This is a genomic window from Actinomycetota bacterium (genome assembly GCA_030776625.1).
Taxonomy (GTDB): Bacteria; Actinomycetota; CADDZG01; order CADDZG01; family WHSQ01; genus MB1-2.
Window position 1 is genome coordinate 454,917 of record JALYHL010000001.1, and the last position, 57,521, is coordinate 512,437.

General features: G+C 65.7%; 55 protein-coding genes, 1 tRNA gene and 1 riboswitch (2 of these 57 cut by a window edge). Of the genes, 21 read left to right on the plus strand and 35 right to left on the minus strand.

Annotated features, from left to right (window positions below; translation table 11 throughout):
* A protein-coding gene (locus tag M3N53_02235) for a DNA-3-methyladenine glycosylase 2 family protein (GenBank protein MDP9067152.1) crosses the window boundary here: on the plus strand, nt 1–35 show its final stretch. 859 nt of this gene lie to the left of the window's left edge; the window shows 35 of its 894 coding nt (coding positions 860–894); its start codon lies beyond the left edge, outside the window; it ends in the stop codon at nt 33–35.
* 308 nt (nt 36–343) lie between these two features.
* On the opposite strand, the gene M3N53_02240 is transcribed toward M3N53_02235, so the two are convergent.
* Both M3N53_02240 and M3N53_02245 read right to left on the minus strand, forming a co-directional pair.
* Nucleotides 344–1,498 (minus strand): hypothetical protein, encoded by a 1,155-nt coding sequence (locus M3N53_02240; protein MDP9067153.1) that lies wholly within the window; start codon nt 1,496–1,498, stop codon nt 344–346.
* The gene (locus tag M3N53_02245) at nt 1,491–2,030 is read right to left on the minus strand and encodes a SigE family RNA polymerase sigma factor (GenBank protein ID MDP9067154.1); all 540 of its coding nucleotides are present in this window, start codon (nt 2,028–2,030) and stop codon (nt 1,491–1,493) included. Before M3N53_02245 ends, M3N53_02240 begins: the two co-directional genes overlap by 8 nt.
* Before the next feature lie 210 nt (nt 2,031–2,240).
* Between M3N53_02245 and M3N53_02250 the strand changes: the two genes are divergently transcribed.
* Nucleotides 2,241–3,785: a hypothetical protein gene (locus M3N53_02250; protein ID MDP9067155.1), complete on the plus strand. Its 1,545-nt coding sequence runs from the start codon at nt 2,241–2,243 to the stop codon at nt 3,783–3,785.
* A gap of 94 nt (nt 3,786–3,879) precedes the next feature.
* On the opposite strand, the gene lysA is transcribed toward M3N53_02250, so the two are convergent.
* From lysA to M3N53_02270, 4 genes are read right to left on the minus strand one after another with little or no spacing between them, the layout of a single operon-like run.
* Nucleotides 3,880–5,178: a diaminopimelate decarboxylase gene (lysA, locus tag M3N53_02255; GenBank protein ID MDP9067156.1), complete on the minus strand. Its 1,299-nt coding sequence runs from the start codon at nt 5,176–5,178 to the stop codon at nt 3,880–3,882.
* A 9-nt stretch (nt 5,179–5,187) separates the two neighbouring features.
* Nucleotides 5,188–6,054, minus strand: a complete 867-nt coding sequence (locus M3N53_02260; protein ID MDP9067157.1) for a PhzF family phenazine biosynthesis protein — start codon at nt 6,052–6,054, stop codon at nt 5,188–5,190.
* 2 nt (nt 6,055–6,056) lie between these two features.
* Nucleotides 6,057–7,712, minus strand: coding sequence for an arginine--tRNA ligase (gene argS, locus M3N53_02265; GenBank protein MDP9067158.1), 1,656 nt, complete (start codon nt 7,710–7,712; stop codon nt 6,057–6,059).
* A gap of 8 nt (nt 7,713–7,720) precedes the next feature.
* Nucleotides 7,721–8,095 carry a response regulator gene (locus tag M3N53_02270; GenBank protein MDP9067159.1) on the minus strand — a complete coding sequence of 125 codons (375 nt, stop codon included), beginning with the start codon at nt 8,093–8,095 and terminating at the stop codon, nt 7,721–7,723.
* Between the two features lie 58 nt (nt 8,096–8,153).
* Here M3N53_02270 and M3N53_02275 point away from each other — a divergent pair.
* From M3N53_02275 to M3N53_02290, 4 genes are all read left to right on the plus strand, one after another.
* Nucleotides 8,154–8,225, plus strand: a tRNA-Arg gene (locus M3N53_02275).
* A 75-nt stretch (nt 8,226–8,300) separates the two neighbouring features.
* A complete protein-coding gene (locus M3N53_02280) occupies nt 8,301–8,660 on the plus strand; it encodes a cupin domain-containing protein (protein ID MDP9067160.1) in 360 nt (119 codons plus the stop codon).
* 504 nt (nt 8,661–9,164) lie between these two features.
* Nucleotides 9,165–10,829, plus strand: a complete 1,665-nt coding sequence (locus tag M3N53_02285) for a GMC family oxidoreductase (GenBank protein ID MDP9067161.1) — start codon at nt 9,165–9,167, stop codon at nt 10,827–10,829.
* The gene (locus tag M3N53_02290; protein ID MDP9067162.1) at nt 10,829–12,358 is read left to right on the plus strand and encodes a patatin-like phospholipase family protein; all 1,530 of its coding nucleotides are present in this window, start codon (nt 10,829–10,831) and stop codon (nt 12,356–12,358) included. The genes M3N53_02285 and M3N53_02290 overlap by 1 nt, the downstream gene beginning before the upstream one ends.
* Before the next feature lie 11 nt (nt 12,359–12,369).
* Here the strand turns inward: M3N53_02290 and M3N53_02295 are convergent, their stop codons facing one another.
* The 6 genes from M3N53_02295 to M3N53_02320 all read right to left on the minus strand — a co-directional run bounded on the left by M3N53_02295 (nt 12,370) and on the right by M3N53_02320 (nt 19,726).
* Nucleotides 12,370–12,771 (minus strand): hypothetical protein, encoded by a 402-nt coding sequence (locus M3N53_02295; protein MDP9067163.1) that lies wholly within the window; start codon nt 12,769–12,771, stop codon nt 12,370–12,372.
* Nucleotides 12,768–16,085 (minus strand): AAA family ATPase, encoded by a 3,318-nt coding sequence (locus M3N53_02300; protein ID MDP9067164.1) that lies wholly within the window; start codon nt 16,083–16,085, stop codon nt 12,768–12,770. Before M3N53_02300 ends, M3N53_02295 begins: the two co-directional genes overlap by 4 nt.
* Nucleotides 16,086–16,642: 557 nt before the next feature.
* The gene (locus M3N53_02305; protein ID MDP9067165.1) at nt 16,643–17,209 is read right to left on the minus strand and encodes a DinB family protein; all 567 of its coding nucleotides are present in this window, start codon (nt 17,207–17,209) and stop codon (nt 16,643–16,645) included.
* A 57-nt stretch (nt 17,210–17,266) separates the two neighbouring features.
* Nucleotides 17,267–18,022: an HNH endonuclease gene (locus M3N53_02310; protein MDP9067166.1), complete on the minus strand. Its 756-nt coding sequence runs from the start codon at nt 18,020–18,022 to the stop codon at nt 17,267–17,269.
* A complete protein-coding gene (locus M3N53_02315) occupies nt 17,965–18,378 on the minus strand; it encodes a hypothetical protein (GenBank protein ID MDP9067167.1) in 414 nt (137 codons plus the stop codon). The genes M3N53_02310 and M3N53_02315 overlap by 58 nt, the downstream gene beginning before the upstream one ends.
* 226 nt (nt 18,379–18,604) lie before the next feature.
* On the minus strand, nt 18,605–19,726 hold the full coding sequence (locus tag M3N53_02320) for a S1 family peptidase (GenBank protein MDP9067168.1): 1,122 nt from the start codon (nt 19,724–19,726) through the stop codon (nt 18,605–18,607).
* 98 nt (nt 19,727–19,824) lie between these two features.
* Here M3N53_02320 and M3N53_02325 point away from each other — a divergent pair, with 98 nt between their 5' ends.
* Together M3N53_02325 and M3N53_02330 are read left to right on the plus strand one after the other, a co-directional pair.
* Nucleotides 19,825–20,628, plus strand: coding sequence for a hypothetical protein (locus tag M3N53_02325; GenBank protein ID MDP9067169.1), 804 nt, complete (start codon nt 19,825–19,827; stop codon nt 20,626–20,628).
* Between the two features lie 392 nt (nt 20,629–21,020).
* Nucleotides 21,021–22,466: a S8 family peptidase gene (locus tag M3N53_02330; GenBank protein MDP9067170.1), complete on the plus strand. Its 1,446-nt coding sequence runs from the start codon at nt 21,021–21,023 to the stop codon at nt 22,464–22,466.
* A gap of 113 nt (nt 22,467–22,579) precedes the next feature.
* Here M3N53_02330 and argH read toward each other — a convergent pair whose 3' ends face one another.
* The 10 genes from argH to M3N53_02380 form a co-directional block, all read right to left on the minus strand.
* Nucleotides 22,580–23,917, minus strand: a complete 1,338-nt coding sequence (gene argH / locus M3N53_02335; GenBank protein ID MDP9067171.1) for an argininosuccinate lyase — start codon at nt 23,915–23,917, stop codon at nt 22,580–22,582.
* Nucleotides 23,910–25,100 (minus strand): argininosuccinate synthase, encoded by a 1,191-nt coding sequence (locus M3N53_02340; protein ID MDP9067172.1) that lies wholly within the window; start codon nt 25,098–25,100, stop codon nt 23,910–23,912. The genes argH and M3N53_02340 overlap by 8 nt, the downstream gene beginning before the upstream one ends.
* Nucleotides 25,097–25,579 carry an arginine repressor gene (locus M3N53_02345; GenBank protein ID MDP9067173.1) on the minus strand — a complete coding sequence of 161 codons (483 nt, stop codon included), beginning with the start codon at nt 25,577–25,579 and terminating at the stop codon, nt 25,097–25,099. The genes M3N53_02340 and M3N53_02345 overlap by 4 nt, the downstream gene beginning before the upstream one ends.
* Nucleotides 25,560–26,729, minus strand: a complete 1,170-nt coding sequence (locus tag M3N53_02350) for an acetylornithine transaminase (GenBank protein MDP9067174.1) — start codon at nt 26,727–26,729, stop codon at nt 25,560–25,562. The genes M3N53_02345 and M3N53_02350 overlap by 20 nt, the downstream gene beginning before the upstream one ends.
* Nucleotides 26,726–27,589, minus strand: a complete 864-nt coding sequence (argB, locus tag M3N53_02355) for an acetylglutamate kinase (protein MDP9067175.1) — start codon at nt 27,587–27,589, stop codon at nt 26,726–26,728. Before argB ends, M3N53_02350 begins: the two co-directional genes overlap by 4 nt.
* Nucleotides 27,589–28,734 (minus strand): bifunctional glutamate N-acetyltransferase/amino-acid acetyltransferase ArgJ, encoded by a 1,146-nt coding sequence (gene argJ, locus M3N53_02360; GenBank protein ID MDP9067176.1) that lies wholly within the window; start codon nt 28,732–28,734, stop codon nt 27,589–27,591. The genes argB and argJ overlap by 1 nt, the downstream gene beginning before the upstream one ends.
* A complete protein-coding gene (argC, locus tag M3N53_02365) occupies nt 28,725–29,687 on the minus strand; it encodes an N-acetyl-gamma-glutamyl-phosphate reductase (protein ID MDP9067177.1) in 963 nt (320 codons plus the stop codon). The genes argJ and argC overlap by 10 nt, the downstream gene beginning before the upstream one ends.
* Before the next feature lie 44 nt (nt 29,688–29,731).
* The gene (locus tag M3N53_02370; GenBank protein ID MDP9067178.1) at nt 29,732–30,004 is read right to left on the minus strand and encodes a MoaD/ThiS family protein; all 273 of its coding nucleotides are present in this window, start codon (nt 30,002–30,004) and stop codon (nt 29,732–29,734) included.
* Nucleotides 30,001–31,272 carry a threonine synthase gene (gene thrC / locus M3N53_02375; GenBank protein ID MDP9067179.1) on the minus strand — a complete coding sequence of 424 codons (1,272 nt, stop codon included), beginning with the start codon at nt 31,270–31,272 and terminating at the stop codon, nt 30,001–30,003. The genes M3N53_02370 and thrC overlap by 4 nt, the downstream gene beginning before the upstream one ends.
* A gap of 44 nt (nt 31,273–31,316) precedes the next feature.
* A riboswitch (SAM riboswitch) is annotated at nt 31,317–31,430 on the minus strand.
* Nucleotides 31,431–31,511: 81 nt separating this feature from the next.
* Nucleotides 31,512–32,717, minus strand: a complete 1,206-nt coding sequence (locus M3N53_02380; protein ID MDP9067180.1) for a hypothetical protein — start codon at nt 32,715–32,717, stop codon at nt 31,512–31,514.
* Nucleotides 32,718–32,859: 142 nt separating this feature from the next.
* On the opposite strand from M3N53_02380, the gene M3N53_02385 reads away from it, so the two are divergent.
* Complete coding sequence (locus tag M3N53_02385) at nt 32,860–33,597, plus strand: hypothetical protein (GenBank protein MDP9067181.1); 738 nt, start codon at nt 32,860–32,862, stop codon at nt 33,595–33,597.
* On the opposite strand, the gene M3N53_02390 is transcribed toward M3N53_02385, so the two are convergent.
* The 6 genes from M3N53_02390 to M3N53_02415 all read right to left on the minus strand — a co-directional run bounded on the left by M3N53_02390 (nt 33,594) and on the right by M3N53_02415 (nt 39,778).
* A complete protein-coding gene (locus M3N53_02390; GenBank protein MDP9067182.1) occupies nt 33,594–34,955 on the minus strand; it encodes a nicotinate phosphoribosyltransferase in 1,362 nt (453 codons plus the stop codon). The genes M3N53_02385 and M3N53_02390 overlap by 4 nt on opposite strands.
* 29 nt (nt 34,956–34,984) lie before the next feature.
* Nucleotides 34,985–35,569, minus strand: a complete 585-nt coding sequence (locus M3N53_02395) for an isochorismatase family protein (GenBank protein MDP9067183.1) — start codon at nt 35,567–35,569, stop codon at nt 34,985–34,987.
* A 54-nt stretch (nt 35,570–35,623) separates the two neighbouring features.
* The gene (locus tag M3N53_02400) at nt 35,624–36,049 is read right to left on the minus strand and encodes an RpiB/LacA/LacB family sugar-phosphate isomerase (GenBank protein ID MDP9067184.1); all 426 of its coding nucleotides are present in this window, start codon (nt 36,047–36,049) and stop codon (nt 35,624–35,626) included.
* Between the two features lie 187 nt (nt 36,050–36,236).
* On the minus strand, nt 36,237–37,502 hold the full coding sequence (locus tag M3N53_02405; GenBank protein ID MDP9067185.1) for a hypothetical protein: 1,266 nt from the start codon (nt 37,500–37,502) through the stop codon (nt 36,237–36,239).
* 114 nt (nt 37,503–37,616) lie between these two features.
* Complete coding sequence (locus M3N53_02410; protein ID MDP9067186.1) at nt 37,617–38,069, minus strand: plastocyanin/azurin family copper-binding protein; 453 nt, start codon at nt 38,067–38,069, stop codon at nt 37,617–37,619.
* 38 nt (nt 38,070–38,107) lie between these two features.
* On the minus strand, nt 38,108–39,778 hold the full coding sequence (locus M3N53_02415; protein MDP9067187.1) for an acyl-CoA dehydrogenase family protein: 1,671 nt from the start codon (nt 39,776–39,778) through the stop codon (nt 38,108–38,110).
* 23 nt (nt 39,779–39,801) lie between these two features.
* Between M3N53_02415 and M3N53_02420 the strand changes: the two genes are divergently transcribed.
* From M3N53_02420 to M3N53_02440, 5 genes are read left to right on the plus strand one after another with little or no spacing between them, the layout of a single operon-like run.
* Nucleotides 39,802–40,719 (plus strand): ABC transporter ATP-binding protein, encoded by a 918-nt coding sequence (locus M3N53_02420; protein ID MDP9067188.1) that lies wholly within the window; start codon nt 39,802–39,804, stop codon nt 40,717–40,719.
* A complete protein-coding gene (locus tag M3N53_02425; protein MDP9067189.1) occupies nt 40,710–41,444 on the plus strand; it encodes an ABC transporter permease in 735 nt (244 codons plus the stop codon). Before M3N53_02420 ends, M3N53_02425 begins: the two co-directional genes overlap by 10 nt.
* Before the next feature lie 35 nt (nt 41,445–41,479).
* Nucleotides 41,480–42,526, plus strand: coding sequence for an esterase (locus M3N53_02430; protein MDP9067190.1), 1,047 nt, complete (start codon nt 41,480–41,482; stop codon nt 42,524–42,526).
* Complete coding sequence (locus M3N53_02435) at nt 42,523–43,263, plus strand: alpha/beta hydrolase-fold protein (GenBank protein MDP9067191.1); 741 nt, start codon at nt 42,523–42,525, stop codon at nt 43,261–43,263. Before M3N53_02430 ends, M3N53_02435 begins: the two co-directional genes overlap by 4 nt.
* Nucleotides 43,264–43,311: 48 nt before the next feature.
* On the plus strand, nt 43,312–44,556 hold the full coding sequence (locus tag M3N53_02440) for a hypothetical protein (protein ID MDP9067192.1): 1,245 nt from the start codon (nt 43,312–43,314) through the stop codon (nt 44,554–44,556).
* Nucleotides 44,557–44,562: 6 nt separating this feature from the next.
* Here the strand turns inward: M3N53_02440 and M3N53_02445 are convergent, their stop codons facing one another.
* From M3N53_02445 to M3N53_02455, 3 genes are all read right to left on the minus strand, one after another.
* Entirely contained in the window at nt 44,563–45,861 is a 1,299-nt protein-coding gene (locus M3N53_02445) for an MFS transporter (protein MDP9067193.1), read from the minus strand.
* Nucleotides 45,862–46,848, minus strand: a complete 987-nt coding sequence (glpX, locus tag M3N53_02450; protein ID MDP9067194.1) for a class II fructose-bisphosphatase — start codon at nt 46,846–46,848, stop codon at nt 45,862–45,864.
* Between the two features lie 77 nt (nt 46,849–46,925).
* Nucleotides 46,926–48,362 carry a hypothetical protein gene (locus M3N53_02455; GenBank protein ID MDP9067195.1) on the minus strand — a complete coding sequence of 479 codons (1,437 nt, stop codon included), beginning with the start codon at nt 48,360–48,362 and terminating at the stop codon, nt 46,926–46,928.
* 171 nt (nt 48,363–48,533) lie between these two features.
* On the opposite strand from M3N53_02455, the gene M3N53_02460 reads away from it, so the two are divergent.
* Nucleotides 48,534–49,568, plus strand: a complete 1,035-nt coding sequence (locus M3N53_02460) for a C40 family peptidase (protein MDP9067196.1) — start codon at nt 48,534–48,536, stop codon at nt 49,566–49,568.
* Nucleotides 49,569–49,590: 22 nt separating this feature from the next.
* Here the strand turns inward: M3N53_02460 and M3N53_02465 are convergent, their stop codons facing one another.
* On the minus strand, nt 49,591–50,016 hold the full coding sequence (locus M3N53_02465) for a DUF559 domain-containing protein (GenBank protein ID MDP9067197.1): 426 nt from the start codon (nt 50,014–50,016) through the stop codon (nt 49,591–49,593).
* Nucleotides 50,017–50,060: 44 nt separating this feature from the next.
* Entirely contained in the window at nt 50,061–51,353 is a 1,293-nt protein-coding gene (locus M3N53_02470; protein MDP9067198.1) for a polysaccharide deacetylase family protein, read from the minus strand.
* 114 nt (nt 51,354–51,467) lie between these two features.
* Between M3N53_02470 and M3N53_02475 the strand changes: the two genes are divergently transcribed.
* On the plus strand, nt 51,468–52,094 hold the full coding sequence (locus M3N53_02475) for a hypothetical protein (GenBank protein MDP9067199.1): 627 nt from the start codon (nt 51,468–51,470) through the stop codon (nt 52,092–52,094).
* A 219-nt stretch (nt 52,095–52,313) separates the two neighbouring features.
* On the opposite strand, the gene M3N53_02480 is transcribed toward M3N53_02475, so the two are convergent.
* Nucleotides 52,314–53,081 (minus strand): DUF3105 domain-containing protein, encoded by a 768-nt coding sequence (locus M3N53_02480; protein MDP9067200.1) that lies wholly within the window; start codon nt 53,079–53,081, stop codon nt 52,314–52,316.
* 27 nt (nt 53,082–53,108) lie between these two features.
* On the opposite strand from M3N53_02480, the gene M3N53_02485 reads away from it, so the two are divergent.
* Entirely contained in the window at nt 53,109–53,459 is a 351-nt protein-coding gene (locus M3N53_02485) for a hypothetical protein (GenBank protein ID MDP9067201.1), read from the plus strand.
* Here the strand turns inward: M3N53_02485 and M3N53_02490 are convergent.
* Nucleotides 53,456–53,935, minus strand: coding sequence for a transcriptional regulator (locus tag M3N53_02490; protein MDP9067202.1), 480 nt, complete (start codon nt 53,933–53,935; stop codon nt 53,456–53,458). The genes M3N53_02485 and M3N53_02490 overlap by 4 nt on opposite strands.
* A 173-nt stretch (nt 53,936–54,108) precedes the next feature.
* Between M3N53_02490 and M3N53_02495 the strand changes: the two genes are divergently transcribed.
* The 4 genes in view from M3N53_02495 to M3N53_02510 are tightly spaced (at most 15 nt apart) and all read left to right on the plus strand, a layout consistent with a single transcriptional unit that may run on beyond the window.
* Complete coding sequence (locus M3N53_02495; GenBank protein MDP9067203.1) at nt 54,109–54,951, plus strand: Ku protein; 843 nt, start codon at nt 54,109–54,111, stop codon at nt 54,949–54,951.
* Between the two features lie 15 nt (nt 54,952–54,966).
* Nucleotides 54,967–55,338, plus strand: coding sequence for a hypothetical protein (locus tag M3N53_02500; protein ID MDP9067204.1), 372 nt, complete (start codon nt 54,967–54,969; stop codon nt 55,336–55,338).
* Entirely contained in the window at nt 55,335–56,102 is a 768-nt protein-coding gene (locus M3N53_02505) for an RNA polymerase sigma factor SigF (protein ID MDP9067205.1), read from the plus strand. Before M3N53_02500 ends, M3N53_02505 begins: the two co-directional genes overlap by 4 nt.
* A gap of 1 nt (nt 56,103) precedes the next feature.
* Nucleotides 56,104–57,521, plus strand: partial view of a PBP1A family penicillin-binding protein gene (locus M3N53_02510; protein ID MDP9067206.1) — the 5' portion only. The gene runs 697 nt beyond the window's last position; the window shows 1,418 of its 2,115 coding nt (coding positions 1–1,418); it begins with the start codon at nt 56,104–56,106; the stop codon falls past the right edge of the window.

The following is a 57,521-nucleotide window of genomic DNA, read 5'->3' on the forward strand; positions in this document are numbered from 1 at the left end:
CCAGAGCCGAGGTCGTGAGCTACGCCAAGATCTGACCCAGCGGTGGGCCAACAAAGTTCCGCAGCAGCCAATCCAAAAAGATAGGGGAGACGGAACAAACCCACGACAATTGTCGTTATCAGGAACCGACGCAAGTGGTTCAGAACAAGCCACGTGCCTGATAAGCGAGGAGGGGGGCCGCAGTGGCTAAGGAAGCGTTCTGTACCAGGTGCGAGCGGACGGTCTACATCGGCGACGAAGACGGCGACGGCTGCCCCGTCTGCTCCAGTCCCCTCGTAGAGCAGGCTTCCATCGAGGCGGTTCTCGCGCCTCCAGCACCGGCCTAAAAGACCCGCTACTTAGGTCACCGGTAGGGGTCGACCTGGACGATCTTGCGGTTGTTCGGGTCGCTCACCCACACGTACCCCTCTCCGACCGCGACCTTCGAGCCGGGATGAGAGACCTCGAGTGGGTCGCCCGAGATCTGTAGAGACCGCGGGTCCACGCGGAACAGTCGGGACACCGCGTCCTTCGGCATGTTCATCCCCAGGGGGGCCGTCGTCGCCCACAGGTAACCCTCGCCGGCCGCGACCGACTCGATCACGTCCGGCAGCGTCACCGCGCGCTCGTTCACCTCGCCGGTCTCGGGGTCTATGCGCGTGATCGTGTTTCCGCCGTTGCGGGTCCCGTGGCGCAAGACCCACACGGCGCCTTCACCGACGACGATGTCGGCGGGACCGCCCTCACGCTTCGACAACGGGAACGTGCGGGGGTCTGGGTCCGATCCGGCACTCAGACGCACCACCTCGTACCGCCCGTCGTAGAACCCCAGCGAGAGCCAGATCGCGCCGTCGGCGTAGGTCATATCGGCCACAACGCCGCCGGGGAACTCGAACTCGGAGCGGTAGCCGAGGTCGGCGGCGTCCGCCTCGTACAGGATCGTCGAGTCGTTCTGTTTGATCTGGCTCGCGTACCAAACGCGGTCTTCGCCCGCTGCGATCGAGCCGGGGAGACCCGGCACGGTGATGGCGCTCGCGGCCTCATCGGAGCCGAACGGGACGCGGCTGACCCCGTGGCCGAACGCGTCCGTCACGTACACAGCCTCGTCGTCCACCGCGATGTCATCGGCAGGTGACACCGGTGACCTCGTCTCGACGACGCTCCGCTCGGGATCGATGCCGACGATCCCGTCACTGTGCGTCACCCACAAGGCTCCGAGGCCGGGTTGCATCATCACGGCGCCGGGCACATCTATGGTCGCCACGACCACGGGGTTCCCAGCGGGTCGGACCGGAGCGGCTCGATCCACTCGAGGAGGGGCGAGCTGCACCACCAGTACGCCCACCGCCACGGCGGCGGCGGCTAGCGCGGCGCCTCCAGCGGTAAAGGTGAAGCGGCGTCTGCGCACCCGCGAGCCGATCCGTGCTCGTGCAGCCGGGACCTCGGCCTCGATGCTCCTGATGTGGTCGTCGCGCACCGCCTTCAGCGAATCGCCCAGCAAACGGTCGAAGTCAGTCACGACGGTCACCTCCGGTCGATGCTGCAAGCTCGCGCTCGAGCTTCGTTTTGGCTTTGAAGAGTTGAGACTTCACGGTCCCCACGGAGCACTCGAGGACATCTGCGATCTCGGGCTCGGTCATGTCCTCCAGATAGCGGAGAACCACGCAGGCTCGCTGTCTCTCGGGCAGGCGCCGGACCGCATCCCACAGGTCCATCCGCAGCTCGCGCTCCAGGTCGGGTGCGACGTCCTCCGCCCGATGCATCAACGCGTTGACCCGGTGCTCCACCTTGGCGCGCCTGAACCTAGACCGACACAGGTTCACCACGATCTGTCGCAGGTACGCGTGCGGGTGGTCCAGGCGCCGGAACCGGTTCCAAGTCGAGAAGGCCTTGAGGTAGGCCTCCATCACGACCTCCTCGGCACCGGCGCTGTCACCCAGCATCACGAAAGCGAGCCCGCGGAGGCTCTTGTAGTGCTGGTCGAAGAGGGCAGTGAGCTCCTCGTCCCGATCGGGTACGCCCGCTAGCCCCGCGCCCGGCCTCTCTTTCACCGCACCCACCATCATCGTCCCTCTCGCTCGGTTGACAGTGCAATGCACGAGAGGCAGCAAAGGTTGCCCGGACGGATGCGGGCTGCTCTACCTGCGAGGCGGCACGACTACAGGACCGAGACGCGAGTCGTCGCACAACTGTTCCCCCGTTCCTCACGCCGCAGAGCCACGAGGGGGGCAACCCCATGAGATCCGTCGAAAGGAGCTCGCGTGTCTCACGAACCAAGGTGGTTCCGCCTCAGGGGTGTTTCCTCCGCTTGCAAAGCCGTGCCGCTGGTGGCCGCCCTTGTCGTTTTCCTGCTGCCGAACCTATCGCTCGCACAAGAACCCTCCGAAGCCGTACACGTCGGAACGCTCACCGCAGCTACCCCGCTTTTCTGGGACGGCGGCTACGTCGCATTCAGCCGCGGGCAGGCACAGGCGTTCACGTACTACACCGAGCGCGCGGCTCAGCGGAGGGCCCCTGCAGCCACCGATCCTTGCAAGACCAAGACGTCGCCGTGTTGGCTCTACTCGTTCGACGTGACAGAGACTGCGACTGAGCTACGCGTCTCACTCGACTCGGCGTCGAAAGACGATTGCTACGGCTTCGAGGTGATCGATCCGACGGGGACGCAGCGCGCTTTCAAAGAAGGCTGTCCCATAGCGAGGGTCGGTGTAGGCGTTACGCCCAACTTCGGCGTGGGCAATGTCGGCAGCGCTGAGCTCTTCAACCACGAAGCTTTCATCAAGGACCCTGTTGTCGGCACATGGCAGGTGAAGGTTGTGGTCGGGGATGTGACCGACTGGGCGTTCCGAATGCGCGCCGCACTCGTGCAGGCGGCCGAGGAGCCGGAACTGTTGGCACCCAACTTCACACCGTGGCTCCCCTACCAGTTCGGCTTCGCGGCACCGCTGAATCCGAGATCCGGTACGTCGCGCGAGAACATCAACCCCGCTGGCTCCGCGCCCATGTCTTGCACCTGGGAGGAAACGGTCGACCGAGGAGCAACGAGGTGCCTTCGCTTCTCCTCCGGCGTTCACAACGTCGGCGACGGTCCCTTCTATCTGAAGTTCCTCGAGGACGACCGAGCCGTGCAACACACCTACTACTCCGACGACACGCCCGGCTATTACAAGGACAACGAGGAGACAGGGAACTTCGTCGAGTCCGACGCCGGCAGTGGTGAGTACCACTCATCCCACGGGCACCGGCACGTCAAAGACATGGTGCAGTTCGAGTTGTTCGAGGTGACGGATCCGGCGCCGGCGCCACCGTACGACCCCGCCGGTAACAGGCTGATCCCGATCGGGACCGGCGCGAAGCACGGGTTCTGCACCTTCGAGAACCAGATCGGGCGCTGGTACACCTTCAACCAGGACCGTCACGGCTCGGTCGCCGCGGTCGGCGCGGGCTGTCAGACCGCGATGTCTCTCGACAAGGGTTGGGGCGACCTGTACCCCTGGTACGTCCCCGGGCAGTACGTCGACTACAGCTCGGTGACGGAAGCAGATGGGAGCATGCGGCCCGGGTTCTACCTCGTGCGCGTAACCGTCGACCCCGCGGACCACATCCTCGAGACCGATGAGGGCGACAACACGGGGTGGGCCTTCATCCGGGTGGTCGAGGGCACCGCTCCCACGAAGGACAGGGTCGTGATCTGTGACCGCGGGTGGGGCGAGAGCCCGTGGCATCCGCACAGCGAGAGTGCGGTCGAACCGTTCTGGTGGACGATCCAGCAGTCGAGCCCCGCGCCGCTCAACGGCGAGTGCTAGATCGCGATCCCGGGTAGCCTCCGCGTCTCTCCGCAGGGCCGTGACGATGCCTCGGCCCTGCGGAGCTCCGCGGTCCTCGGGTCGGCCCCTGCCTCTACAGCGGCGAGCCGTCCAAATGGCGATCGAGCGCCAACAGATGGTCGAGGGTTTCCCTAGCGACGATCTCTATAGCCTCGCCCTCCTGTAGCAACACGATCGGGGGCCGCGCCAGCCGGTTGTAGTTCGACGCCATCGAGTACGTGTAGGCGCCGGTCGCCGGGATGCACAAGAGATCGCCTTCCGCGACGTCTTCGGGCAGCTCCGCGTCCTTGATCAGCACATCTCCGGATTCGCAATGCTTGCCGCACACCGTGACAGCGCGCAGCGCGGCCGCGTCCATCCGGTTCGCGAGGAACGACTCGTAGCGCGCGCCGTAGAGGGCCGGACGGATGTTGTCCGACATACCTCCGTCAACCGCGACGTACGTGCGCACGCCGGGGATCCTCTTTACCGTCCCGACCCGGTACACCGTCACCGCACTGGGTCCGACGAGGGATCGACCCGGCTCCAGGCTTAAGGCGGGGATCGCGAGGCCTTGTGCGGTGAACTCCCGCTCCACGGCCTGGAGGATCGACGTCGCGGCTGCCGCAGGATCCAGGACCGGCTCATCCTTCGTGTGCGCGATCCCGAGACCGCCCCCGAGGTTCAGCTCCGCCGCCTCGAACCCGAACTCGTCCTTGGCGCGGCGCAGGAACCCCGCCAGCGCCTCGACCGCAAGGTCGAAGGCCGCGAGCTCGAAGATCTGGGACCCGATGTGCGCGTGGACACCCACCAGAGGCGCGGACGGAAGACGAGAGGCCCGGCGGATCGCTTCCAGCGCTATGTCTTCTGCCAGCGTGAAGCCGAACTTCGAGTCCTCTTGTCCCGTCTGGATGAACTCGTGTGTGTGCGCCTCCACGCCCGGCGTCACCCGCACCAACAGCTTCGCCGTCGCCTTCACCTCATGGAGGCGCGCTATCTCCTCGAACGAATCCACCACGATGCGACCGACGCCGAGACGTCGCGCCGCGTCCAGCTCGTGCAGCGACTTGTTATTGCCGTGGAAGATGACCCTTCCCATCGGGAAGCCGGCACGCCGCGCCGTCTCCAGCTCTCCCCCGCTGCAGACGTCCAACCCCAAACCGAGAGCGTCGATCATCTGGCACACCGCAACACAGCAAAGCGCCTTGCCGGCGTAGAAGACGCGCTCGGGCTCCAGCGCGGAGGCGTAGGACTTGGCGCGCGTCTCGAACGTCGCCCGATCCAGCAGGATCAGCGGCGTTCCGAAACGCTCGACGAGCTCGACCACGTCCAACCCCGCGAGCTGCAGGTGCCCCTCGCGGGACGACGCGGTGTCCGGAAGAACCTTTTGCATCCTTCGAGGCTACGGCAACGTGACTAGCGATCCCTCCAGGATCAACACGCAATGACCGCCGACCTCGACGTGGTCTGAAGCAGCCTTCACCAGAAGACGCGACGGCCGCCCCATCTCGACTCCTTGATGGACGACGACGTCGATCGGCCCGAGCCGCGCCGACAGGTAGAGCCCCAGACATGCCGCCGCCGAGCCGGTCGCGGGGTCTTCCGCGATGCCGAGGCCCGGGAAGAATCCGCGGGCGCGAACAACTCCGGCGCCCGTGGCGGTGAAGCAGTAGGCGCCCTCTGCCTCGCCAACGGCGTCTACCAGGTGCGGCGCGGGGCGACACCGCGCCAGTGCCGCTTGATCCCGGAGGGGAACCAACAGCTGCCGGATCCCGACGTCTGCCTCCGCGGGATGGAGACGATCGAGGCTGCGCCCAAGCTCGCGCGGCTCGAGCCCGATCTCCGCCGGCACCACCCCCAGCGCTTTTGCGATCTTTCGCCCGGCCTCTGGATCGCGGCGGCGCAGGTCGTCATGCGCGTCGCCGCGCCGTCGGAACCAGACCTCGTCGCCGCGGAAGCTCACCGTCGTAGGTCCGGCCCGCGAGAGCTGCTGGACCTCGTCTGCATCTATCTTGCCGAGCTTCCGAAGCGCCCACGCGGTCCCAAGGGTGGGATGTCCTGCGAAAGGAAGTTCCTCCTGCGGCGTAAAGATCCTGACGGAGTAGGAATCGGATGCGACGTCGGTGACGAATGCCGTCTCCGACAGGTTCATCTCGGTCGCCACCGACTGCATCTGCTTGGTGCTCAGTGAAGAGGCCTCGGGGAACACCGCCAGAGGGTTGCCGCGGAAGGCTCCCTCCGCAAACACATCGAGCTGGAGGAAATCCACCGCTACATCCTGTCGGGGGCGCTCACCCCGAGGAGGCCGAGTCCATCCGCGAGCACGCGGCGCGTGGCGAGACACAGAGCGAGGCGCGCGTGGGACAGGTCTCGATCGTCGGAAAGAACCTTGCAGTCCCGGTAGAAGCCGCTGAACGTCGACGCGAGCTCCTCGACATAGCGCGTGATGCGTTGCGGGGCGCGCAGCCGTGCGGCGTCCGGAACCACCTCCTCGTAAGACGCGAGCTTCCGCATCAGTTCGTCCTCGCTCGGATGCTCGAGCCGCTCGAGAGGAGCGGTCGCCGCGTCCGGCTCATAACCCTCCGCGTGGGCCTTGCGCAGGATCGAGCAGATGCGGGCGTGCGCGTACTGCACGTAGTACACGGGGTTCTCCGGCGCCTGCTCTTTGACGAGATCGATGTCGAATTCGAGAGGTGCGTCGATCGACCTCGTCAGGAACGTGTAGCGAGCGGCGTCCACACCGACCTCGTCGACCAGCTCGTCCAGCGCGACCGACACGCCCTGTCGCTTTGATGCCTTCACCTGCTCGCCGCCGCGGACCAGCGACACGATCTGCACCAGAGGCACCTCGACGGCGGAGGTGTCGAAGCCGAGTGCTTCCACTGCCGCCATCAGACGCGGGATCGTTCCGTGGTGGTCCGCTCCCCACAGGTAGATCAGGCGGTCGAACCCGCGCGAGAACTTGTCGATCAGGTACCCGAAGTCGGCCGCGATGTATGTCGGCTCCCCGTTGGAGCGGATCACGACGCGGTCCTTGTCGTCTCCCAGCCGCGACGACAAGAACCACAACGCACCCTCGCGCTCCTCCATCAGGCCCTTCTCGCGCAACCTGTCGATCGCGACGGCCACCTGTCCCCGCTGGTGCAGCGTGCTCTCGCAGAACCACACGTCGAAGGTGGTGCCGAATCGTTCCAAGGAGCGCTTCACGCGTTCCAGGACGGGCGGCCACGCGAGCTCGAGTATCCGACGGTCCCGCTCGGGCGCGTCCACCTGCACTAGGGCATCCCCGATCTGCTCCGCCAATTCCTCCGCAAGCGCCCGGACGTCATCGCCCTTGTAGCCGTCCTCAGGCACGTCCGCCTGCACGCCGAAATGCTGGAGGTAACGCGCGGCAACCGAAGCGCCGAACAACAGCATCTGCCGGCCAGCGTCGTTGAAGTAGTACTCGCGGGTGACGTCATGCCCGGTCGCCTTGAGGAGAGCCGCGATCGTGTCGCCGACCGCAGCGTGCCGGCCGCTGACGACGTTCAACGGGCCCGTCGGATTGGCCGAGACGAACTCCACATTCACGCGCACTCCCGCGCCGAGCTGTGAGCGCCCGAAGTCGCCGGCTGTGGCTGCCCTGCGAACGACGTCGTGGAGCCACGAGGGCGACAGGCGGAAGTTCAAGAATCCGGGTCCTGCTACATCGACGCTCTCCACTAGCTCAGAAGGTTCGAGTGCATCCACGATCGCCTGCGCTACATCGCGCGGCTTTCCCACTCCCTTGGATGCCACGAGAGCGATGTTGGTCGCCCAGTCACCATGCTCGCGGTTGCGCGGGCGCTCGAACGACGGTTCCTGGAGGCGATCTGCCGGCAACACGCCGTCCATTGCGACCTTTTCAAGCGCCGCCACGACCATCTGTGTGAGCCGCTCAGTGACCACCGTGCTCCTTACTGGAGCAATCGGTCGACCACGTCCAGGAGGTCCGTGGGATCGAAAGGCTTCGTCAGGTAGTCCGCGACCCCATAGGTCTTGCCGCGCTCGATATCGGACTGCTGCGCCTTCGCCGACAAGAAAACCACCGGGATGTCTTTGGTCGACTCGTTCTCCTTCAGCATCGCGCAGGTCTGGTAGCCGTCCAGGCGCGGCATCATGATGTCCAAGATGATGAGGTCCGGGTGCTCCGCGGCCGCGACCTCGTATGCCTCTTCTCCGTGGCGGGCGAGCAGAACGTCATAGCCTTCAACCTCGAGGTTGACTTCGAGTACCCGCAGGATCGCCGGATCATCGTCGCAGATCAGGATCCGCTTCCCCTCCGTCGGCATGGATGGCGATGCTAACCGGGGGACTGGGCGAGCTGAGGCTCTAAGGTTGTGCCCCCCTGCCCCCGTAGCTCAGGGGATAGAGCACTCGCCTCCGGAGCGAGGTGCGCAGGTTCGAATCCTGCCGGGGGCACACAAAACATGGGCACACACGCATTCGAGAGGGACCAGTTTCCGGAGGAGGTAACCAACGGATCCGATAGAGCTGATGAGAGCGGACGACCGAACAGCTCCGCCCGCCGGCCAAACGCCCGGGATGGTTCGCGAGCAGGCCTTCGTCGCCGACGGGGTGTGGTCGGGAGTGGTGTTCACCGAGCCGGGGATGATCTCGGGATGGCATCACCACGACGAACACGATACCTATTTCTACGTGGCGGCAGGTAGGGCCCTCCTTGAGTTCGGCCCCGGCGGCAGCGACAAGGTCGACGCGGGGCCCGGCGACTTCGTGCACGTTCCCCGTCGCACCGTGCACCGCGAGAGCAACCCCGGTGAGGAGAGGTCCGTGCTCGTAGGCTTCCGCGTCGGCAGTGGAGAAGTTGTGGTGAACGTAGAGGGGCCAGAGTCCTAGCCACGTACGTCAAGTTTGCTGTGAGCGATTCGTCTGGGGCAGACGAGATGGAATTCTTCACGCAGACGTCGCCCAGGGCGACCTCGACACCTCAAACCTCCCGGCGATAATCAGCTGACGAGACGACGTCCCAGGTGGGGACGGGTGCCCATGTTGTGGGTCCCGCCGGGGGCACTGAGCACGAAGTGCGGCCGACGGCAGGATGTCTTTTCATCCCGCCGGGGGCACATAGAGGAACCCAACGTTGGTGGCGCGGAGCTCGGGGATAGAGGCTGCTTCACTCACTGGGCCTCCGGAGCGAGGTGCGCAGGTTCGAATCCTGCCGGGGGCACGCACGATGTCGGCGTGGACCTCTCGCACGGAACGACGGTTGCCCCTCAAAGTGAGGGCTCAGGCCGTCCCGGCCCGCCCAAGGCGCCGGGGGTATCGTCGCCTGAGAAAGATACGCGGGATCCCACGGTCGAGGAGGCAAAGACGGCGCCTGAGCATTTCGACGCGGTCGTCATCGGGTCCGGTTTCGGCGGGGCCGTAAGCGCGTACCGGCTTGCAGAGGCAGGGCTCTCAGTTTGCCTTATCGAACGGGGAAAGCCCTATCCGCCCGGAAGTTTTCCCCGCAGCCCGCGCCGTGTCCGCGACAACTTCTGGGATCCCAGCGAGGGACTCCACGGGATGTTCAACCTCTGGTCGTTCCGCGGTCTGGAAGCGCTCGTCTCGAGCGGTCTTGGCGGGGGCTCGCTGATCTATGCAAACGTACTGATCAGAAAGGACGAGCGCTGGTTCGTAAAGGAAGATCCGCGCGCTGGTTGGTACGAGCACTGGCCCGTGACGCGCGCGGACCTCGAGCCTCACTACGACCGCGCCGAGAAGATGCTCGATGCCCAGCGCTATCCGCTCGAACATCCCCCGTACGACGCGACGCCTAAAACCGTCGCGGTGAAGGAAGCGGCCGCGAAGCTCGGTCTGGAGTGGCAGCTTCCCAAATTGGCCGTCACGTTCGGCAACCCCGGACACATGCCCGTACCGGGAGAGCCGATCGTCGAGGCTCGCCCCAACCTGCACCGGCGCACGCGCTACACGTGCCGGCTTTGTGGGGAGTGCGACCTCGGCTGCAACTACGGTTCTAAGAACACCCTCGATTACAACTACCTGACCGAGGCGAAGCGGCTCGGGGCTGACGTGAGAACGCTTTGCGAAGTGAAGAGTTTCGAGCCGATCGAACGGAGATACGCCGTTGATTATGTTGAGCACAACGGTGAGGAGGAGGGAAACAGGTCCGACACCGGTCCCCTTCCCCGGGTCCGGATCACGTGCGATCGATTGGTGCTGTCGGCTGGGGCGCTAGGGAGTCCCTACCTGTTGCTTCGCAACCGGAGCGCGTTCCCTCGCATCGGTAAGGCGCTGGGCACCAGGTTCTGCGGTAACGGCGACCTCCTGACCTTCGTGAACGATGCCCGCACCACGACAGATGGGGCCAAGCAACAGCGCGTCCTCGATCCGGGACGTGGTCCGGTGATCACCTGCGCTGTCCGAGTACCGGACGCTCTCGACGGAGGCGAGGGGCGCGGGTTCTATATCGAGGACGCCGGCTACCCCGAGTTCGCGAACTGGATGCTGGAGACGATCGACGTTCCCGGCGCGGCGAAACGCGCTATCCGTTTCGGAGCTCGTCGCGTGTGGAGTCGACTCACCAGCGATCCCAGGAGCGACCTCAGCGCCGAGTTCAGGAACCTGCTGTTGGGCGACTGCGATCGTTCGACAACGACGCTGCCACTCCTGGGGATGGGTCGAGACATCCCGGACGGAAACATGAGGTTGCGTGACGGCTACCTGGAGATCGACTGGACGACCAAGACCTCGAGGGATTACTTCGAGCGAGTGCGAGACACGATGAAGGACATCGCTCACGCGATGGAAGCCGAGCTCAACGACAACCCCATCTGGTATTTGAAACGAGTCATCACGGTCCATCCCCTGGGTGGTTGCCCGATGGGGCGGAACGAGCGGGAAGGCGTCGTCGATCCTTACGGTCGGGTGTTCGGCTATCCGGGATTCTTCATCGCAGACGGCTCCGTCATGCCCGGTCCAGTCGGAGCTAACCCGTCGCTCACAATCGCAGCTCTGGCCGACCGATCCGCCGACCGAATGGTCGAGCCCGTCACGCATCAATGATGTCCGACGGAAAGAAGCGCTCGCTCATCCTTGCCGGTGGGGGTCTCAAGGTGGCCTTCCAGGCCGGAGTGCTCCAGGTATGGCTCGACGAGGCTCAACTTTCCTTCGACCACGCGGATGGGGCGAGCGGAGGTGTTTTCAATCTCGCGATGTGGTGTCAAGGCTTCAGCGGGACGGAGATAGCGGACGCTTGGAGAAGCTTCGACCCGAAGGCGGGGCTCGAGTTCAACTGGAGCGAATATCTCAAGCTCTTCTATGCCAGATCCCTCTTCCAGATGGACAAGTTCCGAGCCAACGTCTTCACCAAGTGGGGCTACGACTGGTCCCGGATCCGAGGTACGGACAAAGAAGCGACTTTCAACGTCTACAACTTCACCGACCACGAGCTCGAGGTCATCGAAGCGAAAGACATGGACGAGGAGTTGCTCGTTGCATGTGTGTCGCTTCCTATGTGGTTCCCGCCTGTAGACCGAGACGGTAAGACATATATCGATTCCGTCTTTTACACAGACGCCAACATCCCCGAAGCGATCCGGCGAGGGGCCGATGAGCTGTGGATCATCTGGACCGTGAGCGATGCCGGGGAGTGGAACGACGGGTTCGTGGCGCATTACTTCCAGATCATCGAAGCAAGTGCCACCGGGGAATTCAAGAAGAACCTCGCTCGGATCGGCGAGAACAACGCGGCGGTTGCTCGCGGACAGTCGGGGGAGTTCGGTCGCAACATCGACGTAAAGGTTCTCAAGTCTGAGGTGCCCCTGAACTACCTCATCAACTTCAGCCGCGATCGGATCGCGGAGGCGGTGAACCTCGGCGTCGAAAGGGCCAGGGAGTGGTGTCGGGACCGGCAGATCCCCCTGAAACAGAGTGGCGATAGCTATCCGACACAGGTCCATGAGGCGCAGACGAAGCTGTGGTTCACGGAAGAGATGAAGGGTTATATCTCCGTCGGCGAGACCGACTACGTTCCGGGATACGACCTTGGCCGGCAAGAGCGCACCTTCCTCATGTTCGAGCTCACGATCACGATCGAAGGTGTGAATCGTTTCGTCGTCAGCCCACAGCATGAGGCCGAGGCCGAAGGATGGATAGAGTGCCAGGCGCTCGGCGGGCGTCTACCTGTATCCCGCGGCGTTTTCAACCTGTTCGTCGCCGAAGACGACGCGGGAGTCAAACGGATGCTCTATCGGCTCTTCTTCGAAGACGGGGCCGGGCATCCTCTGACGCTGAGTGGATTCAAGCTCATACGCGACGATCCCGGTGTCGATCTCTGGAGCGACACATCCACTCTTTATGTACGCATCTTGCGTGGCCACATGGGTCCAAACGAAGAGCCTTCGGCCGAGATAGTTGCGTCGGGGATCATCAAGATAATGATGCTCGACTTCCTGCAACAGCTGACGACGTTCAGGGTCGAGGGGCCGACCACGTCCGACCGGGTCGCGGCCATGACGAGCTTCGGAAGACTGTTTCTCGGAAAGCTGTGGGACGTCTACGCACGCGATGTCCTTCCCTCATCTCCCGTATGAGTGTTCGCGCTTCAACCCTCAGCCCGGAGTCGAGCGAGTCTGAACTGTGCATACATAAACAGAGGAATCCAGAGGATGTCGGTGAAGACGATCCCGAGCAAGAACCTAGTCGGAACGTCTCCGATCGCGTACGCGACGATCACGCTGATGGACGTCACGCCTTTCTCGATGTAGGAATACTTGATCATGTCGTAGCGTCCCAGCGGGTCTGACGCGATCTCCCAGAACATCACTCCCCACAAGAAGGCCATGCCGCTCCATATCCAGACCAGGAACGGATAGTCCGGCGGCCGGTCGGTGAAGGCTCCGACGTAGGTGTCGTAGGCGATGAAAGCCGGGATCGTAACGACGAAGTTGCTCAGCGCGGCGACTCGGTAGAGAACAGAGCTCCGTTTCAGAACCGAGCCATTCATCTGTCCTCCGATCTCTCGCCCGTGGTTACCAGCGCTCTACCTCGCTCGACGAGCAGCTCCAATCCGGCCCTGGATGCAAGCTCGTCAGCATCATTCAACACACGTAGGGAAGCGTCCTTTGCATCCGGCCCACCTCGCGCGAGCAAGAGCCGGGCGCGCGCCTGCTGGGTTCTTATCAGCCACGGCAGAGCGCGCATCGTCTTCGACATTGATGCTGCTGCGTCGAAGTACCGTTCCGCGTCGTCCCACCGTGTCAGGGTCGTAGCAAGGAGGCCCAGGTAATGGGCCACACTTCCTTGCCACACGACGGGCGAGGTGATGCCGACGAGCACGTTCCGGTCCGCATACGGCATGAGAAGTTCGAAGAGCGTCGACGCGTGCTCGACGTCCTCGAGATAGACGCACAACTCCGCCAATACTGCGGTGGAGACGAGCCAGCTCGAATCGCGCGGAAGGGTCCCAAAGTTGTCTCTCGCGAGGAATTCGAATTCTCCGCGCGCCTCCTCGCGAAGGTCCAGCTCCATGTAGAGCACGGCCAGGCCGGATCGCCACGCCGGCAACTCCGGATACTGGGCTACTGCCCCTTCGACGAGGTCACGCATCTCCGTGAGTCTTCCCTGCTCTCGTCGTAGCGTGAGGAGTTGGCCGGACGCGGCAAGGAAGATCGAGCGTCGCCCCATCTGTTGAGCGAAGCTGAAAACCTTTTGATTCAGATCGTCCGCTTCCTCGAACCGACCCTCCATCAGCGCCCGCATCGCTCGCAGCAAGACGTTCAGGTAGGCGTAGAAGGGAAGCTTCAGCTCGTCGGCGACCCGAGCCAGCCATGCTTGTTCCTGATCAATCTTTCGAACATCTCCGATCTCGAAGAGATCGATCAGCCGGAGGACTCTCCCCCGCAACAACATCTCGGAGTCATTCGTCTGTTCGGCGAGCCGGATGCTTTCGTCGATGCCGGCAAGGCGTTCGTCCAACGACTCGGGTCCCCAGGCGGCGTGACGGTCGGCCATCAGCGCATACGCAAGGCTCTCGCGGTCTTTGAGGGCTCGGGCCGACTCGATCGCGCTACGCGTGAGCGATCTCCGACGTTCCGCCTGATCCGAGTAAGAAAGCTCCATCGCGAGACGAGCTTGGATACGGATGCTGAGCGAAGTGGGGCGCCCGCCGACACCGGACAGCGCCCGTTCGAGCAGCTCGACGAGTTGGGTGTCGACGATGCCGACCTCGATCCAGAGTCCCCCGTAACCAAGCGCAGCCCGGGCCAGAGCTTCGGTGGCTCCCGACGACGTCGCGAGTTCCGCCGCGCTGACGAACGTCTGCTTGGATTGCTCGATGTGGCCCGCTCTCCACTGAGCGTCGCCGAGATCGAGCAATAGCTCGGCTTCGTCGGGTCCACCATGGTCGACGTAGGCGAGTTTCTCGATCGCCGCGGCAAAGAGCCGGACGGCCTCCTCGTACGCGAAACGCTGCAAAGCCTGACGGGCCGCCAGGGCCGAGTAGTGAGCGGCCTTGCCCGCCTCAGAGTCGCCCGCCCATGAGAAGTGATGCGCGATCTGCGTGAGATGAGGCCCCAGGTTGTGTTCGTAGATCTTCTCGATGACCTGCCCAGCTCTCGCGTGCATCGCGAGTCGAACTCCAAGCGGTAGATCTTCATAGAGCGTCTCCTGGATGAGCGCGTGCGCGAACAGGTAACTGCCGTAGTTGGTTGCCGGCACCAACACGCGCAGGCCCTCGGCTTCTTCAAGCGAGGCGTCTACGGACGTCGTGGGCAGATCGAGGAGCGCCCTCAACAGCCGAACCTCGAAGCGACGCCCGAGCAGGGACGCCGCGGCAAGGGTCGTGTGACAGTCCTCACTAAGGAAGCTCAACCGGCGCGAGATGACGTCTCGAACTCCGGGAGGCAACGAGATGTCGGCGTCCGGGGATTCCGAGAAGGTCTCGAGTCGGCCCTCGGAGGCCAACAAACGAAGGATCTCCCCGACGAACAACGGGTTGCCCTCACTCTTGGAGTGGAGGGCATCGACGAGCCTCTCGCGGGGAGGTACACCGGTCATCGATTCGATGAGACGCGCGACGTCGGTCCGATCGAGGCCTGGGAGCGGCACGCGTACCGCATTTGGTCGGCGCAGAACGTCGCCGGTCATCTGCGCGATGGCTGCCCCCGGCCCCTTCGTGACGTCGCGATAGGTCCCTATAACGAGTATCGGGAGATCCGTTATCTCCCTCGAGAGGAACTCGAGTAGCAGGAGCGACGTTTTGTCCGCCCAGTGGAGATCTTCGAGGATGAAGACGAGCGGACGGTACGCCGCGAGACGACGAAAGAACGTCACGGCCGCTGTCAACAGTTGGAACCGCGCGGCGTCGGGATCGCCCGGCACATCACCCGGCCTCTCGGTGCGCTCGCCGAGCTCGGGAACGATCTGGGCGAGATAACGACTCCCTTGGCCGAGAGCCTCGTTCAACTCAGCTTCGGGGGTGCAGCCGGCGGCCTCTCGGATCACCTGTACCCACGGCCACAAGGCCGGCGCGCCGGAGCCCTCATGGCAGCGACCCCAGAGAACCTGCATGCCGGAGGCACGAGCTTCCGCGGCGATCTCCTCACATAGCCGCGTCTTACCCATCCCCGGGTCGCCGACGAGCAGCAGCACTTGACCTGCTCCCGTGAGTGAATCGCGCAGCCGCCTAAGAACCTCACCCAGTTGGGCGGCTCGGCCGACGAACTCGGCAGGTTGTACGGGTGACTGAGCGAGGGCTCCCAGCGGACCCAGCGACCTTAGCGGTGGAAAGTCGCGCTCGAGCTCAGGGTGGCACAGCTGCCACACGCGTTCCGCCTCTGCCAGCCCCTTCATGCGGTGTTCCCCGAGATCGATGAGCCACGCCCCGGACGGAAGTGAGTCCTTCACCAGCCGCGCCGTAGCATCCGACAGGAGCGCTTGGCCGCCGTGAGCGAAACCCCTTATGCGCGCGCAGCGGATGATGGTCGTGCCCTGATAATTCCCGCCTCGCAACTCACACGGGCCTGTGTTCAATCCCATCCGGACGCGGAGACGGATCTCGTGCGGCCAAGATGCGCCGGCGATCGATCTCTGGAACTCGAGCGCCGCGGCAACCGCATCGTTCGGGTCGTCGAATGCGAGGACGACGCTATCTCCTTCGCCTTGATCTCGAGGAAGTGACCCCTCGAATCGCTCCACTATGTGCGCAACGATCCGCTCGTGTGCGTCGGTCGCCTCTTGCATCCCGGCCGGATCCCGTTCCCACAGCTCTGTCGATCCCTCGACGTCGGTCATCAACAAAGTGACGTTCTTGGCAGCCACGGGCTTAGTCAGTCGAGGTCGATCGGGTCGCGGCTCCGTCGATGCGCAGGGGCGACGGATCGATCAATCGGGCTAATAGTGGCGTGAGCGGGTTGAACCACGGTGCCTCAAGCCCGGCGGGTTCGTCCCTCATGCGCTCTATGTTCCCCCCTCAGGGTCCAAGCTTGCGCCCATCGTCGCAACCCACCAACTGAAGTCAACTTCAAAGCCGCACCACCTTTCCGGAACAGTTAAAAAAGACACACCGGTGGAGCCGTCACAGCTCCGGAGGCTTGAGCTTCCCGGCCTTCCGGTCCCGCTCCGTCTTTGCCTGATGACAGCGCCAGCAGCGCGGTTTCCATTGCTCGTAGTCGACGGACCCCCAGCCACCCGCGGCTCCACATGGTCGAACTCGGTGCGGAAGCGATTGCCGCAGTCGACGCACCTGACCCCGTCGAACGCGGGCGGCTCCGCCAGCTCGAGCGCGATGGCGACCTCGCCGGGATGCACCAACGGCAGGATGTCTTTTCATCCTGCCGGGGGCACTGAGAGAGGAACCCAACGCCGCTGCGGCCTCGTCACTGGCCGACCCTTCCGTCGATGCACTCGCGCAACAGGTCGGCGTGTCCGCAGTGACGGGCATACTCCTCAATCCTGTGCACCATCAGCTCCCGAACTGCAATCCCGTCCTTGCCCAGACGCTCACTCAGATCCGGGTGCTCGGCCAGAGCGGCGTCGGTCGCAGCCTGCTCGCGCTGCAGAGCAGAGTACGCGGCGTCGACCTCGGCCTCGTCGGCGACAGCTCCGTCGAAGTCGGCGTCACGCTCGCCGTACAGCTTCGGCAGCGGATCACCGTCGCTGATCCAGTTGCGCCAGTCCCGCTCTGCCTCGGCGAGGTGCCGAAGCAGGCCCAAAAGCGACATCGTCGACGGGGGAACCGACCGACGGGCCAGTTGCTCCGCGTCCAGGCCCTCGCACTTCATTCGCAGGGTCATGCGGTAGTTCGTCAGGAAGTCCTGCAGCGTCGCAAGCTCGCCGTCCGGACTGGGACCGTTGTTGCGGGGATCGTCGTCGGGGTCGGCCCACATATCGGGGTAGATGGTCGCCCGGCTCCATCGTGCGGGTTGGTCACTCCTGCGTTCCATGCTCCTCTGAGCCCAGGTCGCGTCATCGCCCCAGCCAACCAACTGTAGATCGGGCCGTCACGGTTCCGGAGGCTTGAGCTTCCCTGCCTTGCGGTCCCGCTCCGTCTTTGCCTGATGGCAGCGCCAGCAGCGCGGTTTGAGATTGCGCGTCGACGTAGAGCCGCCCGCGACCCGCGGCTCGACGTGGTCGAATTCGGTGCGGAAGCGATTGCCGCAGTCGACGCACCCGACGCCGTCGAACCCCGGCGGCTCCCCCAGCTCGAGCGCGATGCCGACCTCGACCGGGATCGAGCGCGACCAGCGCCGGAACCGACGGAGGTCCTTTCCGTCGTAGAACACCCCGCTCAGGAATGCATCCTGAGCGATGTCCTTCGCCACCTGCGGCGAGACCGGACCGATGCCCGGGATCTTGCACACCTCGCGTTCTCGCACGTCGCTCCAGCCCCGCTTGGCAACCTCGTGGCTGACGAGGACGACCAGCTCCGGGCGGCGAGCGCGGCCCGTGCCGGAGCCAGAGAGGAGCGCGGCGTAGGCATCGGCCAGATGCGCCTCGAACGGCTCGTCCTCGCCGTCCTGCTTCGCGGTCCGGGCCAGGCGCGTAGCCTCCGCCTCCGCCCGCGCCACGATGGGCGTCCCGACATGCGGCTCCAGCGCGAGGTGGACGTGCACCATCCCGAGCTCGTCGCTATAGCTGCGAGCGCTGCGTGCGTCCCGCTGGCGCTCCGCGAGACCACGGTGTTGCTCGGCTTCGAGCTTCACTTTCCGGGCTTTCTCTCTGAGCACGTGGAAGGCCTCGTCTTGCGCGACCGCCACCAGCTCCTTGGCGGCTCCCGAGCGGACTCTTCGGCCTTCGCGATCTCGCTGGCCTGATCCAGAGAGATGGTTCCGTGTTGCAAGGCCGACGCCAGCTCCGGCGCGCCCTCCAGAACCTTCGCCGTGGCAACGGTGTCTTTCGCCCGCGTGACGGAGGTCCCGGTAACGCGCGCCAGCTCCGTGGCGTCCGCGACCTTGCGCGAGAGCGCGGCAACGCCGAACGCCGCCAGCTTCTCGGCGTGCGCGTACGCCTCCAGCAGCCTCTTCGCATCCGATGCACCCACGAGTTCGGGCTGCAGGTTCGCGTTCGCCTTCTCGAGCAGCTCGATCGCCTCGTCGACAACCCGAAATGACATACCTGTGATTATGCTGAGGGGGTACGACAACTTTGCGCGAGATTGCCGCCGAAACGAAAATCAGGATGATTTTTTCCCTCGACCACTCGCTCCGTCGACACCGCGAGCCGGCGGTGCGATGTGCACTTGAGTCACCAGTCGCGAGCGAGGGGAGGCACCCAGTGTCGGTGCCTCCCCTCGAGCTCGACGCGTTGCGAGGATCTTCCCCGCGGCTGTCAGGCCGTCGTTACGGGAGACCTGTGACAGGTACCGGGTACGAAACGAGCTGGCCGTTCGCGAGCGTCCCCGACACCTCCGTCGCGCGGGTGCCGCCCATGATCCCGATGCCGCTCCGCATCAGTGGATCGATCCAGAGATGCGTCATGATCCCGGCCGCCTCCATGTTCGCGCCCAACGTGTCACCGGTAAGCGTGTTCGCCCCCGACCCAGAGTCACCCGGAGCGATGAGACCCTCGAACATGTAGTGGTCGTTGCCCCAGTAGATCGCGGTTCCGGCACGTGGCGTACCGCCGGCGCCAACCCCGAGGCCATGACCGTAGTGAACGACGCCCTGCGCAAGCGTCGGATCGGGCGTGAGCGAGACGCTCGGTACGAGCCCGCGCCGCGGGAACGAGATGCCTGCCAACTGGCCGACCTTCGTGTACATGCCGCGCGGCCCGCCCCAAAACGCCATCGTCGGGCTCACGAGTTTCTGATACTGCGGAAAGATGTCGATGAGTGCCCAGTCGTTGCCGAGGCCGCCATCGTGCGACGTCTTGAACTTCCCGAAGTCGAGCAGGACGGGGTTGAGGACCCCATTGCGGTCGCCGAAGGCTGCGATCACCGTCGCTATGTCACCCGTTCCGCCGCAGTGTCCCGCGGTGCTGATCTGGTAACTCCCAGGCGAACCGTAAACGTGCGCGAGGCTGCACCACGAGACGTAACCGTCGTTCAACAGCAAGACCCACGCTCCCGGCCTGATCCCGGTCCACCCGGCGCCGGCGTACGTGGCAACGGTGGGGCCCATCGTCCCGGTCTCCTGCGAGATCGGCGCCAGATCGACTACCTCGGCGGTCCCGTCGGGCGAGATCATCGTCGGCTCCGGGTACCGCCGCGAGAGAAGGACGTCGGTCGGAGGAAGCGAGAGACGCGCGAGCTGGTCGTCCGTGGGCCGGAACTCGATGGGAGCCCAGGTGTTCTCCGGATGCGTCGCCAGAAGGTCCTCGATCCACTCGTCGGAGATCTCTTGCAGCGTCTCGGGCGCCACCGTGTACTCACGTAGCGTCAGAGGCGCCTCGGTAACGGCCGGAGCGGTCGCAGTCACGGCGGTCGTGATCACGGTGACCAGACTGATCAGAGCATCAAGCATGCTGCCTCCCCCCAAGCGGACAAATGCCGACGAGACATACCTTCGGGGTCAAGTGCGGTAATCCTCCCCTCGCGGGCTCTCGAGACTAGATTCGGCCCGTGAGCAGCGTCATCCAGAGACGAGGGCAGTGGTTCCACCAGCGCGCAGACGGCATGTGGATGCGGTGGAACGCCTCTGGTCGCTCGTGGATCGAGCAGCCGAGCGGCCCGCCGCCGCCGCTCCCGCCTCCGCCCGCGCCCGATTACCCACAGCTGATCGCGCCCCCTCCCCCGCCAGATCCTCCTGGAGCGTCCGAGCCGAGCTCCATCCGGCGGCGAGCCGTCGTCGCGGCGGCGGTGGTGGCACTCGCCGTCGCGGCGCTGTCCCCGCTTCTGGTCGACCGTGAAGAGCGGCCCGCCACTCCCGTCCCCGTCCAGCCCGCGCCGACACCACAGACGGAAGCGGCCGAGGAGCGATCTCCTGCATCCGTCGCGGTTCGCGCGACCCCCACCCCCCCGGCCGCCGAGCCGGTGGAAACACCGCCGCAAGGGGAGAGAACAGCGTTCGCGGCGCAGGCCGAGGCCTTGTGCGCGCAGGCGACTGCCGCGCAACAAGGCGTCATCCGGCCGACCACGCTAAAGGATATTGGCACGTACGCGAGAAAAACGATCTTGATCACAGAGGCGTTGACGGAACGGCTTCGAAGGTTGAAACCGCCCGCGCCCGATGCCACCGAGATCGACATCATGTTGCGCGAGATAGACCACGCGATCGTCTTCTTGCGCGAGCTCGCCGCGGCCGCCGAACGCGCCGACTACGCCGCCGTGGATCGGGCCGCCGCGGGCGCCCAGTCACACCTGGAGACGGCCGACCAGATCGCGCGGCGGCACGGCCTCACCGAATGCAGCACCGCCGCGAGCTGACCACCGCTACGTCTTCGCCGGATCTTGCACCTGCGCGGTGTTGTTGCGGCTGCTGCGTCGAACGCGACAGTCCTGCGATCACGCGTACTCGCCCGAGGATGGCAGGGTCACGTTCCACTGCTGAAAATTTCTCTTGCTCCATCGTTGCTCATGCATCTATATTTCCGAGCTTCATGGGAGGCGGGGCGACGGCAGGCGGCGGGGGCGAACCATCTGGTGCCTCCTCACACCTAGGGCACGGGCTGGCCAGCGTCGAACCGCGAGCGGAGAAAGGAGACTAGGTGCTGAGACCCACATCGCTGTGGCGGACTCTCACTGCGACCGCGCTTGCGGCGCTCGTTGGGCTGAGCGGGGCGAATCCAGCCGGTGCAGATCCGTCGCGACCGAATCGGCTGCCATCGCACAACGGGCCCGCGCCCGTCACCGGGGAAAATGACCCCGGAGCCCTCCGGGACCGCTACATCGTGGTGTTCGATAAGGGCACGTCTGCAGCGGCGGTCGCATCCGCTCGCGATGACGCGCGTGCGCGCGGAGCGACGATCCACTACGACTATCGGCACGCGCTGACAGGCTTTGCGGCAACGCTTCCCGAGCGCGCCCTAGAGGCACTCCGTAACAACCAGAACGTCAGCTATATCGAAACCGATCGCGTAGTCGAAGCGAGCGACACGCAGTCCCCGGCGACGTGGGGGCTCGACCGGATCGACCAGCGCAACCTGCCGCTGAGCAACAGTTACACGTACAACGCGACCGGGTCCGGGGTGACCGCGTACATCATCGACACCGGCATCCGCTTCAGCCATGTGGAGTTCGGCGGACGTGCGGTGTCGGGATACGACGCGATCGACGGCGGCTCCGCGAACGACTGCAACGGTCACGGAACGCACGTCGCCGGCACGGCCGGGGGCGCCACCTACGGCGTCGCGAAGGGCGTGCGCCTGGTTGCGGTGCGCGTGCTCGACTGCGCGGGATCCGGGACCAACTCCGGCGTCATCGCGGGCGTCGACTGGGTCACCAGCAATCACACCGCGGGGCAACCCGCGATCGCGAACATGAGCCTGGGGGGCAGCGCGAATAGCTCGCTCGACACCGCTGTGAACAACTCGATCAACGACGGCGTGAGCTACGCGGTTGCGGCTGGGAACTCCAACGCCGACGCCTGCAACTATTCGCCCGCACGTGTGACCGCCGCGATCACTGTCGGGTCCACAACGTCGTCCGACTCGCGCTCTTCGTTCTCGAACTACGGCTCGTGCCTGGATCTGTTCGCCCCCGGATCCAGCATCACATCCGCCTGGTACACGAGCGATACCGCGACGAACACGATCAGCGGGACCTCTATGGCGGCACCGCACGTAGCAGGCGTCGCGGCTCTCTACCTCGAGAACGACACGTCGGCGTCGCCGTCGACAGTGCGCAACGCCATCGTCAACGCAGCAACGTCGGGCGTTCTGAGCGGCATCGGCAGCGGGTCGCCCAACCTGCTGCTGTACTCGCTCGTGACCGCGCCGCCAGCCACGGACGAGTGCACGCTTCCCGAGTCGTACTCGGGAACGCTGTCAGGCACCGGTGACTACGACTACCACCCAAAGGGGACCTACTACTACTCGAGCGTCTCCGGCACGCACCGCGGCTGCCTCCGCGGCCCCACGACCGGAGCCGACTTCGATCTGTACCTGTACAAGTGGAACGGCTCTTCGTGGGTGATCGTGGCCCGGAGCGAGAGTGCCGACTCGTCCGAGGACATCGCGTACAGCGGTACCGCGGGGTACTACTTGTGGGAGGTGTACTCGTACAGCGGAAGCGGGAGCTACATCTTCGAGATGAAGCGCCCGTAACGCTCTAACGTCAACGCACGGCCGGTGGGGTTTGAAAGCACACCCACCGGCCGTGTCGCGTTCCGAGACGATCCGATGCAGGCGGCGCGAGGCAAGCTGCGCACGGACGCAGATCAAGCGCGGCAAGCCTCGCGCAGCACCCGGATCTGCTCGTCTACTCGCTCGGGGGCCGTTCCGCCGTGGCTGTTTCGGAGCCGCATGCTCCGGCGCGGCCCCTCAGCGGTCTCGGGAACCTCCGTCGTTAAATCCACCGCGCCCGAGTCCACCGCGGCAACGAGACGCCCCGCCGCGCCGTGCGCCTGTCGGAACGGCATACCCGCCGTGACGTAGCGCTCGGCGACGTCGGTGGCCCATGTGGCCCCCTCTCCCGCGGCGCGCTCCAGCACCTCGGTTCGGAACTCGATCACCTCCATCAGGTGGCTCATCGCGACCAGACAGCTCTCCATCCGGTCCACGGCGGCAAAGAGGTGACCTTTGTCCTCTTGAAGGTCGCGGTCGTAAGCCAGCGGGAGGCCCTTCAGCAAGCTCAGCAGCGCGGTGATGTCGCCGATGCCGCCGGCGGCGCGACCACGTATCAGCTCGGCTAGATCGGGATTGCGCTTCTGGGGCATCATGCTCGACCCCGTCGACCACGCATCCGGGAGATGAAGGAACGCAAACTCGGAGCTCGAGAAGATGACGATCTCCTCCGCCAGCCGCGACAGATGGACCCCGCATAGCGCGCATGCATAGACGAGATCGCAGACGAAGTCGCGGTCGGACACTGCATCCATCGCGTTGACGAAGAGATGCTCCAGCCCCAGCTGGTCGGCGACAACGGCCGGATCCAGCGCGAGCGTCGTTCCGGCGAGAGCGCCCGCGCCCAGCACGCAAACCTCGGACGCCGCCCGCGCGGCGTCGAAGCGCTCCGCATCACGCGCCAGCGCGGCTCCATGCGCGCACAGATAGAAACCGACGCTCACGGGCTGGGCGCGCTGGAGGTGGGTGTATCCCGGCATGACGTCGTCTCGATGCTCTTGCGCCCGATCGGTCAAGACCCCGATGAGATCCCGCGTGAGATCGGCCAGTCGTGCAGCTGCATCCGAACACCAGAGCCGAAGGTCCTGTGCCACCAGGTCGTTGCGGCTTCGGCCGGCGTGGATCCTCGCGCCGGTGTCGCCGAGTCGCTCGGTGAGCTCGCGCTCCACCAGTGAATGAACGTCTTCATCCAGCGGGCTCGGTTGAAGATCGCCGCGTTCCCATTCGACAACGAGCTGGTCCGCTGCGCGATCCACGGAGACGAGATCTTCCGCGGAAAGAAGATCCGCCTCGACCAGCGATCGTGCATGCGCCTTCGTGGCGGCCACGTCGTAGGGCAGCAGGCGCAAGTCGATTTCGATCGAGCGGGTCAACCGGATCATCTCGGGATGAGGCCCGTCCGAAAAGCGACCGGCCCACAAGGCGTCAGACATGCGTCTTCGCCCACTGCTTGGTCGGAAGCCCCCACAGCCGCACGAACCCCGCGGCATCCTCGTGGTGGAAGGTGTCACCGGCGTCGTACGTGGCGAGCCGGTGGTCGTACAGAGCGTGGCGCGAGCGTCGTCCGGACGGCTCGCAGGAACCGGGGCCCAGCCTCAGCCGTACGTCTCCGGTGACGCTGGCGGAGCACGTTGCAGCGAACGCGTCGATGGCTGCGCGCAGCGGCGAGAACCACAGGCCTTCGTAGACGAGCTGAGCCCACGTCGCCTCGAGCTTCCTCTTCTCCCTGGTGAAGTCTCGCTCCAGGGTCAGTTGCTCCAGGTCTGCGTGCGCGCGGATCAATGCGAGGGCGGCCGGCGCTTCGTAGATCTCGCGCGACTTGATGCCGACCAGGCGGTCCTCCACCATGTCGATCCGCCCGAATCCGAACGATCCGACGATCTTCCCGAGTGCCTCGACGAGGTGGAGCGGCTCCATCGCCTCGTCGTCGAGGCTCGTGGGGACGCCGCCATCGAAAGAGACCTCCACCTCGGCACCTGCTAAGGCGGCCTCACGCGGATCGGCTGTCAGCGTGAAGACCTCTTCGGGCGGAGCAACCCAGGGATCTTCGAGCACACCGCACTCGATGCTCCGGCCCCATACGTTCTCGTCGATCGAATAGGGCGAGGACTTCGTCGTACGGATGGGGAGATCACGCTCCTGCGCGTAGGCGATCGTGTCCTCGCGCCCCATGCCCCAGTCGCGCACCGGAGCGAGCACCTCGAGATCGGGCGCAAGCGCGCCCAGCGCGACCTCGAAGCGGACCTGGTCGTTCCCCTTGCCGGTGCACCCATGCGCCACCGCCGACGCTCCGGTCTCCACAGCGGCCTCGACCAGCACCTTGGAGATCAGGGGGCGGGAGAGGGCGGATACCAGCGGGTATCGCCCTTGGTACAGAGCATTCATGTGCAGGGCGGGAAGGACGAAGTCCTCGACGAACTCCGCGCGCGCCTCGACTAGACGACTGTCCACCGCACCCAGCTGCAGAGAGCGCGCGACGGCCTCGTGAAGGTCACCGGGCTGTCCGACGTCGACCGCGACGGCGACGACCTCCCAGCCGCGCTCGGTCAGCCACGGGATCGCGACGGAGGTGTCCAGGCCCCCCGAGTAAGCAAGTACGACTCGACGTTTCGTCATCGCGCTGCCTCCTCGAGCACAACCGGCTCCCGTCGCAACCAGCGATCGACGAGTTCGGCAGCAACCACGGCATCCGAAGTCGCGGCGAACACGGTGTCGTCACCGGCGATCGTGCCGACGACGCCCTCGACTCCAGCGAGGTCGATCGCTCGCGCGATGGCGGCTGCGTGACCGGGCAGCGTCACGATCACGGCTATGTTCCCGGCCACCTTGAGGTCGATCGCGAACTCCTCGAGCTCCCTCTGAAGCGTGCGGCCGAGCCGCGCGGACCGCGCCCTCGAGGTCTCATCGGGAAGACGGTAGGCAACCTGATCTCCGATCTTTACCTTGATCGCTCCCACCTCCTGAAGGTCGCGCGAGATGGTGGCCTGCGTGACATCGTGTCCGGCGGCACGCAACGCCGCCACAAGGTCCTGTTGCGTCGCAGCGCGACCCTCGTGCAGCATCTTCAGGAGATCCCTACGCCTTTCTGACTTCATCCCAAGCCTCCTCGAGTAGGTCGAGTCCGCGCTCGATCTCGTCGTCGCTGATCACCAGCGGTGGGCAGATCCGAATCACATCCGGCGCGACGTCGTTCACCAGCACGCCGCGTTGCAACGCCGCCGCTGCCAGACGAGATCCAGTGTCCGAACCGAGCGCGACCCCGAGCAGCAGGCCCCTGCCGCGCACGCCGCCCGTGCCGAAGATGGACCCGAGCCCGTCGCGCAGACGCGCACCGGCCACCCGAGCCCGCTCCAGCAGTCCCTCGCGCTCGATCACGTCTAGGACCGCTAGCGCCGCCGCGCTCTGAACGGGACCTCCGCCGAAGGTGCTGCCGTGGTCGCCGAAGGCGAAGGCTTCGGCCACCGGCGGCACCGCCAAACAAGCACCGATCGGGAGCCCGCCGCCCAGCCCCTTCGCGACACAGACGATGTCGGGCACGATGCCGGTGGCCTCGAATGCGAACCAGGACCCCGTACGACCGACACCTGTTTGCACCTCGTCCACGATCAGCAGGCAGCCGGCGCGATCGCACAGCTCGCGCACCTCGGCCAGATAACGGCCGTGCGGAACGATGATTCCCGCCTCCCCCTGGATCGGCTCCACGATCAGCGCGGCGGCGTCGTCGCCCACCACCCTCTCCAGCGCGTCCACGTCATCGAAAGCAACGTGGGTGACGCGCGGCAGCAGCGGCTCGAACGCGTCGGCCTTCGAGGGCTGGCCGGTTACGGAGAGGGCCCCGAGCGTGCGCCCGTGGAAACCGCCTCGCGCGGCAACGATCCCTCGTCGCTGCGGTCCTCCCCACTTGCGCGCCAGCTTGATCCCACACTCGACGGCCTCGGCCCCTGAGTTGCAGAAGAAGCTCCTCATCCCACCACTGAGGCTCATCAACCGGTACGCCAGATCGCGTTGCGGAGCGGTCGTGTACAGGTTCGAGACGTGGACGAGCCGGGCCGCCTGTCGCGCAATAGCCGCTGTGACGTCCGGATGCGCGTGGCCGACGCTCGCAACGGCAAGGCCGGCGACAAGGTCGAGGTACGGCCGCCCGTCGGCGTCGTAGAGCGTGCTTCCAGACCCGCGCTCGAACTCGACCGGCCATCGTCTGTAGGTCGACAGCATCGGGTCGACTGCGGCGGCGACGACGCTCACGGCAGCACCTGCGTCCCCACACCTTCCGGTGTGAAGATCTCCAGCAGGAGGCAGTGCTCGACGCGGCCATCGAGGATGTGGACCTTCCGGACTCCGGCCGCGATCGCGGCCAAGGCCGACTCCGCCTTGGGCCGCATCCCCGCCGACAGCGTGCCAGCGAAGGAAGCGAGATCGCCGCTCTTCAGCTCCGGGATCAACGAGTCCCTGTCGCCGAGGTCCCGATAGAGACCCTCGACGTTGGTGACGTAGATCAGCTTCTCAGCCCCCAGCGCCGCCGCTATAGCCGCCGCCGCAGCGTCGGCGTTGACGTTCAACGTCTCGCCCTCGGCACTCGGCGCAACCGTCGCGACCACCGGCGTGAAACCGGAGTCGAGCAATGACACGAGCACCTCCGGATCCACACGCCCGATGCGACCGACGCGACCGAGCGGTCGACCCTCCAGAGACACCTCCCGCTCCGCCACCATGCAACCGGCGTCGACACCGGATAACCCCAGAGCGCGCACACCAGCGCGATTGAGACTGCCGACAAAACTCGGGTTCACCGCGCCGATCAGTGTCTGCTCGACGACCGTCATGGTTGCCTCGTCTGTGACTCGTAGCCCGTCGACGAAACGCGGTGAGACACTCGTCGCCTGCATCGCGCGAGAGATCTGCGGTCCGCCGCCGTGAACTACGACGACGCGCACGCCGACCAGGACGAGCAGAGCGATGTCTTCCACGAGGCGAGCTGCAAGAACGGGGTCGTCCAGCGGTTCGCCACCGAGCTTCACGACCACCGTCTGGTTCCGGTAAGACCGGATGTACGGGATCGCCTCGATCAGCGTCTGTGCCTTGGCCGTCGCCTCCGTGACCGTCATCACGAGGTTCCCGTCGCGTTCAATGTGACGTAGTCCGGCGACAGGTCCGTCGTTAGCACCTGAACCGAAGTGTCACCGGATCCCACGCGGATCCGCACGGTGAGCTCGTCGCCCACCATCTCCGCGCGGGCCGCGGTCAGAGAACCGGCGGGGGCGCCGGAGGCGAAGACGAGGTGCGACCCGATAGCCACGTCTACCTTCGACAGGTCCAGATCCCGTTGCACCGCACCCATGGCGGCGAGGACGCGGCCCCAGTTCGGATCCGCACCGTGCACCGCCGCCCGCCACAGGGCGGACGCAGCTACGCCGCGAGCCAACGCGACTCCCGTCGATTCGTCGGCCGCGCCCGCGACCTCGATCCGAACGAGACGCGAACCGCCTTCGGCGTCCTTCACCATCTGCTCGGCCAGATCGCGGCAAAGCCGCTCGAGCGCCGCTTCGAAAGCTCGAACGTCGTCGACCCGGGAGACACCCGAGGACAGCAGGAAGACGGAGTCGTTCGTGCTCTCACATGCGTCAACCGACACGCGGTCGAAGGACCGGGCCACGGATCGAGACAGGCTCTGCTGGAGGAACTCTGCCTCCAGATCGGCATCGGTGGCGATGAAGGCGAGCATCGTCGCCATGTTCGGAGCCAGCATCGCAGCTCCCTTCGCGACACCCACGATCTCGAACCCCGAGCCGTTCGTCCGAGCCGTCTTCGTGATCGTGTCGGTCGTCAGGATCGACTGGGCGAACGACGCAGTGTCCTGTCCCAGGGCCGCCGTGGCAGCCGGGATCGCCGCCACCAGGTTGTCGACCGGAAGCTGCATGCCTATCGGACCTGTCGAGGCGACCAGCACCTCGGCCGAGGCACATCCCAGGGTGGTCGCGGTGGCTTCGGCGGTGGCGCGAACGGCCGCGACGCCCGCTTCGCCCGTGCACGCGTTCGCGTTGCCACTGTTGACGGTGATGGCTCGCACCGGTCGGCCTCGCAACGAGCGCGACCAGTGCACGGACGCGGCGGCTGCCGCGTTCTTCGTGAAGGTCCCCGCCCACGCCGCCGGACCGTCCACGGCGATCACACCGAGATCGAGCGCGCCTTCCTTCTTGATGCCCGCTGCCACCCCCGCGCTTTGGACACCGCGCGGCCAGCTCAAGGCCATGCGGGCACCGCCTCGAGCCCGGTGGTCTCGGGCAGACCCAGAACCAGGTTCGCGTTTTGGATCGCTTGGCCCGCGGCCCCCTTACCGAGGTTGTCGATCGCGGCGGACGCGATAAGGAAGCCCGTGGCGGTGTCGACGCGGGCGGAGAGCCGCGCGCGGTTCGTGCCGGCGACCGTCTTCGTCCCGGGCCAGTCGGACGTGACCTCGACGAATGAAGCGGCCGCGTAGGCATCTCTCAGCACATCAACGGCAACGTCTGCTTCGTCCCCGAGCCATATCGCGCGAGCGGTCACAAGCAGACCGCGCGTCATCGGAACCAGGTGGGGCGTGAATGAGACACGTGCACTCAGGCCGCCGAAGCGCGCGAGGCCGCGCTCGATCTCCGCGACGTGTCGGTGATCGGTCGTGCCGTACGCCGTTGCGTTACCCTCGATCGTGCCGAACAACAGCGCGTCCTGCGGCTTCCGACCCGCCCCGGAGACGCCCGAGAGCGCGTTGACCACCACCGGTGCCTCGATCAGCCCCGCGCATGCGAACGGAACTAGGCACAACAGGGCCGCCGTCGGATAACACCCGGGATTCGCAACCCTGGTGGCACCGGACAGCGCATCCGCGCCGAGCTCGGGGAGCCCGTAGACCCACGAAGGATCGGCGCGGAAATCCTGGGCGAGATCGATCAGCACCTCGGAGGAGACCGTGGTGAGGTGGTCCGGCAGAACCCCGTGCGGCAGACACGAGAAGCAAACGTCCGCGGCGTTCGCCGCCTGGTCGACCGGAACCAGCTCGAGGTCCCGCAGATGGCCCAGGTGAGGGTGCACGTCGGCCGTCGCCTCACCCTCCCGCGTGCTGCCGGCGACCGCGGTGATCGAGAGCGCGGGATGGCGGCTGAGATATCGCAGCAGCTCACCCCCTGCATAACCTGAAGCTCCTAGTACGGCAGCTGAGACTCCCATAGCTGCATATTATGCATCATTGTGCATCTGGTGCCCGATGGGTCTCAGCTGCCTCCGGCCACCGCGGGGATGATCGAGACCTCTGCGCCTGCCGGCACCGAGGTCGCGAGCCCCTGCAGGAAGCGCGCGTCCTCGCCGTCGACGTACAGGTTCACGAACCGCCGGAGCTGGCCATCGCTCAGCAGTCGCTGCGAGATCCCGGGGTAGCGCCCGTCGAGGTCGGCGATGACGTCGCCCAGGGTCGCTCCCTCCGCAGGCACCTCCGCGGCGTCGTCCGTCAGGCTGCGCAACTGTGTCGGGATCCGGACTTTGATCATCGAAGAACCTCCTCTAGGGCACGCTCGACCTCGCCGAGCGACGGACGAACGGTGGTCGTGGGAGACACAGGACCCAGCGCATCGAGCGTCTTCAACCCGATCCCGGTGATCAGGATCACCGTCTCTTCCTCCCGAGCGATGGCGCCGGTCGCGACCAACCGCTCCAGCCCCGATACCGTCACCCCTCCGGCGGTCTCGGTGAAGATGCCCTCGGTCCTCGCCAGCAGACGAATCCCGGCAGCGATCTCCCCCTCGGGCACGCTGGCCACGGCGCCCCCGCTGGAGCGGACCTCGTCGAGCGCGTAGTGCCCGTCCGCGGGAGTCCCGATCGCCAGTGACTTCGCGATCGTGTCCGCTCGAACCGGTTGCACGTCGCGCGCACCGGACGCGAACGCGGCCGCCACAGGAGAGCACCCTTCGGCCTGCGCGCCGTGGATCGCCACCGGTGCGGAGCCCGGCACCAACCCCACCCGATCCAACTCGCGGAACCCTTTCGCGACCTTGGTCAACAGCGACCCGGACGCGACCGGGACGACCACCGCGTCGGGTCTCCGCCACCCGAGTTGCTCGGCGACCTCGAACGCCAGGGTCTTGGAGCCCTCCGCGTAGAACGGTCGCAGGTTCATGTTCACGAACGCCCAGGGCCGTTCCCCCGCCACCTCTGCACAGAGCCTGTTCACGTCGTCGTAGGCGCCGTCGACGCCCACAACCGTGCCCCCGTACACCGCCGTCGCGGCGATCTTCGCGAACTCGAGGTCCTTGGGGATGAAGACGATGCTGCGCATGCCCGCCGCGGCGGCGTGTGCCGCGACCGCGTTCGCGAGGTTCCCGGTCGAAGCGCATGCCGCCGTGTCGTAGCCGAACGCTCTGGCCGCGCTGAGAGCAACCGAGACCACCCGATCCTTGAACGAGTGGGTCGGATTGCCCGCGTCGCTCTTGATCCACAAGCGACGAAGGCCGAGCTCCGCCGCGAGGCGCGGCGCCGGCCGCAACCGGGTCCACCCTGCGCCGATGTCGACCCTCTCCGGCCCCAGGACCGGAAGCAGCGGCGCATAGCGCCAGATGGTCGGTGGGCCGGCTTCGATGCTCTCCCTGGAACAGGTCTCTCTTATGCGGTCCAGGTCGTAGACGACCTCGAGCGGCCCGAAGCACAGCTCGCAGGCATGTTGTGGCGCGATGTCATAGCTCTGTCCGCACTCGCGGCAGCGCAAGCCGCTGACGGCGGACCTGGGATCGGCAAGCAGAACGCCTGCGCTCGGGTCGGTCACTTCGCCTCCTCAGAATCGTGATGTGCCGAGGAGACGCTGGACGCCACTCATCTTTCCCCCGCACGTTGCCGGGCCAGATTTGGCACCTTTCCTCGCGGCGATGCAAGGCGGTTGCCGGGGCTTCAACGGGCTGTTCCCTCCACCCCTCTTGATGAGTCAGAGATTTCTACTGCAGCGGTCGAGAACGGTCAACCGGGTGACGCTTGGCGGGCTCGAAGTCATTCTCGCCAATCCAGAAGTCATTCTCGCCAATCCAGTAGATGGACGATGCGCTGGAACGAAGTAGCGCGGCGGATCCACGATCCATCAACAGACGCCGTATAGACCGCTGAGCTCTCGCCATCCGACACATCGAACGCGAGATAGCGCCCGGAGGGCGACCACCTCGGCGGCGTCCACCTGTCGATGGGGCCGGCCGCTGGGCTCCTTATCACCACTGAGGAACCAGAACCCATGCCGATGATCCTGATAGCCGCCCTCGATTCAGCGTCGTAAGGGCTTCCCTCCACGATCGCCAGCCGGTCCCCATTCGGCGACCACGAAAGGGCGGTTTCGTCCCTCGCGTTGAAGGTGAGACGACGGCGCGCGCTGCCGTCCAGACGCATCACGAAGACCTCATCTGGCCGATGCGTCTCCTCGCGGCCGTCATAGACCACGTACGCGATACGCCTTCGGCCCGGCGCCACCGCCACCTCGCCGATGTGTTTGGGCGCCCGCCGCCGCCAGCGAACCTCGAACAGCGAGCGGCGGTTCGTCCCGTCCGCCGAGATCACGTAGATGCCGCTCTTGTTGGACAGGTCGCCCTTGAAAACGACGGAACGTCCCCCTTGGATCCACCTGGCGTCGTAGGCACCTTGGCCTTCGTTCCAGAAGCAGGTTAGGTCCTGGAGCCCGGAGCCATCGGGCCGCACCTTGTAGAGCTGCGTTGGACCATCGTGGAAGTACGCGGACATCAAGATCCAGCCGTCTTGTGACCAATCCGCCGGAAAGGGGCAGGCGAGCTCGGCTTGCGGCGTAACCGCGGTCATCCTTCCGGTTCGGACCTCCACGACATACAAGCGGCAGTCCTCGGTATCGCCGTAGCGGTCCGCCGAGATGGCGAACCTCGATCTGTCCGGGGACCAAACCATCGAGCCGAACTCGAAGAGATGGTTGTCCGTGATCTGACGCAGCCGGTCCTCGCGCGCGAGCGAAAATATCTCCGGCGGAGTCTTACGGGAGGTTTCCTGCAGAGCGGTCCCCAGGATCCCGTCATCGCTGTCGATGCAGTAGGCGTAATCCTGGTCCTGGTGAGAGGCGCAAGTCGACATGAACAAACGCCCCTCTGGGATCCGTGGGGACGCCGCCTTCGACGCCTGCGCCGAACCGGCGCCGACGACACCTAGCGAAATGACGCAGAAGGTCGTGAAGCAGAAACATCCGACCGAGCGGCTCTTTCGCGCCATGCGCGCACCTCCTGTGTTTAGGCGTGCTCCATGGTGTAGACGCACGGGCAATCCTGGACGCTGCTTTGCGGGGCGCCGGCCCACGCGGGCCCTCCGGAAAAGCGCGTGCATCGTTCGGCCGCGGTGGGTCGTCTGTCATGACGTGAACATCCAGATGACCGGGATCCTCACCGGCGCGGCCATCCTTGTCGCCGCAGCCTGTGGAGCGCCACCTGCGGAACGAGGCGAGCCGATCACGGCGGCGTCGCCCGAGCACGCGACTGGACGTAGCAAGCTCCTTGCTGGAGGCGGATGGAACATCAACGGCGCCAAGACACGACCCGGGGAACCTTTCGAGATCACGGCATTGGCGGCGTCAGTCGAGGTGAAGAACAACACCAGGAGCCCGGTGGTGCCGGTTTGCGTGCTCGAATATGGCAGCCAGGTCGCCGTCATCGACACCGATGCAGTGGAGCTGGAGCCGCGCGAACAGATGTGGTTGTCGGGACACGCCGAGTTTCGGCGACCGCTCGACGACTACGAGTCTAGTTCCGCCTGGTGCTACACCCGGCTGCCCCGCTCCGTTTCGAACCAGATGCGTCGCGAACAGAGGGCCATGACGATGGGCCGTCCAACGAAGGTCCCGAACCTCGTCGGACACGAGATCAACTCGCACCTGCCGAACTTCTCTAGGGGTTTGGACATCAGGATCGTGAAGGAGACCACGCCGTGCACCGAGGCGCGACTGATGAAGATGTCGAGATACGTCGATCCGTTCGGTAAGCCAGCGTGCGGTGATCCCGTAGTGATGGCGCAAGATCCGAACCCAGGCAGCATGGCACGAGTGGGTGACGAGGTCGCAATCACAGTGGCATCGAAACGCCCCAGCGGACGCTCCTAGGTGCCGTGGGTGGCGAGGCTCTGTTCGGCCTGGCGCGCCAGTGCCTCCAGCGGCTCCGATAGCGAGACCGGATAGGTCACCGGTTGCGGCCCTAGGTCTCGCAGCGCGTCCGGCAGCTGGGACAAAGACGCCGCGCACCGCTCCCTCGTCATGTGGAGGTCTTCCGGAGGATGAAGCCTCCGGCCTTTCGCCATCATCGGTTGCAACAGGGGGCGCGTCCCCTCGACCACCTCGTCTTCGAGACTGATGATGTCACCCACGAAGCGGCCATTCTCAGCGCTGCGATACACCTGCTTGATCCCCGGGAGCGTGACCTTCCCCGCGGAAAGCTTCACCTTCGGGATCCCTCCCTCCGCAACGAGCTTGTAGACCCCGCCGAGGTAGGGAGCGTCCCCGCTGGTCCCCATCTGCGTTCCCACCCCGAACGCATCCACCGGCACGGCCGCATCCAGCATCTCTTTCACCCTGTACTCGTCGAGGTCGCCCGAGAGCACGATCTGCGTCTCGTGCATCCCCGCCTCATCCAGGATCGCTCGCACCTCGTGCGACAGGGCAGCGAGATCACCCGAATCGATGCGAACGCCCTTCAAGGTGAAGCCCGAGGCCGCGAGCTCTCGCGCGACCTGCACCGCGCGTTGCGCTCCTTGCGCCACGTCGAAGGTGTCGATCAAAAGGATCGTACGGTCGGGAAAGTCTCGGGCGAAGGCGCGGAATGCCTCGATCTCGCTGCCGAAGGCCATCACGTACGAGTGGGCCATGGTCCCGCTGACCGGGATCCCGAACAGGTGCCCGGCGAGGACGTTCGAAGTCGCGGTTGCTCCCGCGATGAAAGACGCCCTCGCGGCCTTCAGTCCGGCATCCGCGCCGTGATCGCGCCGCAGCGAGAAGTCGAGGAACTTGCGGTCCGCGGCCGCGATTGCGACCCGCGCCGCTTTCGAGGCCACCATCGTCTGGAAGGTGACACAGTTCAACAGGAACGTCTCGACGATCTGCGCCTCGATCAGGGGGGCAGAAACTCGCAACAGCGGCTCCCGCGCGAACGCGATCTCGCCTTCGCGCATGGCCCACACATCGCCGGAGAACCTGAGGTCGCCGAGGTACTCCAGGAACGATTCCTGGAACAACCCGAGGGAGCGGAGATAGGCGATTGACTCGTCGTCGAACCGCAGGTCCTCGAGGTACGACAAAGCCTCCTCGATCCCGCACGTGACCAGGAAGTTGCGCCTGGGCGGCAGCTCTCTGACGAACAGGTCGAAGGTCGCCTCGGCGTTCATCCCGCGCGAGTGGTAGCTCGCGGCCATCGTGAGCTCGTAGAGGTCGGTTAGCAGCGCCGCGTTCGCGGCGGATACCCAAGGCATCTCGACTCAGCCGATCTGTGGGCGTAGCTTCAAACGATCTCGGCCCCCGCCGCGCGCATCGCCTGCACCGCCCGCTCGCCGTCGCCCTCCTCCAGGTCGACGGGGCGGATCGCGTCCAGTAGGACGGTCGTGGCGAAACCCTTCTCGACCGCGTCCAGGACCGTCTCCTTGACGCAATAGTCCGTGGCCAGACCGACGACGACCACCCGTTGCACACCGCGGTTGATCAACGCGGGCTCCAGTTGCGTCTCCGTCGTAGCGCCGCTCCGGGGATCGCGCACGGTGAAACCCGAATAGCCGTCCTGGCCATCGGTGCCCTTCTGGACGATGTCACCGGACACCTCCAGATCCGGATGCAGCTCCGCTCCCCACGTTCCTTGCACGCAGTGCACCGGCCAGATTCCGCCGTCCTTCTGGAAGTGCGGCGTGGATTCTGGATGCCAGTCCTGCGTGTAGAAGACGGGTGAGCCGGCTCGCCGTGCCGTCCCGATCTCGTCGTTGATGACCGGCACCACCTGTTCACCGCCGCGGACGTACAAGCTGCCGCGCGGGTCCGCGAAATCGTTCTGCACGTCGATCACGATCAACGCCGTGTTGTCGTCGTAGCGAGGCATGTGCTCATCATAGATACGCGGGATGAGCCCGAACCTGCGATCGTGCGACGCGGATCAGGCTTGCTCGAGAGCGCGAACGTTGTCGGATTCGCTGGGATCCGGCTCCGCCGCGAACCACGCGTCCAGCATCTCGCTCGCCACGGTGGGCGTCACGAGGCGAAGACTCATCACCAATACGTTCGCATCGTTCCACCGGCGCGCGCCGTCGGCAGTCGCGGCGTCTCCGCAAAGTGCAGCGCGCACTCCGGTGACCTTGTTCGCTGCGATAGAGGCACCCGTTCCGGTCCAGCAGAAGAGGACTCCGGTGTCCGCGTCGCCGGATGCGACCGCCCGCCCGACCTTCTGTCCCACCTCGGTCCAGCCCATCTGCTCTCCGGCCGGAGGCCCCACGAGCGCGACGTCGTGTCCTCGTTCGCGCAGGTCGGCTTCAACCGCGTCGGTCAGGGCGGACTTCTCGTCGGAGCCGAGGATCACTCTCACGCGTCTCGTCCATATCCTCTTCAGCTGTGCCGCAGCGCCGGACGCTGGGTTAGATCCGTGAAGCCGTCCTGATCCCCAGAACTACGCCGCCACGCTAGCGCAACACCAGCCAGGCCTTTACATAAGAAAAGAGCGCCCCGGTTGCCCGGGGCGCTCTTTCCAGCGAGGGGGGGTTCTCGCTGTGGACCTAGATGAACTTGTCCGGCATCTGCTGGACGATCGCCGTGGAGAGAGCGGTGGCGACACCAGGAAGGTGGCTCGCCGCTTCCTTCAGCAGGATGAAGGGGTTGCCCTTCTCCTTGCCGAGAATCCCGTCGATCGCCTTGAGCGTGCTGTCGACGTGAGGCTTCAGTGCGTCCTCGACGGCCGCCTTGGGAAGACCGCCCTCGGTCGCACTCTCGATGAAGGCGCCGAAGTCGCTGCGGTAACCATCGAGGTCCTTCTTGGCCTTGGCGGCCTGCGGACCCTCGCCACCTGCCTGCGTGTAGGCGACGAAGAAGCCGATGTGCTTGCGCCACAGCTTCAGGAACTGGTCGCCGCCAGCCTCACCGTAGACCGAGGCAACTGCCTCGGACAGGTCGACCGAGTTCTTGTCAAGCGCCGCGGCAGCGGCCTCGAACAGCTCGGGCTGGTCGGGGTGCATGACCGCCATGGCGACGGCGGAACCAGCGAGGTACTCGTGACCGTTCAACCCAGCGGTAAGCGTCTGCAGCAGCTGCGCCGACGGAGCCATCGGGTCGCCCTCGATGCCCTGGCTCTGCGCGATCCCGCCGGTGAGGGCGGTGGCGATGCCCGGAAGGTGACCGGCAGCCGTGTAGAGCTCCTCGAACGGGTTGGCCTTGCTCTTGCCGAGAACCGCGTCGATCGCAGCAAACGTGCTGTCGACGTGAGGCTTCAGGGCGTCCTGCACGGCCGCCTTGGGAAGCGCGCCCTCGGTTGCACCCTCGATGAACGCACCGAAGTCGGCGCGGTACTCGTCGAGGCCCTTCTTCGCAGCTTTCGCCTCGGCACCCACGCCACCGGCCTGGGTGTACTGGACGAAGAAGCCGATGTGCTTGCGCCACAGCTTCAGGAACTGGTCTCCGCCAGCCTTGCCGTAGATCGAAGCGATCGCCTTCGAGAGGTCAACCGAGTTCTCGTCGAGAGCTGCCGCGGCGGCCTCGAAGAGCTCCGGCTGGTCCGGGTTCTGAACCGCCATCGCAACCGCGATGCCGGCGAGGTACTCGTGCTCCGTCAGACCCTGGGTAAGCGTCTGCTGCAGAGACGCGACCTCGGCGTCGACCGGCTGGGGCTCGGAGCCGGTTTCGGTGTCGGTCGTGTCCTCCGTGGTGCTGGTGTCGCTGCCGGCGCCGGTCGTCTCGGTGGTCTCGTCGCCGCTCCCACCACACGCTGCTCCGATCAACGCGAATGCCATCAGCGCCGCTACTAGGCGCAGAAGCAAACTTGTACGCATGTGTTTCTCCTTTCGATCCCAACCGCCAAGGTGGCTGCTGGCTTGTTCCTGGTCCGCCCGGGGTTCGGAGTCGACCGAAGCACCGGATTGCTACTCGTACGTAGAACTACGTGGTCACTTGACCGTGACGACACCGGTCATGCCGGGGTGGATCGCGCAGAAGTAGTCGTAGGTGCCGGCCTTGTCGAAGGTGAACTCGAAGGTGTCCTCGAATTCGACCTCCTGGTCGAAAGTGCCGTCCGGCTTCGCCTCTTTGTCCTTGGTGACGCCGGGGATGCCCTGCTTCTGACCGATCCCCGAAGTGACGGTGTGGAGGATGTCGTCCTCGTTCGTCCAGACCACGGTGGTGCCTGGAGCGACCTCCAGCTTCTTGGGCGCGAACGCGAAGTTCTGGATCGTTACCTCGCTACCGGAGGCGCTTTCGGAGGCCATCGAGTCGTCGGTCACGGTGGATCCGGAGGAACCGGTGTCGGAGGACGCCGCGGGGGCGTCGGAGCCGCCTCCGCACGCTCCTAGGAGCAGCGCTAGAGCGGCAAGGGGGGCGAGGACGTGCTTTTTTGTCTTCATGCCCCTCGTTCGGGGGCAGAGTGAGGCGCGTATTGGTGCTAGATCGCGGACGGCTCCTCGTCCATCGCGAGCTCCAGATGCTCGGGGGCAGGAGGAGGAACGAGCCCGCGGCCCGCGAGCCGGACGGCCGCGGCAGCGGTCCTGTGGTCGCCGCGCTCAGCGCCCCAGCTTCCTTGCAGACAAAGCCGGGCGCAGGCGTACGCGGTCGCGAGTCCGAGCGCGATCGACCTGGCTTGGGCGGCATCTGCGACGCCGTCTCCGATGCGGTCGGCGATGACCCGCAATGCGGTGCTGGTCGCATCGACGGCTGCAGCCACGGCGCGATGATCCGACCGAGCGAGCGCATCCGCAGCATCGGCGACCACGACCTCCAGCGCCCGCGAGCGTTGCGCCGCGCGGAGGAAGTCGAGGGCGAGAACGTTCGTCGTCCCTTCCCAGATCGGGATGACGTGGGTGTTACGGACCAGCGCCGGGATCGTCGAATCCTCGCAGTAGCCGACGCCGCCGACGGCCTCCATCGCCTCCGTTACCGCCGCGATCGACCAGCGTCCCGTAGTGAGTTTCGTCAGAGGCGTCAGCCCCCGCAGCAGCGTCTGCTCCTCTTCCGACGCCGCGCCGTGCTCGACCTTCCCCATCAGCTCGCAGCACCTCATGGTCAACGCCAGCGAAGCCGCGTGATCGACGGCCATGTCTGCCAGCGTCGCGCGGTGGGCGGGCAACTCCGCGAGCCGCGTGCCGAACGCCTCGCGGACGCTGGCATAAGCGCGCGCCCATGCAAGCCCTCTCGCTATCGCGGAGGTAGCTCCCAAAGAGTTGTGGATCCGCGTGATGTTCAACATCGTCGCGATCCGCCTGACGCCGCCGCCGTCCAGCGGATCCCCGACCGGGTACGCCACCGCGCCCTCGAGCTCCAGCTCCGCCGTCGGAAGAGCCCGGGTTCCCAGCTTCTCTTTGAGCCGCCGCACCGTGATGTGGTTCGGCCCCTCTTGGAGTTGGCGATGGATCCGGAAGAGAGCCAGCCCTCGGGAGCCCTCCGGCGCCCCCTCGGGGCGGGCCAGCGTCAGCGCCATCTCGGATGTCGTCGCGCTGGTGAACCACTTCGTCCCATACAGACGCCATGTTCCCGACTCGTCGCGTCTGGCAACGGTGCCGGTACGGGAAACGTCGGATCCCCCGGCCGTCTCGGTCATCCACTGTCCGCTCGTCCAAGCCGAGGCCGGGTCGCGGGTGGTGAGGTGACCTACAACGGCTATGTCGTCGAGGTCCCCGTGTAGCAGCAGCGTCCGGGCGGCGCCGTCTGTCATCGCGACCGGACAGCTGTAAAGAGCTGAAGAGGGGCCCCACATGTGCAGCAAGGCGGCCCACACAACCCTCGCCTTCGAGCCGTAGGCGCTGTCCTCGTACGGCAACGCCGTCACCCCGGCGCGGACGCCGATCCGGCCTAGCTCCGTGTACGCGTCCGACACGATGATCTGATCAACCCGTTTGCCCCACGCCGAGTACGGCACCAACCGCGGCGGCTCGAGCTCGGCCCGCGCCGCCAGCTCCAAGGTCGCGGGCGCAACCGCGACATCTCCCATATGGGCAAGCTCCTGCGACGCGAGCGCGAAAGCGTCTTCGCCGAGATGGAACAGGACGGACTCCCGCAAAGTGCGATCGCCCGTCCAGGCGCTGGCAAGGATGGGCGGCGTCTGCAGAAAGCCCGGCATCTGCGGAGCTTATTCTCCAGCCCATGCCACCCCCTGCGATCGACGTGCGCGCCCTCAGGAAGTCCTATGGCAACGTCAAGGCGGTCAGCGGCATCGACCTGCAGGTCCAAGCTGGTGAGGTCTTCTCGTTGCTCGGGCCGAACGGCGCCGGAAAGACGACGACGGTCGAGATCCTCGAAGGCCACCGCAAGCGCAGTGGAGGCGAGGTGAGGGTCCTGGGACACGATCCCGGCAAGGGCGAGAGCTCGCTCAAAGCGCGGATCGGGATCGTTCTGCAAGAGACCGGGGTCGAACGGTTCCTCACCGTCGCGGAGGTGATCGACCGTTTCCGCGGGTACTACCCTGCGCCTCGGCCCCTCGAGGAGATCATCGAGGTAGTGGGCCTGCAGGAGAAACGCGACACCCGCGTGCGCAAGCTGTCGGGCGGCCAGCAGCGCCGCCTCGACGTCGCTATCGGCCTCGCGGGCGATCCCGAGCTGCTCTTCCTGGACGAGCCCACGTCTGGGTTCGATCCCGCCGCCCGGCGCAATGCGTGGGAGATGATCCGCAACCTGAAGAACCTCGGGAAGACGGTGTTCCTCACCACCCACTACATGGACGAGGCACAGAACCTTGCAGATCGCGTCGCGATCATCGTCGGGGGGCGGATCGTGGCAGAGGGACCGCCGGGATCGCTGGTGGGGGCCGACGCGACCAAGACGAAGATCCGCTTCAAGCTGCCCGATGGAGCGCCGGACCTGCCTCCCGGTGCAGCACAGGCTGCGGTGGAGACCGGTGGCGATGTCCTCATCCACACTGCCGACCCCTTGCGGCTGTTGCACACGCTTACCGGGTGGGCGCTCGAGAACGACGTGGCGCTGGGCGACCTGTCGGTGAACCAGCCGTCGCTGGAAGACGTTTATCTCGAGCTGACAGGCGTCGGCGAGAAGGCATGGACGTGAACGCGCTGAGCGTGACGTTGAGGGAGTTCCAGTACAACAACAAAGCCTTCTGGCGGAATCCGGCCGCGGCTTTCTTCACCTTCATGTTCCCGTTGATGTTCCTGGTCATCTTCAACGGCCTCTTCCAACAGACCCAGTTCTACGTCCCCGCGATCGGTGCATTCGCAGTGATAACGGCGTGCTTCACGCACATAGCGATGGGTGTGACGATCTCGCGCGATCAGGGGGTACTGAAACGCGTTCGCGGAACCCCCCTCACACCCGCGAGCTACCTGATCGGCCGCGTCCTCCACGCGGTGTTCATCGGGCTCATCCTCGTAGCGATCGTCACCATCGCCGGAACCCTCTTCTATGACGTTGACCCACCGTCGTATGTAGGGCGATTCGTCGCGACGCTGGCTGCGGGAGCAGCTTCGTTCTGCGCGCTCGGGCTCGCCTTCACCGCCGTCATCCCCAACGAGGAGGCCGCTCCCGCGGTCGTCAACGCGGCGGTGCTGCCGCTCGCGTTCATCTCCGACATCTTCATCCCCTCGGATCACGCACCGGAGTGGATCCAGACCATCGCCGATATCTTCCCGATCAAGCACTTCGCGCAGGCGATGCTCGCGTCGTTCGACCCCACCTTCCGGGACTGGTCCAGCAGCGACCTGCTGGTGGTTGCGCTGTGGGGGGTCGGCGGCCTCATCCTCGCCATCAGGTTCTTCTCGTGGGAACCTCGCCGCTAACGCGCCGACCGGTTCCGAAGGCTCTGGAACCCGTCATGGGACCGGACCACGTCGTGTTCAGGCTGCGCGATGACGACAGCACGCTCGAGAAGGTGGAGCTGAGCCAGGAGGTCATTCGGCCACGCCTCGGCCCGCCTTTCGAGCGTGACCCCGAGGAGAGGCTTTGGAAGCTGCGGTTCGAGCGCCCCGAAGCCGATCGGATGGAATACATGCTGCACCTGATCCACAACGACGGCGCTGAGCAATGGATCAACGACCCCGGGAACCCGCTGGTGGCGCCCGGCCCGTTCGGCGCGAAGTCCGTCGTCGAGTGGCCGGAGTACGCGCGGCCCTCGTGGCTCGACGAGGAAGCACGTCCGGGTGACAAGCGGGAATTAGCCGTCACGACGCGCTCCCCACGCGCTCGCTTCCGCGTCATCCTCTGGTCCGTGCCGGGACTGGAGGTCGACGAGCCCGCCCCTTTGTTGATGGCACACGACGGTCCGGAGTACGACGAGCTCTCGTCGCTCACCCGGCTCCTGGAGGTGCGTTACGCCGCGGGGGACCTGCCCAAGATGCGAGCGGCACTGATCGCGCCGGTCGACCGGGACAACAGCTACTCGGCTTCGGCTGCGTATTCGCGAGCCTTCGCGTACGACCTGTTGCCCGGCATCGAGCGGTCGGCTCCTACCCCACACGGCCGCTCGATGCGCGTCGGCATGGGTGCGAGCCTCGGCGCGCTGGCGATGTTGCACATCCACCGCACGGGTCCCGCGACCTTCGGCGCGCTGTTCCTCCAATCCGGCAGCTACTTCAGGCAGCGATACGACCGGCAGGAATCCGGCTTCGCGCGCTTCCGGCGGATATCGCGCTTCATGGGTCAGGTCCTGACGGCGGACGAGTGGCCGCACCCCATCACCTTGACGATGACGTGCGGAACGATCGAGGAGAACCTGCACAACAACAGGGCCGCGCGCGATGCACTCGCACTACAGGGTTATGAGGTTCGCCTGGTCGAGAACAGAGACGGACATAACTGGGTGGGTTGGCGCGACACCTTCGATCCACACCTGGTCGGTCTCCTGCAGACGATGTGGTCGTGAGGCGCGAGCACGTCTCGATCTACGCGCCGGCGATCGGCGGCGAGGGCGAGCTGATCGTCTACGGGGACTGGGGTCGCCCACTGCTGGTGTTCCCATCGCAACAGGGCCGCGCCTGGGATTACGAGAACAACGGGATGATCAGCACGATCGCGCCTCTGATCGAAGCGGGCCGCGTGAAGGTCTACTGCGTGGACAGCTACGACGCCGGGAGCTGGGATCGGGCCGACCTGCCTCTTGAAGAGCGGGCCCGACTCCACAACAACTACGAGGATTGGATCGTCAACCAGATCGCGCCCTGGATCCACGCGGACTGCGGCGGCTTTGTCGAGACGATGGTCACGGGTTGCAGCTTCGGCGCATACCACTCGGCGAACGTCACCCTGAAGAGAGCCGATCTCTTCCCCGTAGCCATATGTCTCAGCGGCGTCTACGACGTGTCGGCCCTGGGGTGGGGGGATCGAGGCGACGCGGTGTACTTCAACAATCCCATGGACTACGTCTCACACCTGGATGGAGACCATCTCGAGTGGCTTCGTAACCGGGCGAGCCTGGTGCTGGTGTGCGGCCAGGGGCAATGGGAGGACACGACCGGAGCCCTCGAGTCCACGAAAGCTTTCGCCGGTCTGCTCGGCTCGAAAGGCGTCCGCCACGAGCTGGACCTGTGGGGGCACGACGTTCCACACGACTGGCCGTCGTGGCGCAACCAGATCGCGCACCATCTGCCGCGCTTCTGCTGAGGGGCCGCTCCGGATTCGACCGCGGAGCATCGGCCTATGCTTGCCCGCATGGCGCGGAACCATCTGGTGGGGCTTCTGTTGGGCACCGAGGAGGACTGGCCCAGCGCGTTCGAATCGATGATGCGGCGGCTGTCGCCCACCATCTCGTACGAGGGGGAGGATCACACCTTCTCCACCGAGCGCATAACGATCGAGCCATTCGACCTTCGAGCCGTCCCGCGCTACTCACTCGTCATCGATCGGCTGGCGCACTGGTACTACGTGCCGCGGGAATGGTTGAAGAAGGTTGCGCTGATGAACGACGTGTACCTCATGAACAACCCGTTCACCTTCCAGTCCATGGAGAAGCATGCGGCCTACGCCGCGATGATCAGGTTGGGTTTGAAGGTCCCTAACACGTGGTTGATCCCTTACAAGAAGCCGCCGGACAACCCGCGCTTCCCCTACACCGCAGCCAAGTACAACCAGCCGTTCGAGCTCGACCGGATCGCGGAGCAGATCGGCTACCCCTTGTTCATGAAGCCCTTCGACGGCGGCGCGTGGGTCGGGGTAACGAGGATCAAGGATCCAGAAGAGCTACACCGGCGTTACGACGAGTCGGGCGAGCGGCTCATGCATCTACAGGCGTCGGTAGAGAACTTCGACGTGTTCGCCCGCAGTCTCTCGATCGGCGCCGAAACGATGGTCATGCGGTACGACCCGTCGCAGCCGATCCACGGCCGCTATCAGGTCCAGCACGGCTTCCTCGACCCGGAGGTGGGGCGGGAGGTCGTCACGATCGGGCGTCTCGTCAACGCGTTCTTCCTGTGGGAGTTCAACTCGTGCGAGACCCTGATCAAAGACGGCCAGGTATTCCCGATCGACTACGCGAACGCATGCCCCGATGTCTCGTTGACCAGCCTCCACTACTACTTCCCGTGGGCGATCAAGTCGTTGATCAAGTGGTCGTTGTTCTGCGCCGTTACCGACCGGCCGATGCAGATAGAGATGACGATGAAGAAGTACTTCGCGGTCGGGGACCGTGAAGACCTGTCGTACGAGGAGAAGCTCGAGCACTACGGGCGGCTCGCGGACGAGCACTTCCAGTCGGCGCAGTACCACCAGTTCTTGGACAAGCACATCCCCGAGATCGACGACGTGATGGTCGAGTACATAGCGAGCCAAGACTTCGACCACCTGTTGGTCGACACGGTCAAGTCAACGTTCCCACTACACGAGCACGAGAGGTTCATCGCGCACTACCGCGGACTGATGTCGCTCTGGGTGAAGGACCAGGCCGCGGCGCCGGCCTAGCGCGCCTTACGGGGACTCCTCTCCTACGCGGGAAGACGACGCGTACTGCTTCAGAACTGGAAGCCTCCAGGTCAGCAGGCGCGTAGCGAGCAGGCACGCGGCCCCCCCGAACACGATGGAGCCCGGCGCGCCCAACACTCCCGCCGCCAGACCCGCCTCGAGGTCGCCGAGGCGCGGCCCCCCCGTCACCACCATCAGGTTCACCGAGTTCACACGGCCCCGCAGGAAGTCGGGCGTGTTCGCATTGAGGATCGTTCCGCGGAAGATGGCGCTGATGACGTCGGCCGCGCCGGCTATGGCTAGGAACAACAAGACGAGGACGACCGAGAAGACGCTCAAGCCCGCGAGCGCGATCGCAGCCCCCCAGACGATCACGGCGATCACGACGGCGCGGCCTTGGCGGGTGACGTTCCTGACCCAACCACTCGAAACAGCCGCAACCAGCGCACCGACCGAGGGGGCCGCGTACAAGAGCCCGAGTCCCGCCGGCCCGAGCCCGAGCGTCCTCTCCGCCAGCTCGGGGAATGCAGCGCGCGGCATCCCGAACACCATCGCAACCAGATCGATCGTCAGGATCGAGAGGATCAATGGGGTTCCCCAGGCGTAGCGCAAGCCCTCCCGGATCGACTGCAGTGGCGTCTGATCCACCTCTGCGGCAGGGATGCTCCTCGGAACCCACCTCAGCGCAACCAACGCTGCCACGAATGAGAACGTGTCGATCACGTAGACCCAGCGAACGTCGTTGCCGAGGGCTGCGATCAGGATCCCCGCCGCGAACGGCCCGGCGATCTGGGTCGTCTGGAAAACCACCTGTCTCAGTGCGAGAGCGGCCGGGATCTTGTCCTGCGAGACGAGGCTCGGGATGATCGCGGAGCGAGCAGGCCGATCGAGCGACTGGAACACGGCTCCCACCGCCGACAACACGTAGATCGCCAGCAGCGAAGGCTCCTCCTGGAACGACACGGCCGCTAACCCCGCGGCCGTGACCATGAGGCCGGCTTGCATCTGCGCCATCAGACGCCTGCGGTCGGTTCGGTCCGCGAGCGCACCGCCGATGATCGAGAAAGCGATCAACGGGACGACTTCGACGAGACCGATGAGCCCGACCGCCACGGTCGACCCCGTCAGCTGGAAGACCTGGTACGAGACCGCCAGGATCCGCATCTGGGTTCCCATGAGCGAGACGATCTGCCCCAGCCACAGAGCGCGGTAAGGCACCGACTCCCGCAGCGGAGAGATGTCCAGCGCCCACTGCCGCAGCGGCGGGAATCGTCGGGCGGAACCCGGACCTAGGTTCCGCGGCAACTAGTACAGGTTCGAGAACTGCGCGAGCTTGTTGCGGCGGTGGATCGCGTCGATTATCCGGACCGTGCCCGAGCGCGAGCGCATCACGATCGACTGGGTGCGGGCGCTGTCGCCCGAGTACTGCACCCCGCGGATGAGGTCGCCGTCGGTGATCCCGGTGGCCGCGAAGAAGACGTTGTCGCCTGACACGAGGTCATCCGCGGTCAGGATCTGATCCAGGTCGTAGCCCGCGGCGAGAGCCGCCTCGCGCTCGTCTTCGTTGCGCGGCCACAACCGGCCCTGGATGACGCCTCCGAGACACTTGATCGCGGCCGCCGCGATCACGCCCTCGGGCGTCCCGCCGATGCCGAGCAGCATGTCGACGCCCGACGACTGACGCGCCGCGCTGATCGCGCCGGCAACGTCACCGTCGGTGATGAAACGGATCCGGGCGCCGGCCTCTCGCACCTCTTTCACGATCTGCTCGTGACGGGAGCGCTCCAGGATCGTGACCGTGATGCCGGAGACGTCCGTCCCCTTCACCTTGGCGAGCCTTTCGAGGTTGTCGGCGATCGGCGCGTCGAGATCGAGAACGTCCTTCGCCTCGGGACCTGCTGCGATCTTCTCCATGTACATGCAGGGTCCCGGGTCGAACATCGTCCCGCGCTCGGCGAGGGCAACCACCGCCAGCGCGCCGTTCATCCCCTTCGACGTAAGCGTCGTCCCGTCGATCGGGTCGACCGCGATGTCGACCACCGGTGGCTCGCCGTTGCCGATCCGCTCACCGTTGTAGAGCATCGGCGCGTTGTCCTTCTCGCCCTCGCCGATCACGACGACGCCGTCCATCGGGACGGTGTCCAGCAGGAGCCTCATGGCGTCGACGGCCGCCTGATCGGCGGCCTCTTTGTCCCCACGCCCCATCCACCGCGCCGCGGCCAGGGCAGCTGCCTCGGTGACACGCACCAGCTCGAGCGCGAGGTTGCGATCCGGGGTTCCGTTCTCGGGCACGTGTCCTCCTGGTGACGATTAGGCGAACACAGACCCTAACTGGCGGGTCATCCGGAGGCGCCGGAGCGACTCGGCCGTCAGCAGGACGGAAGTGGGAACAGACAGCGCGTCTTGCGGACCTTGTCGGGCTTCTCCAGCAGCTTGTCCCCCGCCGACTGCTTGATGAATATGGGGTTCGCCACCGGCTTCGGCCCACCAAGCGCGTTCTTCAGCGTCGTGTCCCCCGACACCACGAAGATGTTGCCCTTGTGATCGAAGTTGACGGTGAAGAAGTCTCCGAGCCGGCGATCTCCGCCCTCGAAGTTCGCGCTGGCGTTGCAGGCGGTCCCGCTCAAACAGATCTTCCCGAGATGGATCGGGCGGCCCGACGCATTCGCCGTCTGGAACTGCGGTGCAACGAACCGCTTGGAGCCATCGGAGCAGGTGACCGTCGACCCGTGCCCATTGGTGGTGTAGGCGACGAACGGATAGAAGCCCTTCTTGCCCTGCAAGGTCTGGTACCAGGTGATCGCAACACGGCCATCGTCACCGGCGATGATCCACGGCCACAGCGCGTCGCCCTCCGGGATCGGCACGCGCACCGGAGCGCTCGCCCACTCGTTGGTCGCGCGGTTGAAGTAGTTGAACGTGACCTCCCCGTCGATCTCGGTGTCGTTGGACCCGGAGTAGCCACCCGCGTTCGCAGCGTAGATCCAGCCGGCGCGGTCCGCCGCGATCGCGCCGAAGAACTGAGTCGAGGACCCAAGCGGCGCCGGATAGCTCTCCCACGTCTTACCGTCGTCGGCGGTGATCGCGACGCCGCCCGCATCCATCGGGCCGAGCAAGCCGGTTTTCGGGTTGAGCGGGTCGACGATCAGCTTGCTGTCCGCGGGGAAGCTGGTGGTCACCAACTTGAAAGTGAGCCCGCCGTCGGTCGACCGCCATAGCTGCTTCGGGAGATTGACGTAGAGGAAGACTTCGTCCGGTTCGGCCCCCGTAACCCAGGGCCGGTCGCCCGACGCTGCGATCGGGTTCGCCGTTGGCCACGATTGACCGTCGTCGGGGCTCGCGAACACCGCGACGTTCGCCAGGTTGATCTCGACGTTGTAGAGCTTCCCGCCAGCGTCCATCGTGAGGTCCGGGTCGGAGAAGCCCGTCGAGGTGGCGCTGTGCGGGCCCTCGGGCGCGCCCGCGAGACCAACGTACTTCCACGTCTTGCCGCCGTCATCGCTTCGCCAGTTGAGCGTCTGGTTGTAGTAGCTGCGGAGGAAGTCGCTGCTGCCCGGAGCGGCCTGGGGGTCCTTGTAGATGTGGGTCGTGCCGGCGTGGGCGGACACGATGATCGAGCCGTCCTGAGCGACGATGCTGACCGGCTCGCCTCCGGCGCGGCCCTTGTCGATGAAGGTGGGCTTCGAGAACTTCAGCGGCGCGGGTTTCACCGAGGGGCACTTGGCGGTCGAGGAGCCGGCGTAGCCGAGGGGCAACAGCGCCGCCAGCAGGGCCGGAACCAGCAGCAGACGCAACCTCTTGCTCATCTAACTGGCCCCCTTCGCACGCGGTCTCCGACGCGACAGGGTTGGCTTCGTATGCGGTTTCTCCTGCCTTTTGATGGTGTTGTTAATTACTGTTGCTCGTGTCCACTTAGTCCGCGAATTACACCGAAGCCATTTTTCAAGGTGCCCACATCGCCCCTCGATAGCTACCGTATGACTCGGACACAACGGGCAATCCTGTCGCTGCTCACTGCCGCGATCTTCGGCTCCTCGCTCCCGGCAGCCCACGCGGCGCAGGAGCCGCTCCCTGAGTGGGTGCGGCCCGCGGTGAGATACCTGGTCGACAACGGCTACATGGAGCGCGAGGGCTTCCGGCCCAACCAGGCGATGACGCGGGCGGCCTTCAAGCAGCTGATGAAGAAGGCGTTCGGCGGCGGCTACAGCAGGGACGAGGGCGACGTCACCGCCGGTGAGGTCGCCGCCGCGCTGGTGCGGCAGCTGGGCCAGGCGCCGGTTGCGACCAAGCTGTCGCAGGCAACGTCGCCCGACGGGTGGGACCCGGGCGTCGGCAAGCGGTTCGGCTCCGAGATCGTGGCCCGCGAGCTGGGTCTCCGCCGCGACCGTCCGACGACGGAGGAGACGCATGACGCCGCCGCGAACGAGGCGATGAGGCAGGGCGACGTGGCGTGGGCAGTATGGAAGGCGAAGACCGCTCCCTCCATCTACGGCGCCGACGCGTTGAACAGCTTCCAGCTGGCCAACTACTCGGAGACGCGCCGCCAGGTCGTGAAGTTCGCGCTATCGCTGGTCGGCGCCCCCTACGTGTGGGGCGGCGAGTGGCCCTCCACTACCCCGTCCGGTTATCCGTACGGCGCGCAGGCTCAGGGCGGGTTCGACTGCTCGGGGTTCATCTGGTACGTGATGCAGAAGAAGACCTCCAGCTTTGCCCCCCTTGGTCGCTCCTACGAAGGCTGGGCCATCCCCGAGCGCTCCTCCTACGACATGGCCGGCGCGATCGGGTCGCGCAAGCGCCTCGGCCTCAAGGAGCTGAAGCCCGCCGATCTCGTGTTCTTCGCCCCGGACGGTCGCGACGCCAAGGCTTCGAGCGTGTACCACGCAGGCCTCTACCTCGGCAACGGCTGGATGATCCACTCGTCCGGGGGGCGGGCGGGCATCAGCCTCGCTCAGATAAGCGCGGGCTCGTGGTGGAACGACCAGTTCGCGTGGGGCCGCCGGATCATCACGTAGCTGCTTTTCGACAAAACGTGCGTTAAACGCACGAAAAATGCGAAAGCGGCCGGTGGAACGCACGGCTCACGTCGCGCAGGAACGTGTCCCGCTGGGGGCCGAGCATCTCATTCGTCGCCTGAATGACCACCCAGCCCAGCGCGGTGAGCGCGTTTCTCCGCTCGCGGTCGCGACTCCATGCGGCACGCCCACTATGGAAACGGAAGCTGTCGACCTCGATGATCAAGCGGCGATCGACGAACGCTAGGTCGACCCGGCCCACGAAACTCCCGTCGTCGTCCAAGACCTTCTGCCGGATAGGAGGCGGATATCCCTCCTCCCGCAGTAAACGAAGCACCTTCACCTCCATCGCGCTCTCTGCCGGACGCGCGGCACCGCGCAGCTCGAGCAATCGTCTGAGCCGCGAACAACCCGGCTGGTTCACCGGCAGGTCCGCCAGTCGTTCCACAACCGGTACAAGAGCGATGGGCCCGCCGCAGCGCGCGCAGAGGGTTAGTTGTGGACGAAGACCGGCATCCCTACCGGATTGCGGTAGTAGAACTTCTTCTCGACGTAGCGCGGGATGCGAACGCATCCGTGGCTCGCCGGGTACGTCGGCACCGAGTTGCTTCCGTGGATGGCGTAGCCCCCGATGAAGTAGCTGGGCCAGTACAGGGTGCCGAGGCGGCTGTGCCTCTCGCCCGGGATCTTTCGCTCGATGACGAAGTCACCGCGCGGCGTGTGGGCCTTGTAGGTCTCACCGTCGACCGTGTAGTACTCCTCGTTCCCGCTGGAGATGGGGATCGTGTGGCGGACCTTGCCGTCTCTCACCTCGAACAGGACCTGGCGAGAGATGTCCACGTCGACGTAGTTGCCCGGGCTACGGCGGGGCGCGGTCGGTCGCCCAGACATCGCGAGCTCGGTCACCTGCGCCGGGGTCATCACGCCATCTCGCGCGAGACCCCTGGTCTTCTCGAAGGCGTAAGTCGCCTGCAGCGTGGAATAGCCGAAAGCCCCGTCGACCCCGCCCGCGGGGTAGCTGTTGCGGTTCAAGAGCCTCTGGAGGAAGGCGACCTCGGCCCCGCCGCTACCCGCCCGCATCGTGACGTCCCACCGGATCGCGTGCACGTTCGTGAGGCCGTCGATCGTGCGCAGGTTGAACCCCCGCCGGCGAAGCCCCGAGATGATGCCGTCGAGTGCCTTGCGGTGGCTCTTTCGCCACAGGTCCAAAGAGATGATCGAACCGTCCTCGGCGGCGCGCACCACCCGTCTCTTCACCTTGCGAGCCAGGCCTCCCCCGGCGCGCTTCGTCCAGCGCACCGACCGATAGCCCATCGATCCCGCGACCCGCAGCACCCGAAGGTCGCGGGCGCCCTTCGGCGCACGTAGGAACGGCTTGGGTCCCACCCCCACCTTGTTCAGCGCGTCCTCGGCCCTGTTGATCGAACGCCGGATCTGGGCATCCGACAGGGAGGTGAAGCGGGCATCGCCGTAACCACGGTTGCCGAGGGTGTGGCCCGCGGCCTTTGCGAGCCGGGCCTTTTCTTGATGGTGGTCGACCCATCGCCCCGGCAGGAAGAACGAGGCCTTCGCGTTCTCGCGCGCGAGGGTCTCCAGCACCGAGAGGAAAGAGCGCGAGCGCGTCTGGCCCTCGAAGGTGATCATCGCGACGCGCTTGTCCGGGCCCACAACCCACTCCGACGGCGGCAGCGCCGTGGCCGCGGCCACGGCGACGGGGGCCGTTGAGCCCAGCACGCCGGCCGTCAACGCCGCGACGAGCGCCGCCCCGATCACCTTCGTCCGCATCACGGGCGGAAGTGTACAAACTCGCCCCGTCAACTCCACCGCAACGGTGGCAGGAAAAGCAGGCATCGCCGCCGAATGACCGTCTAGCAAGGGGGGACCGACTCCCATACGACGATGGAGGTGCTCATGAAGTCTCGTTCCGTACGCACGCTCGCGGTGCTGGCCTCGGCCGGACTGCTCGTGGGCGCGTTCGCCGTCGGCCCCGCCGACGCCGCAAAGAAAAAGAAAAAGAAGGCCTGCGCCACCTACACGCCGCAGGAAGTCGCGGCCGACGTTCCCGTCACGAAGATCACCGATGCCCACACGGCAGAGGCTCCTCTGGAGCTCGAACTGGATACTCCCGAGGGTGTCGGGTTCACGAACGCCGACAGCACCGAAGACGACCCGACCCACCACGGGTTCCCGGGTCACACGTACGTAAACGTTCAGGTGGACCCCGCCGCCAAAGTGACGGGCCTCTACGGGCTGCTGGAGTTCGACGTCGTATGGGACTACGACCTGGTCTTCCGCGGGGATGACGGTGCGGGTCTGGCCTACTCCGCCGGAGGCGCTCCCTACATCCTGTTCTTCGACGGAACCGGCCACGGAGGCAAGGCGGGTCCCGGCACCGAGCAGATCGATGGGCTGGCGAGCGCCGATTGCACTGGGTACCTGGTGGACGTCACCAGCGCCACCACGCCGGGCGACAAGGTCACGCTGAAGCTGTGGCTGGGCGAGCCCACTTACAAACCGGGTTCCTAAGCGACCAACCCTCACCTAGAGGAAGAAGAGACCGGGCTTCGGCCCGGTCTCTTCGCGTCCAGCCCCACCCGCGGGCTGAGCCCGTCCCTGCTTTCGTTGAGATCCGGGTCCTGGCGGCGGAGCCCGCGCACGGACGCCGGCGCGAGGGACAGCCGGACCGAGGTGGGTCAGCGGTGCCGGGGGGTTCCTCTCGCGGGCGGACCCCCAGTGTTCTTTCGGTTAGCTCTTGCTGGGTGAGGCCTCGGGGGTGGCCTCGTCCTCGGCGCCAGGAGATGGCGTGGCTTCGGCGTCACCCTCGGCCTCGGCGGGCTCGAACGGCTCCGGCTCACGGTGCTCGCAGACGTTCGGGGTGTTGGCCTCCGGGGCGTCGCCGCCGCGTCTGAACTCGTCGATGAACTCCCTGACCGAGTCCCGCTCGGCGCTGTCGAGCTCCATGGTGTGGCCCCAGGCCGCGATCGTGATCGGAGAGTCCATCGTCCCCACGTAGGGCATCGAGAAGACGCTGTCTTCGTACTCGCCGACGATCGACTCCAACGTCTTGATGTCCTCGGGGTTCGTGTCGGGGCGGTAGAGAAGCCCGACCGCGCCGTGCTCGAGGTTGTGAACCATGCTCTCGTTGGGGACCGGCTCCGCATACACGCCGCAATCCACCGACTGCGGGGCGTGCTGTCCCGAAACCGGGGGGCTGTCTTGGTAGCTCACGGGCCCGTCCGTGTGCTGGTTCGCCCCCGCGGTGCTGAAGTCGTTGATCGGGTGGCCGTTGATCTCGTCTGGCGCGGCCGGACGCACGAACAGGAACCAGCCGGCGAAGACCAGCAGCCCCAGGAGCACCACCCGACGGATGAGGCGCTCGCGCTGCGCCCTCTTGCGCTGCTCGGCCAACGCCTTCGCCTTGGCGGCGCGCTTCGCCTCTAGGCGTTCACGCCTCTTCTCGTTGGGATCGACCCCGGGCTGAGCAGGCTTCTTCTGCGATCTCTTCTTGGCCACGGGTGGGGAGGCTATCTTGCCTTCTCGATGAGCCCAGACATGTGGCGCAGCGTGCTGATCGGCGCGCTCGCGATCAACGCGGTCGCCGGCTTCGCCTACCGCTTCTATCGCTATCGGAAGGGCGGGCCGATCGGCGACGTATGGGGGCAGGCGATCCTGGGCCTCCTCCTGCTGGCGCTGGCCACGGCGGCCGCGCTCGGCGCGGGCTGGCCGCGGTGGCCGGCCTTGGGCTACGCGGCGCTATTCGGGCTGGTCGTGATGCCGATCTGGACGCTGGGGGTGCTGATCCCGCTGCCGCCGCGCCGCCTTGACTACGCGTTCACCGCGCTGTACTGGGTGACGCTGCTGGTGATCGGAGCTGCCGCGGTCGCGCTCTAGGCGCCGTTGGAGGACAGAAGCCCCCAGTCGCCGAGACGGCGAGACAGGTCATCGGCGCTCGTCTGGTAGAGGAGCGCGAGGGCCATGAGGTCATCCTCGCGGATCGTCAGCACCCTGCCGTTGTAATCGCCGCGCTGGATCTGGATCGCATGGGTGAAGCGGGACAAGGGGTCACGGTCCGACTCCGGCACCTTCTCGAGCCCCTCGAGGTCGAGAACGACCCGGCGGCGGCCCAGGGGCTCGCCGGGCGTGACGCGATCGTCGTCGGGAAGGATCTCGCTTACCGGGACTCCATAGAACTCCGCCAGTTCGGAGAGCCGCGCGACCGTGACGTTGCGGTCGCCACGCTCGTAGGCACCAACGACGGCGGCCTTCCACTTGCCCTTGGAGGCCTGCTGGACGTCTTGGAGGGACATCCCCTTTTGGATCCTGATCTTCCGGAGCCGCTCTCCCAGTTGGCCTGCGTAGTCGCTCATATGGTGTCCAGCTCCTTTTTCTACGTTGAGGCCGCAACCCGCGGGGGGCGGGTCACGTTGAATATTTGCTCCCGATGCTGAGTTTTCGACGCGGAGCGTCAACCCCCTTCTCCGAAACGACTACTTTCCGTGTTCACCCAGGCGTAATCGCTTGACTTAGTAGAATCCGACCAGTGAAAGCTCTCTGGAAAGGCGCCATCACCTTCGGCCTGATCAGCATCCCCGTCCGCCTGTATTCGGCGGTGCAGGAGAAGCGCCCCAAGTTCCACCTCCTCCACGAAGAGGACCGCGGCCGCATCAAGTACCAGCGCATCTGTTCCAAATGCGGCAAAGAGGTCTCCTGGGACGACCTGGTCAAGGGCTATGAGGTCTCGAAGGACCACTACGTCGACTTCTCCGAGGACGAGCTGGAGGCCCTAGGCGTGGACTCGGTGAGCGCCATCGACGTCGTCTCGTTCGTGCCGCTGACGTCGATCGACCCGGTCTACTTCAACAAGACGTACTACGTGGCACCGGAGCCCTCGGGACTGAAGGCCTACCGCCTGCTGGCGGAGGCGCTGGAGGCCGAGGGCCAGGTCGGGGTCGCGAAGGTTGCCTTCCGCGAGAAGGAGCACCTGGCAACGATCCGGCTGAAAGACGACGTGTTCGTGCTGGAGACGATGCACTGGCCCGACGAGATCCGTGCGCCCGAGTTCGAAGAGCTCGACAAGAGCGTGAAGATCCGCGACGCCGAGGTGAAGATGGCGCGCCAGCTCGTCCAACAGCTCTCCAATGAGTTCAACCCCAACGAGTTCGAGGACGACTACCGCAAAGCGGTGGAGGCTCTGATCGAGAAGAAGGTGGAGGGCGAGGAGATCACCGTCGCTCCCCCACCGACCGAAGAGCCGACCAAGGTCGTCGACCTGATGGAGGCGCTGCGCGCGTCGGTCGACGAGGCGAAGAAGCGCAAGCCGAAGCCCGAGGAGGATGCTCCGAAGAAGAAGCCGGCGGCGCGCAAAAGGGCCTCTGCCTCCTAGGGGGGCGGAACTCGTATGGACGACATCTCGATCAAGATCCCCGCGTCGCCTGTCTACCTGCAGGTGGTCCGTCTCGTCGCGGCGGGCCTCGCGACGCGGCTGCGGTTCACGCTCGACGACATCGAGGACCTGAAGATCGCGGTCGACGAGATGTCTGCCTACTTCACCGGCACGAACGGGCGGGAGGGAACGATCGAGGTCCACTTCACCGTCCACCACGACCGGTTGGAGATCTCCGGCACCGGCACGTTCGCGACCGGCGAGAAGGTGCGAACCGATCTCACCGAGTTCTCACGGATGATCCTGGACACCGTTGCGGACTCCGCTTCGCTCGATCAGACCAACGGTACCCCCACGTTCAAACTGGTGAAGAGCAAAGCCAAGTGAACGACCGCGCAACGCTGTCCAAAGATGAGGTGCGTTCACTGTTCGAGGCATATCGGGCCGCGGGGCGCAACGAGCAGCCGGCGCTGCGCGAGCAACTGGTCGAGCAACACATCGGTCTGGTGGAGTTCCTGGCTCGCAGGTTCCGCAACCGCGGCGAGCCGCTGGAAGACCTAGTACAGGTGGGGACGATCGGGCTTCTCAAGGCGATCGAGCGGTTCGATCTCGAGCGCGAGGTCGAGTTCTCGACCTACGCGACTCCGACGATCGTGGGCGAGCTGAAGCGGCACTTCCGCGACAAGGGGTGGGCGGTGCGCGTTCCGCGCCGCCTGCAAGAGCTCCACCTCGAGCTGACGAAGGTCGTAGGGCACCTCGGGCAAGACCTGGGTCGCTCACCGACCGTGCCCGAGATCGCCCACTCGATGGGAACCACGGAGGAAGCGGTGCTGGAGGGGCTCGAGATCGCGCAGGCATACAACTTCACCTCCCTGGACGCTCCGATCGACACCGACGACGGCGGATCGACGTCGTTCGCGGATCAGCTGGGAGAAGACGACGAGCACCTCGAGAACCTGGAGTACAGGGCTTCGTTAGCCCCCGAGATGGCGAAGCTTCCGGAGAGGGAACGCAAGATCCTCTACCTGCGGTTCTTCAAAGGCCTGACGCAGTCCGAGATCGCCGAGCGCCTCGACATCTCGCAGATGCACGTCTCGCGCCTGCTCAACCGGACGCTCGCGAACCTTCGCCACGCGCTTGAGGACGAATGACGTGGCAGCTCCCCGCGTGCGAGCGGTCGCACTGGCTGCAGCCTGCTGCCTCTTGGGTGCCGCCTGCTCGCTCGCTCCGGTAGACCTGAAGAACGAGCGCCCTCTCGCCGTCCGCACCACGATCACCGCCGCAGACGGAACACTCCTAGCGCGCTTGTTCAAGCAGAACCGTGTCTTGGTGGGGCCGAAGGAGATCCCGTCTGTCCTGAAGGAGGCGGTGCTGGCGGCCGAGGACGCACGGTTCTTCGAACATTCCGGTTACGACCTGCGCTCGATAGCCCGCGCTGCCCTCGTGAACATCGACGAGGGCGAGGTCGAACAAGGCGGGTCGACGATCACACAGCAGTACGTGAAGAACACCTTCTTCCGGGACGCGCCGCGGACGTTCGAACGAAAGGCGCGCGAGCTTCGCCTCGCGATCGAGGTGGAACGGCGCTACAGCAAAGAAGAGATCCTCGACCGGTACCTCAACACCGTGTACCTGGGACAGGGCGCCTACGGCGTGAAGGTCGCGGCGAAGACGTACTTCGGACGCGGCCTCGCGACGCTCACGCTTCGCGAGGCCGCACTGTTGGCCGCGCTTATCAAGGCTCCGTCGTACTACGACCCGCGCGACCATCCGAAGCGCGCGCTGGAGCGGCGCAACTACGTCCTCGATCGACTCGTCGCTCTGAACAAGATCGATCGCGCCACCGCGAACAAGACCAAGAACATGACGCTCGGGGTCATCCCCGACCCGCCGAAGACGCGGACGCGCGAGCCGTACTTCGTCGAGGCCGTCAAGCGCGAGGTGATGAAAGACCGTCGCTTGGGTCGGGGCGAAGACGAGCGGGCGCAGGCCCTCTACAAGGGCGGGTTGCGGATCCAGACAACCCTCGACCCGCGGCTCCAGGAGGCCGCGGTGCAGGCGGTCGAAAACAACCTGGGGCTCCCCGGTGACCCCGAAGCCGCGCTCGTCGCGATCCGCCCGCAGACCGGCGAGATCGTCGCGATGGTCGGTGGCCGCGACTGGAACGCCTCGCAGGTCAACCTCGCGCTCGGCAAGGAAGGCGGTGGGTCGGGGCGGCAGCCGGGCTCTGCGTTCAAGCCGATCGTCGCGGCCGCCGCGCTGGAGCAGGGGATCTCGTTGGACACGCGCTTCGGCGCGGGTCCGGCCTCGTTCTTGCTGCCCGACGGGTCGACCTGGACCGTTCGCAACTCGGAGGGGACCTCGGGAGGAACGCTGCCGTTGGACGAAGCAACGGTGCGCTCCGTCAACGGGGTCTACGCGCGCCTCGCTCTCGAGATCGGGCCGGGGACCATCGCGACGCAGGCGAAGCTGATGGGGATCCGCTCGAAGCTTCCGGTCTACCCGTCGATAGCCCTGGGCTCGGCACAGGTGAGCGTTCTGGACATGGCGACGGCCTACGCAACGCTCGC

Excerpts from the sequence above, each read along its gene's own strand:
- lysA (MDP9067156.1), bottom strand. The coding sequence starts at position 5,178 with ATGCAAAAGGTTCTTCCGGACACCGCGTCGTCCCGCGAGGGGCACCTG.
- M3N53_02270 (MDP9067159.1), bottom strand. The coding sequence starts at position 8,095 with ATGCCGACGGAGGGGAAGCGGATCCTGATCTGCGACGATGATCCGGCG.
- M3N53_02280 (MDP9067160.1), top strand. The coding sequence starts at position 8,301 with ATGAGAGCGGACGACCGAACAGCTCCGCCCGCCGGCCAAACGCCCGGG.
- M3N53_02290 (MDP9067162.1), top strand. The coding sequence starts at position 10,829 with ATGTCCGACGGAAAGAAGCGCTCGCTCATCCTTGCCGGTGGGGGTCTC.
- M3N53_02295 (MDP9067163.1), bottom strand. The coding sequence starts at position 12,771 with ATGAATGGCTCGGTTCTGAAACGGAGCTCTGTTCTCTACCGAGTCGCC.
- M3N53_02305 (MDP9067165.1), bottom strand. The coding sequence starts at position 17,209 with ATGGAACGCAGGAGTGACCAACCCGCACGATGGAGCCGGGCGACCATC.
- M3N53_02315 (MDP9067167.1), bottom strand. The coding sequence starts at position 18,378 with ATGTCATTTCGGGTTGTCGACGAGGCGATCGAGCTGCTCGAGAAGGCG.
- M3N53_02320 (MDP9067168.1), bottom strand. The coding sequence starts at position 19,726 with ATGCTTGATGCTCTGATCAGTCTGGTCACCGTGATCACGACCGCCGTG.
- argH (MDP9067171.1), bottom strand. The coding sequence starts at position 23,917 with ATGTCTGACGCCTTGTGGGCCGGTCGCTTTTCGGACGGGCCTCATCCC.
- M3N53_02340 (MDP9067172.1), bottom strand. The coding sequence starts at position 25,100 with ATGACGAAACGTCGAGTCGTACTTGCTTACTCGGGGGGCCTGGACACC.
- M3N53_02345 (MDP9067173.1), bottom strand. The coding sequence starts at position 25,579 with ATGAAGTCAGAAAGGCGTAGGGATCTCCTGAAGATGCTGCACGAGGGT.
- argB (MDP9067175.1), bottom strand. The coding sequence starts at position 27,589 with ATGACGGTCACGGAGGCGACGGCCAAGGCACAGACGCTGATCGAGGCG.
- argJ (MDP9067176.1), bottom strand. The coding sequence starts at position 28,734 with ATGGCCTTGAGCTGGCCGCGCGGTGTCCAAAGCGCGGGGGTGGCAGCG.
- argC (MDP9067177.1), bottom strand. The coding sequence starts at position 29,687 with ATGGGAGTCTCAGCTGCCGTACTAGGAGCTTCAGGTTATGCAGGGGGT.
- M3N53_02370 (MDP9067178.1), bottom strand. The coding sequence starts at position 30,004 with ATGATCAAAGTCCGGATCCCGACACAGTTGCGCAGCCTGACGGACGAC.
- M3N53_02380 (MDP9067180.1), bottom strand. The coding sequence starts at position 32,717 with ATGGCGCGAAAGAGCCGCTCGGTCGGATGTTTCTGCTTCACGACCTTC.
- M3N53_02390 (MDP9067182.1), bottom strand. The coding sequence starts at position 34,955 with ATGCCTTGGGTATCCGCCGCGAACGCGGCGCTGCTAACCGACCTCTAC.
- M3N53_02395 (MDP9067183.1), bottom strand. The coding sequence starts at position 35,569 with ATGCCTCGCTACGACGACAACACGGCGTTGATCGTGATCGACGTGCAG.
- M3N53_02405 (MDP9067185.1), bottom strand. The coding sequence starts at position 37,502 with ATGCGTACAAGTTTGCTTCTGCGCCTAGTAGCGGCGCTGATGGCATTC.
- M3N53_02410 (MDP9067186.1), bottom strand. The coding sequence starts at position 38,069 with ATGAAGACAAAAAAGCACGTCCTCGCCCCCCTTGCCGCTCTAGCGCTG.
- M3N53_02415 (MDP9067187.1), bottom strand. The coding sequence starts at position 39,778 with ATGCCGGGCTTTCTGCAGACGCCGCCCATCCTTGCCAGCGCCTGGACG.
- M3N53_02420 (MDP9067188.1), top strand. The coding sequence starts at position 39,802 with ATGCCACCCCCTGCGATCGACGTGCGCGCCCTCAGGAAGTCCTATGGC.
- M3N53_02425 (MDP9067189.1), top strand. The coding sequence starts at position 40,710 with ATGGACGTGAACGCGCTGAGCGTGACGTTGAGGGAGTTCCAGTACAAC.
- M3N53_02430 (MDP9067190.1), top strand. The coding sequence starts at position 41,480 with ATGGGACCGGACCACGTCGTGTTCAGGCTGCGCGATGACGACAGCACG.
- M3N53_02440 (MDP9067192.1), top strand. The coding sequence starts at position 43,312 with ATGGCGCGGAACCATCTGGTGGGGCTTCTGTTGGGCACCGAGGAGGAC.
- M3N53_02455 (MDP9067195.1), bottom strand. The coding sequence starts at position 48,362 with ATGAGCAAGAGGTTGCGTCTGCTGCTGGTTCCGGCCCTGCTGGCGGCG.
- M3N53_02460 (MDP9067196.1), top strand. The coding sequence starts at position 48,534 with ATGACTCGGACACAACGGGCAATCCTGTCGCTGCTCACTGCCGCGATC.
- M3N53_02470 (MDP9067198.1), bottom strand. The coding sequence starts at position 51,353 with ATGCGGACGAAGGTGATCGGGGCGGCGCTCGTCGCGGCGTTGACGGCC.
- M3N53_02475 (MDP9067199.1), top strand. The coding sequence starts at position 51,468 with ATGGAGGTGCTCATGAAGTCTCGTTCCGTACGCACGCTCGCGGTGCTG.
- M3N53_02485 (MDP9067201.1), top strand. The coding sequence starts at position 53,109 with ATGAGCCCAGACATGTGGCGCAGCGTGCTGATCGGCGCGCTCGCGATC.
- M3N53_02490 (MDP9067202.1), bottom strand. The coding sequence starts at position 53,935 with ATGAGCGACTACGCAGGCCAACTGGGAGAGCGGCTCCGGAAGATCAGG.
- M3N53_02500 (MDP9067204.1), top strand. The coding sequence starts at position 54,967 with ATGGACGACATCTCGATCAAGATCCCCGCGTCGCCTGTCTACCTGCAG.